This is a genomic window from Brevibacterium sp. 2SA (assembly GCF_005502845.1).
In the GTDB taxonomy this organism is placed as follows: Bacteria; Actinomycetota; Actinomycetes; order Actinomycetales; family Brevibacteriaceae; genus Brevibacterium.
This window is the reverse complement of the sequence record NZ_SCMW01000028.1, coordinates 1-44,983: the sequence shown is the minus strand read 5'-3', so window position 1 is coordinate 44,983 and position 44,983 is coordinate 1. Positions and strand designations below refer to the sequence as shown.

Here is a 44,983-nt window from a genome sequence, read left to right as displayed (position 1 = left end):
GTGCCGCGTCGTCGGGGCCGGGCGTCGCGTGGTCGGGCGCAGCGCTGTCGCTGTCGCTGGCGCGGGACCCGTGGATCGGTCCGGTCGTGTGGCGCAGTTCGGGGATGCCCGCCGAGGTGGCCCGGCCCGTCGTCACGGCGATGAGTTCGGCGAGGACGGCGACGGCGACCTCCTGCGGGGTGCGGGCGCCGATGTCGAGGCCGATCGGGGAGTGGAGCGCGTCGAACGCGGCCTGCGGCAGGCCCCCGTGGACGAGTTCCTGCGCTCGCCTCTCGTGGGTCGTCCGTGACCCCATCGCCCCGACGTAGGCGAGATCCATCCGCAGGGCGCGGTCGAGGACCGGCAGGTCGAAGCGCGGGTCGTGGGTGAGCACGATGACCGCGGTGCGTGAGTCGACGCGGCCGGCCGCGCACTCGCGGGCGAAGTGCTCGCCGGGACGGTCGACGACGACCTCGTGCGCGCCGGGGTGGCGGGCTCGGGTCGCGAAGACGGGGCGGGCGTCGCAGACCGTGACGTGGAGACCGAGGAGGGAGGCGGCCTGGGCGATCGCGGTCGAGAAGTCGTTGGCGCCGTAGATGAGGACGCGGGCGCGGGGGCGACGGGATTCGACGAAGAGCCGGCGCACGGTCGGGCAGTCGGGTCGGGTCTCGTCGCGGACCGCGACGATCCCGCAGCCTCCGCGGCGCACGATCTCAGCGACGGGGGCAGCGGCGGTCCCGACCGCCTCGGCGAAGGTCTGGGGCAGGGGCTCGCCGGGGCCGAGCGTCACGGGTGACAGCGGTGCGCGGGAGTCCGGCGGCGCGGGTGCGACGAGTTCGCCGCCGCGCATCGCGACGTCGAGGGGGATCTCGCGGATGAGGGCACCGGCGTCGTCGGCGGCGTCGTCGCGGGCGGAATCGATGAGACGGGCGACCGCCTCGGCGAGAGGGGTGAGCGGTTCGATGAGGACGCTGATGTCGCCGCCGCACATGAGGCCGACGGAGAGTCCGGACTCGTCGCTGAAGCCGAACTCGCAGATCATCGACCGCTGGTCGGTGATCGCGGTGAGGGCGGCGTCGACGATCGCCGATTCGACGCAGCCGCCGGAGATCGATCCGATGGTCAGGGTATCGTCGCGGACGGCCATCGAGGTGCCGATGGGGCGGGGGACGGACCCGGAGACGGCGATGACGGTCGCGACGACCCACCGGTCAGGGGATTCCACGGTCGACGAATAGGCGTTGAGGCGATCCAACACGGGGCTACCAGTCCTTTCTGCAGCGCCCGGTAGATAGCCCAAGTTCGACCTTGAACTCGCCATAGGCAAGTACGAAGAATCTTAGATCAGAGTTTTTCCGCCTGGCAATAGGATGTTTCCACTTTGTGAGAAGCGCGGCGGCTCACGTGGGCGGATGAATGCGAAGCGGCCGGTGACAGTGGTCATCACTGTCACCGGCCGCTGCCGATCAGTTCACCGCCGTCGACGCCGATCCGGCGTCAGTCGCGGTGAGAAGTCTCTGGGCTCTGAGCTCAGAGGGGGCGAACGCTCGTGGCCTGGAGGCCCTTCTGTCCCATCTCGGACTCGAATTCGACGTTCTGGCCCTCGGTGAGCTCGCGGTAACCGGTCGATTCGATGGCGGAGAAGTGCGTGAACACATCGGCCGAACCGTCGTCAGGCTGGATGAATCCGTAGCCCTTTTCCGCGTTGAACCATTTCACGGTACCTGTGGTCATATTCCTTGTTTCCTTATTCAGCTGCGACCGCCGGAGCGGTCTTGATGGTCGGATCCGACGTGGATCCGGCTTGTCACACACAGTCGGCCGCTCTGCGAACGGCGGGGGCCGATCGCTCGGTGGCCCAAAGGTGTGATCTTCCCGTCGGAGCACAGGCGAGAGCGCTGCGGAACCGACGAAAACCTGGGGGACGCGTCGACACAGGACGCGATCGAAATGAAGAGGGAGGGAGTTGAAGCGATGGGGCCAGTCTATCAGAGATTCGTCCCGGTCCGACGTCGAATCCGATGCAATGTTCCCTGCCCGAATTCGGTCGTCGGGACGGGCGTGCGGTCTCAGCCCGTCGCGCTGGCGACGTCGATGCTCAGCACTCGCTGCAGCGCCTCTGTCCCGGATGGCGTCACAGTCACCGCCCGGCTGCTCGCGGCGCCGCGCACCCAGCCTCGCTCGTGGAGAGTCGAGCAGATGAGCGCCCCGAGCGCCCCGCCGAGGTGCACCCGCCGTTCGGTCCAGTCGAGGCACTCGCGAGTGACCGGGCGGGGTCCCGCCGGCAGCGAGGTCGCCAGGGTGTCCTCGATCCACGCCCGCCCCTGGGCGGTCAGCGCGAAGGAATCGTCGATCACGCCATTGCCGATCAGCGATTGCGTGATCGTGACTCCGAGACTGCCCGCGAGATGGTCGTAACAGGTCCGACCCCGGCGCAGCGCCGAATCGATCGTCGCCTCCCGCAGGCTGTGCACCTTCGGCAACGGCTGCTCGCCGAGAGAGACCACGGCTTCGAGCGCGTGCGCGACTGCCGGCCCGGCGAGCTCGACATAGCGGTGCCGTCCCTGGCGTCGCTCCCGCAGCAGCCCGCGGTCGACGAGGAGGTTGAGGTGGCTGGTCGCCGTCGACGGGGTGACGCCGGCGCCGTGGGCGAGTTCTCGAGCCGTCCACGCGCGACCGTCCATGAGCGCGACGAGCATGCGGGCCCGGGTCGGGTCGGCGACGGCCCCGGCCACCGCGGACAGGTTCTCTGCGCTCATATTCTCAGTGTGCGCCCCCGACAGTGTGGTGACCACCGAAGTGTTCGGGCTCGAGGATGAAGTTATGACTTCTCTCGAGGATCCCGCTCTCTCTGTTCCCCATGTTGCCGACGGTGCGCATGGCATGGCCTGGCTGCGCTCACACGTCGCCAGGTTCTGCGACGGCCCGGACCATGAGCGCCGTCGCGCCCACGCGGTTCGCCTGCTCGAGGCGATCGACCTCGCACATCTGCGTCGACCCGGCCATCCGGTGGCCACCTTGGCCGCTGCCCTCGGCATGCCTCGCGACGCTGTCGTCGACGTCGAGATCGCCGCAGCAGGCTACCAGCCTCATGAGCCGATCACTCCGCACACCGATGCCGCCGTCGAGCGCTTGGTCGCCGCCGCGGGTGGGGAACGGAACGAGGCGACCGCCGCCCGCATCGGGCTGCTCGTGCAGGCGTCGGGTGCGCTGACCGCGTGGGCGAAGGGCAGCGTACCCGCAGTCCCATTCACTCGCCGCCGCAGACCATCGGGCGAGGAGATCCTCATCGACCTCACCGATCATCCGTTCGGCGCCGGCAGACATGCGTGTCCGGGCGAGGAGCAGGCCCGCGCGCTCATGGACGGAGTGAACCGGTTCGCCGATCTGCATCGGGGGGATGAACCGCTGCTGCTGCCGAACGCCTGGGACTGTGCGTCGGCAACGGCCTTCGTCGCCGATGGGTATCCGGCGCTGGGCACGACGAGTCTCGGCGTGGCGGCCTCCCACGGACTGCCCGACGCTACAGGTGCCGCGTACCGGGAGACGATGGAGTTGGCGCGTCGCCTCAGCGTCCTCCCCGTCCCGGTCAGCATCGATGTCGAAGGCGGCTTCGGCCACGATCCCGCCGAACTCGCCCTCGACCTGTCCGTCATGGGCATCGCCGGGATCAACGTCGAAGACGGTCGCGGCGATCACCTCACCCGCGCCGCCGACCACGCGGCCGCGATCACAGCGATCAAGGACGCCGCCCCCGCGCTCTTCGTCAACGCGAGGGTCGACACCCACTGGCTCGGAGCAGCGCGCGACGAGACGGCGAGCCGCGTCCGGGCGTACGCCGAGGCGGGGGCGGATGGGGTCTTCGTTCCCGGTCTGAGAGAGGAGCGCACGATCGAGGAGCTCGTCGACCTCCTCGGCGACGTTCCCCTCAACCTGCTGGCGCAGCTGCCGTGGCAGCGGCTGCGCGACCTCGGAGTCGGTCGGGTGAGCACTGGATCCTGGCCGTTCCGCGCGGCCATCACTCAAGCGGCGGCCGCGGTGGCGGCCTATCGGGCCGGTGCGCACCCGCCGTCTGCACGGTCGTATGAGGAGATCGAACGGAGTCGAAAGGAGGTCTTCTCCGACCCGTGGCAGCCCGATCAGGGCTGAGCGACAGCCCTACACTGAGACGGTGACGCTCACCGAGGTTCTCCCCTTCCTGGCCGGCATCGCCGTTCTCGTCGTCCTCACGGTCACGATCCTCCGCATCGCCGAGGTGGGGCTCGGCTGGCTGCCCGTCGTCGCGATCGTGCGCGCCGTCGTCCAGCTCGCCCTCGTCGCCCTCCTCCTCTCCGGTGCACTCACTGCGTGGTGGGCGGTCGCGGCGTTCATCGGCCTCATGCTCACGACCGCCTCGCTGACCTCGCTGCGCCGGTCCCGCGAGGTGCCGCGCGGACCGCTCGGAGCCGTCGTCGGCGTCATCGTCGGAACCCTCGTCACGCTCGGGCTCGTCCTCGCCCTCGGTCTCGTCGATCTCCAGTTCGAGCGGGTCATCGCGATCGCCGGCATCGTCTCCGGCAACGCGATGACGGCGGCCACGCTCGCGATGCGCCGCTACGACGGCGAACTGCGCGGGGGCTGGGGTGAGGTCGAAGCGTGGCTGGCCGTGGGAGCGCAGCCGCGCCGGGCGACGAAGCGCCTGCGGCAGATCGCGGTCCGCGAGGCCCTGCTGCCCAACCTCGACCAGACGAAGAACACGGGTCTCGTCACTCTGCCCGGCGCCTTCGTCGGCGCGCTCTTCGGCGGCGCCTCCCCGCTCGAGGCGGCCCAGTTCCAGATCGTCGTCCTCGCCTCCCTCATGCTCGCCGGTGCGCTCACCGCCGTCATCGCCACGCAGATCGCCTCGGGCACAGCCCTCAAGCCCGTCGACCCCGCCGGGTAGGCGGGAGTGCTGCGTCGTGGACGACCCTGAGTCCCATTGCTCAAGACGGCAGGGAAACATGCAGGCAAAATGGAGGAACCGTCGTTAGACTGCCCGAATGTCTACGATCGAGATCACCCAGGACAACTTCGAGCAGACCATCACCGACAACTCCGTCGTCCTGCTGGACTTCTGGGCCGAATGGTGCGGCCCGTGCCGCCAGTTCGCCCCGGTCTTCGAGCAGGCCTCGACGCAGTACCCCGACATCGCCTTCGGCAAGATCGACACCGAGGACCAGCAGCAGCTCGCCGGCCTCTTCAACGTCACCTCGATTCCCACCCTCGTCGCGTTCCGCGACGGCATCGTCGTCTTCGCTCAGCCCGGTGCGCTCGCCGCCCCGCAGCTCGAGCAGGTCATCACCGCCGTCAACGACCTCGACATGGACGAGGTCCGCGCCGAGATCGCCAAGCGCGAAGCCGGCGAGGGCGCCGACTCCACCGCCGACGGCGCGCCCGGTCAGGGACAGTGACCGAGCACCACAGCCACACCGACCGGCCCGGGCCCCATGCCCGGGCCGCGTCTGTGTCCGCACCCGACACGGCAGCCGACACCGGGCAGGTGTCCGAATCCGGGCGGGTGCCCGGTTCCGTCGAGGAGTGGGAGAACCGCTACTCCGGCGCCGAGGCAGTGTGGTCGGGCCGTCCCAACGTCGCCCTCGTCGACGTCGTCACCGACCTCGACCTCACCCCGGGCCGCAGTCTCGACGTCGGTTCCGGTGAGGGCGCCGACGTCATTTGGCTCGCCGGCGGCGGCTGGCAGGCCGCCGGCATCGCCCTCTCGCCGACGGCGATCGCCCGCTCCCGAGCCGCCGCCGAGTCGGCAGGAGCGGACGCGGACTTCGCCGCCGCCGACCTCGTCGACTGGGCCACCGCAGACGACCACCGCGGCGCCTACGACCTCGTCACCGGATGCTTCCTCCACACCCGCCTGCCCGACACCCGCGCGGACCTCATGCGCCACCTCGGCGAGCTCGTCAGCCCCGGCGGGACGCTCATCCTCATCTCCCACGCCACGGTTCCGCCGTGGGCAGGCGGCGAGGCTTCAGAGCATGAGGGAGCAGGACACGAGCACCACGGGCTCGACGGCGACTTCGGCACGCCCGAGGAGGACTTCGCACTCCTCACCGACAGCGGAGGCGGACCATGGGAGCTTGTGCTCGCGGAGACGCGGAATCGGCCTGTGACCGGGCCCGATGGCACGGAGTCCGAGCTCGAGGACGGCATTCTCGTGGCAAGGAAAGTTTAGGCATTCTTCACTACACGCCGTAGAGAGTGCGGGGGTATGATGACGCCATGGCACGGTTCAGCTTTCTCGAGTGGCCGGTGCTGCGGCAGTTCCGTTCGTCCGATTCGACCGGACGCGGCGAGTCCGTGGTGTCAGAGCACACGCGCAACATCGTCCCGCGGACGACGACGTCCGACAAGGTCGTCCAGTCCGTCTGTCCGTACTGTGCCGTCGGCTGCGGGCAGCGGATCTTCGTCAAGGACGACAAGGTCGTCGGCATCGAAGGAGACCCCGACTCGCCGATCTCGCGCGGACGCCTCTGCCCGAAGGGCGCGGCGAGCGAACAGCTCGTCAACAACCCCTCCCGGCAGACCGAGGTGCTCTACCGCGCCCCGAAGGCCAAGGACTGGCAGAAGCTCGACCTGAACACGGCGATCGACATGGTCGCCGACCGGTTCCTCGAAGCCCGCCGCAACCACTGGGAGGACTTCGACGACCAGGGCCACCCCCTGCGTCGCACGATGGGCATCGCCAGCCTCGGCGGGGCGACCATCGACAACGAGGAGAACTACTTCGCGAAGAAGCTCTTCACCGCCGCCGGCGCGATACAGATCGAGAACCAGGCCCGCATATGACACTCCGCCACGGTTCCCAGTCTGGGAACCTCGTTCGGGCGCGGCGGCGCCACCCAGCCGGTGCAGGACATGGCGAACGCCGACTGCATCGTCATCCAGGGGTCGAACATGGCCGAATGCCACCCGGTGGGCTTCCAATGGGTGACTGAGGCCAAGGCCCGCGGTGCCCGGATCATCCACGTCGATCCGCGGTTCACCCGGACCACGGCGGTGGCCGACAAGCACGTCCCGATCCGGGCGGGCTCGGACATCGTCCTCCTCGGCGCGCTCATCAACCGGGTGCTGACCGACGGCCTCTACTTCGAGGAGTACGTCCGGTCGTACACGAACGCGACGAACCTCATCAGCGACAACTACCTCGACCCCGAGGACCTCGACGGACTGTTCTCCGGCTACGACCCGGCGACGAACTCGTATGACAACTCGACGTGGTCGTACCAGACCGATGAGGCCGGCGTCGCCCTGCGCGATCCCAACCTCACCGACCCGCGCAGCGTCTTCCAGATCCTCAAGCGCCACTACTCGCGCTACACCGCGGAAATGGTCGCCGAATCGTGCGGGATCTCGGAGTCGGACTTCGAGTACCTCCTCGAATCGATCACGACGAACTCCGGTCGCGAACGGACCACGTGCTTCGCGTACGCGGTCGGGTGGACGCAGCACAGCCTCGGCGCGCAGTTCATCCGCACCGCCTCGATCCTCCAGCTCCTGCTCGGCAACATGGGTCGCCCCGGCGGCGGCATCATGGCGCTGCGCGGACACGCGACGATCCAGGGTTCGACGGACATCCCGACGCTGTTCAACCTCCTGCCCGGGTACCTGCCGATGCCGAGCGCCGGCGTCCACGACACCTTCGACGACTACGTCGCCGCCGTCGGCACGCCCGAGACCCACAAGGGCTACTGGGCCAACGGCCGCAGCTACGCGACGAGCCTGCTCAAGGCCTGGTGGGGTGACGCGGCGACGCAGGAGAACGACTTCGCGTTCGACTACCTGCCGCGGATCAACGGCGCCCACGGCACCTACCAGACGCAGGTGCGGATGCTCAACGACGGCGTCGACGGGTACTTCCTCCTCGGCCAGAACCCGGCCGTGGGGTCGGCGAACGGGCGCATGCAGCGGATGGCGATGAGCCACCTCAAATGGCTCGTCGTCCGCGACTTCAGCCTCATCGAATCCGCCACCTGGTGGAAGGACGGCCCGGAGATCGAGACCGGGGAGCTGCGCACCGAGGACATCGACACCGAGGTCTTCTTCATGCCCGCGGCCAACCACACGGAGAAGGCGGGCACGTTCACGCAGACGCAGCGCCTCGTCCAGTGGCGGCACAAGGCGGTCAACCCGCCGGGTGAGGCGCAGAGCGAACTCGAGTTCTTCTACGAGCTCGGCAAGCGCATCCGCGCGAAGCTCGCTGACTCCGACGATCCGCGCGATCGCCCGCTCCTCGACCTGACGTGGGACTACCCGCTCGACGAGGACGGCGAGGTCGATCCCGAAGCGGTCCTCGCCGAGGTCAACGGCTACTACGTCGGCGGGGAGAAGGACGGGCAGCCGCTCGACGTCTACACGCAGATGCGCGACGACGGCACGACCGCCGGCGGCTGCTGGATCTACACCGGCATCTACTCCGGCGGCGTCAACATGGCCGCCCGCCGCAAACCGCGCACCGAGCAGGACGAGATCGCCTCCGAATGGGCGTGGGCGTGGCCGGCGAACCGCCGGATTCTCTACAACCGCGCCTCGGCCGACCCTGAGGGCAAGCCGTGGTCGGAGCGGAAGAAGCTCGTGTGGTGGGACACGGACAAGGCCCGCTGGGTCGGCGCCGACGAACCCGACTTCCCCGTCGAGCTCAACCCCGAAGCACACTCCGATGTGCCCTTCGGCGGTCCTAGTCAACTCGACGGCGACGACCCGTTCATCATGCAGGCCGACGGCAAGGGCTGGCTCTTCGCCCCCGGCGGCATGGTCGACGGACCCCTGCCCACGCACTACGAACCGCAGGAATCGACGATCGGCAACCCGCTCTACACGCAGCAGAACAATCCGCTGCGCAAGATCATGCGCCGGGAGGACAACCTGTCCGCCCCGGGCGCCGGGTTCCCCGGTTCCGAGGTCTACCCGTACGTGTTCACGACCTACCGTCTCACCGAGCACCACACGGCTGGCGGCATGTCCCGCTGGCTGTCCTACCTCTCGGAGCTCCAACCCGAGATGTTCTGCGAGGTCTCTCCGGAGCTCGCCGAAGAGGTCGGACTCGAACCCTACGGCTGGGCGACCCTGGTCTCCCCGCGGGCGGCGATCGAGGCCCGGGTCCTCATCACCGAGCGGATGACACCGCTGAAGATCGGCGGCAAGTGGGTCCACCAGATCGGCCTGCCCTACCACTGGGGCGTCGGCGGCAAGGGCGCATGGGTCGACGGCGATTCGGCCAACGACCTCCTCGGCGTGACGATGGACCCCAACGTCTTCATCCAGAACGGCAAGTACGTCGCCGGCACCGCCCTGCCGGGCAGGCGGCCGCGCGGACCCGAGCTCGTCGACTTCGTCGAGAAGTACCAGCGCGAGGCCGGGCTCACCCCGGAGTCGGGCAACGAACTCGTCACGGTTCCGCCCGAGGTCGTCGACCGCGCCGCCGAGGCGAGCTCTCCGGCGCACACGGGTGGGCACAACGAACGCGGAGGCGACTCCGCGGTCGGCGTCACCCCCGGTCGCACGTACGGAGCCGACGAATCCGAGGACTCCGGGACCGCCTCGGCGAAGGGCTACAGCGCACCCACGGATTCCGGGGACTCCGCAGGCAGCGGAGCCGGCGCCAGCGGTGCGCCCGAGGGCGCCGGCGATCGTGAGTCCGGAGGTGAGCAGCCGAACAAGCGGGTCGACGCGAACTACGCCGTCGACGGGGATCCCACCGACGGTGACCCGCACTTCGGCTACGACGCCGAGGGCAACCCGTACACGCCGGTCGATCCCGAGCAGCCCGCGAACGCGTGGGAGTACGAGAAGAACGCGCGCAGGAGAGCAGAACAGGAAGAGGAGGAGAACTGATGTCGGCACCGACGCTGGATTCCGGCACCGTCGCGGACGGCCATTGGCATGAGACGACGCAGAATCGCAAGGGATTCTTCACCGATACCTCGATCTGCATCGGCTGCAAGGCCTGCGAGGTCGCCTGCAAGGAGTGGAACCACAACCCGCAGGACGGGAACTTCGAGATCCTCGGGATGTCGTATGACAACACCGGTGAGCTCGGCGCGAACACGTGGCGCCATGTCGCCTTCGTCGAACAGGGCAAGGAGCAGATCGAGGCGGCCAGGGAATCTGGGCGCAAGCTCGTCAACCTCGGCATGCCCTCGATCAGGCCGCGCACCGATGAGACTTCGGGTCCGCAGCCGGTGGGCGGCGGACTGCCGTCGTCACCGCAGCTCGACGTCGATCTCCTCGCCCCCGGCGCGCTCGACCCCGTCGACTTCGACGGTGTCGACACGACGCCGCCGGACACCGCGGACTTCCGCTGGCTGATGTCCTCCGACGTGTGCAAGCATTGCACGCACGCCGGCTGCCTCGACGTGTGCCCGACCGGTGCGCTCTTCCGCACCGAGTTCGACACCGTCGTCGTCCAGGCCGATGTCTGCAACGGCTGCGGCACCTGCGTGGCCGGGTGTCCGTTCGGCGTCATCGAACGCCGTGACGACGGCACGATCCGCCCGCCCACGGATCGCAGCGGGGAGGAGTACCCGCTCGACACCGAGGACATCCCGAACATGCACACGGCGAACAAGTGCACGCTCTGCTACGACCGCCTCGTCGAGGGCCAGACCCCGGCCTGCGCGCAGACGTGCCCGACGACGTCGATCAAGTTCGGCGACCGCGAGGACATGGTCGCCCAGGCCCACGAGCGGGTCGCCGATCTCCACGCGAAGGGCCTCACCGAGGCGCGCCTCTACGGCGCGAACCCGAACGACGGGGTCGGCGGCACCGGATCGGTCTTCCTCCTCCTCGACGAACCCGAGGTCTACGGCCTGCCGCCGGACCCCCGGGTCGCGACGAAGGACCTGCCCGCGATGTTCGCCACCGCCGGCATCGCCGCCCTCGGCATGATCGCCGCGGCCGGCCTGTCCTTCCTCGGGAGCAAGCGTTCATGAGCTCATCCGTTTACGATTCGTACCGTCCCCCCGAGCCCGAAGGCGGCCGGAAGAAGCGTCGCCGAGGCGGTCGCGGGGGATCCGGGTCCGGCTCCGGTGGTTCCGGTGGGCAGGGCTCCGGTGGAGGCTGGCAGAACCGCGGCGCCGACGGCGGCCGCGAGATGCCGATGGTCGAGGACGTCGAGTTCACCTCGTACTACGGTCGCCCGATCGTCAAACCGCCGCCATGGGGTCATGAGATCTCGCTCTACCTCTTCCTCGGCGGGCTGGCCGGCGGGTCGACGCTGCTCGGCCTCGGCGCCCAGTTGAGCGACCGGCCGGGCATGCGCACGGCCACCCGGCTCACCGCGATCGGCGCGACGGCTCTCGGCGGCGCGGCGCTCGTCAAGGACCTCGGTCGCCCCGAGCGCTTCATCAACATGATGCGCGTGGTCAAGGTGTCCTCCCCGATGAGCCTCGGCACGTGGATCCTCTCGGGCTTCGGCGTCGGTGCCGGTGTCACCTCGGTCATCGAGGTCGACCGGCTGACGAAGGAGATCCTGCCGCTGGGACCGCTGCGCAAGGTCCTCCACGCCCTCGAACTGCCCGCGGCCCTCGAGTCCGCGCTCTTCGCGACTCCGCTGGCCGCGTACACGGCGGTCCTCCTCGGCGACACGGCGGTGCCGACGTGGAATGCCGCTGGCCGCAATGGGCTGCCGTTCGTCTTCGTGTCCTCGGCGTCGTTGGCCGCCGGCGGTGCGGCGATGGCGCTCTCACCTGTGCGCGAGGCCGAACCGGCGCGTCTGCTCGCGCTCATGGGCTCGGCCGGCGACCTCTATGCGATGTCGCGGATGAAGAAGGGCATGCACCCCGTCGAGGTCGAGCCGATGGAGGAGGGCGAACCCGGCCACAAGCTCCACCGCGCCGAGAAGCTCCTCATCGCCGGGGCGGTCGGCGCGGCCGTCGTCGAGGTGGGGGCGCGGATCTTCGCGAAGAAGCTCGGTAGCCGGACCGGCGACACGGCGTTGCGCGGAATCAAGGGCGTCGCGAAGACGGCGGCCACCGGCGTCGCCGGTCTCACGGCATCGGGTGTCGCGCAGGCCGTGGCCAAGGGCGTCGCCGGACGGGCGGTCGCCTCCGGCGCTGCCACCGTCGCGGCGAACAAGGCGGGACGCAGCTGGAAGGTCCGTGCACTGCTGCGGACATTGTCCGTGGTCAGCGGTACGGCACTCGCGGCAGCCTCGGCGTACACGCGCTTCGGGATGCTCGAGGCCGGCATCGATTCGACGAAGGATCCGCGCTACGTCATCGAACCGCAGCGCGCCCGCCTCGAGGAACGCCGCGCCCAGGGCATCACCGACGACTCGATCACCACCGGCTGGTAGCCGGCCGCGGGGCGGTGCGCCGCCCCGCGGGAAGTCGGCGTGTGCAACCGGCTTGAGGGCCCATCAGGCGTCGCGGCGCAGGTGGGACGGTAGGCACCACCGTGGCGGAGCCGCGCACTCAGCGGCATGAGCGGATAAGTCCCGGTCAGAGGAACAGAAGTGCAACGGTGACCAGGGTGACGAGGACCTGGATTGTGCCGGGCCACCAGGGAAAGGTCATGTACGGCCTCCGAGGAGGCTCTAGCCGGGACTGGCAGGCGGAGCAACAGGCAGGCACCGAGCACCACCCGACAATGGGCAGGATCGGTCGCGCGAACGCAGCCTGAGGTGGAGCCTCACCCCGGATCCGTCGCCACCCCTGCTGCGTCGGCGCCGGCCGGTTCCCAGAGCTGGACGACATTGTCTTCCGGGTCGGTCAGGGTCGCGAACCTGCCGTTGGGATAGATCTCCGGATCGACGTCCACCACGATGCCGGCCTGCCGCAGCTGCGAGACCATCAGGTCGAGGTCGGCGACGCGAAAGTTCACCGACCAGGTCTTGTGCGGTCCACCGAAGTGATCCGAGTCCGCGGGCATCGCCGCGAACACGGTCGGGCCGGACTGCTGCCACCACGACGGCGTGTCGTAGGTCTCGGGGGGTGCCTCGACTCCCAGGTGCCGTTCGTACCAGGCGGTCAGCTCATCGGGCCGCTCAGCGCGAAAGAAGACCCCACCGATACCGGTCACACGTTCCATGCGCTTCTCGCTTCCGTCGTTGAGCTCCGGATGGTCCGCCGTTCGGGGCAGTCTAGTTCACTCTGGCTGTTTGTGAAGCCCCGCATTCCTTCGCGCGCCTCGGATCGTCCCGACCGTGCCCGCTGGCGAGAAACCCACCCGCCAGGTGTCTGCGCACCGTTCGCGAGCTACTCGCGCGTCGACGCCGCGCTGCCGGCGACGAGTTCGCCGTCGACGTAGGTCCGCAGGACCGTCGACTCGAGGAGGTCGTCCGGGTCGCCGGTGAACGGGTTGACGTCGAGGACGACGAGATTCGCGCGACCACCGGGCACGATCCGCCCGATCCCATCGCCGAACTCGCCCGCCACTGCCCCCGCGAGGGTCAGCCCCTCAAGAGCCTGACCCGGGGTGAACGCTCTCTCCGGGTGAGAGACGGCAGATCCCGGGCTGAGCGCTGACCGTGTCGTCAGCGCGATGAAGAGATTGTGCGCCGCCTCGAGGGGAGCCGTGGGCGCATCGGTTCCGAGCGCGATCCGCACCCCCGCGTCGCGGAACTTCTGCCAAGGGAAGCCGGTCTCCGCGCGCTCGTCGCCGAGCATCGCCATCCAGTTGTCCATGATCGCCGGATCGCAGTGGACCGGCTGCAGCGACGCGACGACGCCGAGCGCGGCCATGCGGCGGATCGTGTCATCCGTGACGGACTCGAGATGCTCGATGCGCGGGCTGCGCAGCCGCGGACCATTCGCCCGCCCGCATTCCTCGACGAGGTCGAGCGCGATCTCGCTCGCATGATCGCCGATCGCGTGCATCGCCAGCTGCAGACCGGCGGCATCGGCGGCCACGGCCACCGGTGCGGCGGTCTGATACGACCAGATCGCCTCGGCGTTCGTCCCATTCGCATACGGCGCCCGCATCGCCGCGGTGCACGCGTCGATGACGCCGTCGAGGATGAACTTCACCCCGGCCAGGCGGAACCACTCGGAGCCGTCCAGCGCGGCCACCTGGTCGCGCACCTCGACCGCTCGCGTGACCTGGGAGAGATCCCGTTCGGGATCACCGGTGGGACGGAGGAGCCAATGCGCCGTGACGGGGAACGGCAGGCGGCCGTCGCGCTCGAGCAGGCGGACGACGGCGGCGAGCTCGGGCTCGCCGAGCGCCATATCGGTCGCCGCGGTCACCCCGCTGTGCAGGTAGGCCTCGAATGCCGTGTCGAGGAACCGCTCACGGTCGGCGGCCGTCGTGATCTCATCGAGATAGGACCACACGTACTCGATCGCCGCGGTCTCGAGCATGAAGCCCGTCGCCTGCCCGTCGGCGTCGCGGACGATCTCCCCACCGGGAGGATTCGGCGTCTCTGCCGTAATGCCCATCGCCTCGAGCGCCGCAGTGTTGACCCAGGAGGAGTGGACGTCGTTCGAGTCGAGGATGACGGGAATGTCGTCGATGACCTCGTCGATCATCGCCGCCGTCGGCTGCCCGCCGGGAACGGCGTCGAACATCCAACTCGCGCCGAGGAGGTACGCCGCCTCCGGCTGCGCGCTGCGGGCCGCCCGCAGTCGTTCCTGGATCTCGCTCAGGCTTCCGGCGTCGCGCAGCTGCACCTTGTCCAGGGTCTGCCCGAGCATCGCCAGATGCGTATGCGCCTCGACGAATCCGGGGGACACGAGCGCACCGTCGAGGTCGACCACCTCGGCGTCTTCACCGGCGATCGCCCGGACGGTGGCCGCGTCACCGACGGCGAGGATCCGTCCCGCCTCAAAGGCGACGGCCTCGTGGAGCGGGGCATCGGCGCTGCCGGTGAAGACGGTGGCATTGGTGAGGACGGTGGTCATGATGTCCTTTCGGTCTTGTCGGAGGCGGAGTCGCTGGGGGTGGCGTTCCGTCCGTCAGTGGCGTCGGTGGCGGAGTCCGAGTCGGAGGCGTCAGCGGTGGTGGAGGAGTCGGTCGTGGTGGCGGTCGCCTCGGTGGTGGGAGTGTCCGCGGTCGACGGATCCGCAGGCGGCGGTGAGTCCTCGCCGAGGTGGGTCAGGGTGCGTTCGACGCGCGTCGAGACGCGGGCGATGAGCACCGTGGGGATGACGACGACGAAGCTGACGATGCCCATGATCAGCCCGAAGGTGGGGATGCCGACGGTGTCGATGACCCATGCGCCGAGCAGCGGAGCGAAGCTCGATCCGACGATGTAGGCCCCGACGAGGGGACCCGACCAGTACCCGCGGGCGTCGAGTCCGGCGGCGGTGGCGATGAAGAGGACGAACGCGAACGCGTAGATCGTGTTGACGACGACGATGAGCACAGCCAGGGTCTGCGGATCGGTCGTCATGCCGATCCAGATCTTCGTCACCCCGCCGAGGATGAGCGCGACGGCCAGCGGCACCGCTCGCCCGATCCGGGTGCCGAAGAGCATGACGATGAGCATCGCCGCTGCCCCGCAGCCGGCGGCGGCGCTGAGGGCGAAGCCGAGGGACTGCTCGCTCAGGCCGACGGAGTCACCGAGGACCGGGGCGAGTGTCCACACGGAGTCCTCGCTCGTGCCCCAGAGGGGAAAGATGATGAGGATGCCGATGCCGGCGAGCACGACCTTCCGGGGCGCGCGGGTGCCGGCGGGGGACTCGGCGGCGATGACCGCCGATGAGTAGTCGGGAGTGGCCGGCAGCCAGATCGTCACGGCGAGGCTGAGGGCCGACAGCAGCGCCAGCGCCCCGAACACTGTGAACTGGGCGAGGCCGATCGCCGGGATGACCCCGAGGACGACCATGACGAGGAGGCGATTGACGACGCCGCTCGTCGCGCTCACCCGGTTGGGGTTCTCGATCGCGGCGATCGCGGCCCCCGAGGTCGAGATCGCCGCGCCCACCCCGGCACCGCCGGCGATGAGTCCGGCGACGACGATCGTGGGGCTGCCGATGAGCGCCGCGGCGAGGAAGCCGATGATGGCGATGACGAGTCCGACCACGGCGATCGTGCGGCGGTGGCGTCCTGCCGCCGGGCGCGAGGTCCCCAGTCCGACGAGCGCCGAGGCCAGCAGCGCCCAGGTGAGGATGTTGCCAGCGGCGATGACGTCGAAGCCGATGTCCTCGAGGACGGCGAGGACGAGGGGAGCAAGGTTGGCGAGCATGAGTCCGGCGAGGGCGACGAGGAAGACCGCCGCGCCGTTGCGCAGTCCGAGCGGGACGCGGGGATCGTCGACGGGTGCGGGTGCTGTGCTCATGAAGTGGCCCCTTTGCCGGTGTCGCGGTGCCGATGGCGGCACTCATTGACTAAACGAAAAGTTTTCGGTTACCTAGAATGGTGCACGTCGGCTCGAGAGCTTGTCAATCGCATCGTCGCCGGACCCGGCACTCGCTCCGTAGTGAGCAGGCGCGGAGTCGCACGCAGTCGCAGAGTCGCGAGAAGGAGGAGAGTGCGCCATGGCCCGACCGACGTCCCCGCTGCTGAGCCGGGAGAAGATCGCGCTCGCCGCCATCGAGATGCTCGATGCCGGTGAGGAGCTGAGGATCCAACCGCTCGCGAAGCGCCTCGGGGTCTCCCTCTCCTCGCTCTACCACCACGTCGACGGACGTGACGGAATCGTCCATGCGATGCGCGAGGTCCTCAACGGCGACTACGACCTCGTCACCCTCACCGACGCGGCGTGGCAGGACTCGCTGCGGGCCGGCGTCGGGTCACTCTGGCGCCTCTACGCCGACCATCCGCGGGTGATGATCCATCTCCTCGGGGTGACGATCGACGAACCCGCGACCCTGCGACTCTATGAAGCGCTCCTTGAGATCCTCCGCCGCGCCGGCCTGCCCGAGGACGAACTGCTCACGACCCTCGAAGTCCTCGACGCGTTCGCGTTCGGGGTCGCCCTCGACGCCCTGTCCCCGAATCAGATCTTCGCACCGGGAGATCCGAGCTCACCGCTGGCCGAACTCGCCACCGGCCATCCGACCGGTGCAGAGCGCAACCGACTCGTCTACGACCGCGGGCTCGATCTCCTCATCGCGGGCATCGAGGCACGGGTGAGCTGACCCGGTTCAGCGAATCCGGATGCCCGAGCCGGCGACGGTCTCCCCGATGATCGGGTGCCCCGGCAGCTCCCCGACGACGAGGAGGCCGCCGGAGGTCTGCGCATCCGCGAGCAGGAGGAGGTCCGCCTCGGTGACGGTGTCATCCGCGGTCAGGTGCGGCCGCACCCAGTCGAGATTGCGCCGGGTCCCGCCGGAGACGAAGCCCGCGGCGATCGACTCATCGACCCCGCCGAGGCGGGGCACCGCAGCCGCGTCGATGACCGCACCGATCCCGGAGGCCCGGCCCATCTTGAACAGGTGGCCGAGCAGCCCGAACCCGGTGACGTCGGTGGCCGCGCGGATGCCGGCGGCCACGGCCGCCCGCGAGGCGTCCGCGTTGAGCTGCGTCATCGTCGCGATCGCCTCGTCGAAGACCTCCCCGGTCTGCTTGTGCCGGTTGTTGAGAATCCCCACCCCGATCGGCTTCGTCAGGGTGATCGGCAGTCCCGCCTCGGCGGCGTCGTTGCGCATGATCGCCTCGGGATGGGCGATGCCGGTCACGGCCATCCCGTACTTCGGTTCGGGATCGTCGATCGAATGCCCGCCGGCGACGGGGCAGTTCGCCTGCCCGGCGACATCGAGACCGCCGCGCAGCACCTCGGTGAGCAGCTCCATAGGCAGCGTCTCCCGCGGCCACCCGACGAGGTTGATCGCCGTGACCGGGGTCCCGCCCATCGCGTAGATGTCCGAGAGCGCGTTGGCTGCTGCGATCCGACCCCAGTCGTAGGCGTCGTCGACGACGGGGGTGAAGAAGTCCGCGGTGGAGAGGACCGCGAGATCCTCGCGGATGCGCACCGCCGAGGCGTCGTCGCCGTCATCGAGACCGACGATGACCTCGGGGTGCGTCTGCCCGGTCAGCCCGCGGACCGCGTCCTCGAGCTCACCGGGCGGGATCTTGCACGCACAGCCGCCGCCGTGAGCGAACCCGGTGAGGCGGTACTGTGCGGTCTCGAGCGTCTCCGAGGTGTCCATGTGCGCGAGCCTAGCAGGGGGACGGCCCCGGCAGTCAGGGTGGCGGAGACGCCCCCGGCCGGTGCCGCGTGGGCACCGGCCGGAGGCCTCGGGTGCTCAGGCCGAGTCCGGCACCCTGTCGAGGAACCCGCGCACATCCTCGATCCGGCCATCGTCATCGATGACGATGACGTCGAAGCCGATGATGACAGGTTCCGCGCCTTCGGGCCCCAGGCCCCAACGGAAGCGAACCTGGTCATGGTGGCCGTCCGGATCTCCGAGCGGGGTGAAGACGAAGTCCGGGAACTGCGACTGCGTGCTGTCGATGAGGGCGTCGATGCCTCCGCGGCCTCCGACCTGCGACAGCGGATCGCAATAGCTGAGGTCGGCAGAGAAGTGACGCTCGAGCAGTGCCTGCCGGTCGTCCCGGGTGGAATTCCACGTCGCGATGTAGGCGTCGATGATCTGCTGCATGATGGCTCTCCTTGAGTGTTCGGCGTGCAGGAACATCACCCATGATTTCGCCGCATCCGTGCCGTGGCCATGACCTCCGAGGTCATGGATGACGGGTTCGGCGCGCACCTACACTGGCGACATGGACACGGTGGCGAAGGTGCATTCGGTGGGGGACATGCTGCGGTGGTGGCGGGAGCAGCGGCGCTTCAGCCAGCAGGAGCTGTCGAATCTCTCCACCGTCTCGACCCGCCACCTGAGTCGGGTCGAGACCGGGCGTGCCCACCCCACTCCCGAGATGATCGACTTCCTCGCGGAGAACCTCGATGTGCCGTTGAGAGAGCGCAATCGGCTGCTGCTGGCCGGCGGCTATGCACCGAAGTACTCAGAGACGGACCTCGACGACGCCTCCCTGTCCGTGGTGATGACCGGCCTGCGAGATCTCCTCGATGCGCACGCACCGTACCCGGCTCTGCTCCTCGACGAGCAGTGGACGATCATCGACGCCAATGACGCGGTCGCTGACCTGCTGGCCGGCTGTGACCCCGAGCTGCTCGAACCACCGGTCAATGCCGTCCGTCTCAGCGTCCATCCCCGCGGCCTGGCCCCGCGCCTGGAGAACCTGTCCGAGTGGGCCGCCCACCTCTACCACCAGGTGCTGCGGCGCGGGCAGCGCACATGCGACGTGCGACTCAGGGCTCTCGCCGACGAGATCTGCGAACTCATCGGAGAGACACCCCGCGCGGAGGCTCCGGCCGGTCCCGTGGTCGCGATGTCCCTGCGCGCCGAGACAGGAGTGCTCAAGCTGTTCAGCACCAGCGCCCAGCTCACCACCGCCGCCGACACCGCCCTCGAGGGTCTGCGGCTGGAGACGTTCCTGCCTGCGGATGCCCTCACCCGTCGGCACTTCACGTAGGAGCCGGGACGATAGCCTGCGGGCTGAGTCAGTCAACGGCGGTCAGTCAACACCCGCGGACTCGACGTCCGCCTCGGCGACGATCTTGCCGGGGTTGAGATTCCGGCCCGGATCGCTCGCGCGGAAGAGCGAGTCGACGATGAACGCCCCGGCGGGGGTGACGTCGTCGACGATCCACGGCCGGTGCTCGGTGCCGACCCCGTGATGGTGGGAGAGCCCGCCGCCGGAGTCGATGAACTCCTGCTGCACGGCGTCCTTGACGAACTGGTACTCCGTCAGCGCGGTGTCCTCGCGGCTGTAGGGGACGGCGAACGTGAAGTAGAGGCACGCCCCGCCGTGATAGCTGTGGGACAGGTGGCAGAACATGAAGCCCGGCCCGCCCTGCGCCCGACGCACCTGCTCGAAGCGCTCGTGGACGCGGGCGTGCATCGTCTTGAGGTTCGCCCAGCTCACCCCGGTCTCGCAGACATCGCCGAAGACCTTGTAGTTGAGGAGGAAATCGCGCAGGTACGGGGTGTCGAACTTCTTCTGGTCGTAGATCGCTCCCGGCCCGGTGCCCAGGCTGATCCCACCGCGACCCGAGACGATCCGCTTGACCTCGGCCCGCTCCCGCGCGACGTGCTCCTTCGACCCCTCGAAGCAGACGTAGGACAGGCACATCCCTTCCGTCGTGTCCCAGCCGCGGGCGCGCAGATACGCGAAGAGGGCATCCTGACCACGGGCGCTGACCTTGGATTTCACCGAGGTCGGCTGCGAGACCATGGCGAGGCTGAAGCGCGTCTCGGGTCCGTCGGAGAGCCGGGTGAAGGTGGGGCTGACCTCGGAGCGCGCGATGTCGTGCATCGCCTCGACGCCTGACGCCCAATCCGGGTAGAGGTACGCGACGACCTCCCTGACCTCGGGCCGGCGGTGGATCTGGACCGTGCATTCGGTGATGACGCCGAGGCGGCCCTCACTGCCGAGGATCATCTCGTGGACCGACGGGCCGGAGTCGCGACCCGGGATCGGCTTGCTCACGACGACACCGCGGGGATGGACGACGCGCATCCCCCGCACGATGTCCTCGATGTCACCGTACTTATCCGATTGCATCCCCGATGAGCGGGTCGCCGCCCACCCGCCGAGGGTCGAATAGCTGAACGAGTCGGGGAAGTGCCCCATCGTCCAGCCGCGGAGGTTGAGCTGCTCTTCGAGGTCGGGACCGTAGGCGCCGGCCTCGACCCGGGCCAGCCCCGAGTACTCGTCGACGTCGAGGACCCGGCGCATCCGTCCGAGGTTGAGCGAGACGATGGGGCGGGTCTCCGCCGGATCCGGGGTGACCGATCCGGAGATGCACGACCCGCCGCCGTAGGGGATGAGGACGAGGTCGTGTGCGAGGACGATGTCGAGGACCGCTGTGACCTCGTCCTCGCTGCCGGGATGGACGACGACATCGGTGAGCCGCGGCATGATCCCGTTGCGCACCCGGTAGAGGTCGGGCAGGGAGCGGCCGAACGAGTGGACGATGCGCAGCTCGTCATCAGTGCTGACGTTGTCGGCTCCGACCGCTTCGGCGAAGGAGGCGAGGAGGTCAGCGGGCAACCGTGACGCGGGCGCGTCGACGTCGGCGAGGTCCGGAGTGCGCGGGCGCGGGGCGTTCCACAGGTCGAGCCCGACCTTCTCCTTCGCGATCGCCGCGAACGCCGGCTTCGTCTCCCAGCGGAACTCGACGCCGTCGGCGCCCCAGCCCCACCAGCGATGCCGCCTGACGTCCTCCGCTCTGACCGGTGCGCTCAATTCCTCATCCTCTCATCCGTGCTTTCGCCGAGGCGGCCCCGAGTCCGCGACCGATGACGGCGGGGGCTCGGGGCGGTCGTCCAATGGTGCTGCGTGGTCTGCTTGTCCGGCTCCGGGGCATGAGTGGGGATGCGCGGCTCTTCGCCGGGCGCGAGCTTCTCATGCCGGTGCGCGAGGCGGGGCACCCCGATGGCGTCGGCTCCGGAGTCGAAGAGCTCCTCGACGAGGCACTGGACGCGGGCGGTGAGCGCCGGCAGGGATTCCCCGGGCCGGGGGATGACGGGTTCGCCGAAGACGATGCGCACCGGCGGTCGGCCGGGCACCGGCCAGTTCGCTCCCTTGGGCATCGCCTCGAACCCGCCGACGACGGCGGCCGGAACGATCTGCACCCCGGCATCGACGGCGAGCTTGACGGCCCCGACCTTGAAATCGGCGATGACGCGGCCCTGCTGCCGACCGCCCTCGGGGAAGAGGAGGACGGGGACGCCTGCGCGCAGCAGCGCCCGCGGGACCTCGGAGCTGCCGCGCGAGCCCTCCCGGTAGACGGGGAAGGCGTTGAAGAGGCTGCGGACGAAGAGCCGCTTGTGCCAGGCGGTGAAGAAGTAGTCGTAGGCGACGCCGGTGGAGAGGAAGCGCGCCTGCCGGTGGGGCAGGCTCTGGGCGATGAGCGGAGCGTCGAGATGCGAGGTGTGGTTCGCGATGACGAGGTAGCCCTCGGTCAGCCCGCGGACCCGCGGTTCGATCCGCACCGTCGGCGAGATCGTCGAGACGACGAGGGCGCGGAAGAGGACGCGCTGGAGGAGAGCGCGCAACAGCGCACGGGGTCGGGAGCGGTACTTCTCCGTCGACACCGGCGTGCGAGGTGGGGACGTATCAGAGGTCATCACCCGCTGTTCGGAGCCGACCGCGGTTCTGGATGCCGCCTCGGCGGGAGAATTCCTCCGGCGTGAACTCAGCGGCCCTGACTGCGGCCCCGACTGCGATCCCGGACCCGACGGATCCCGCCGGCCCACGCCCTCATTCCTCCTCATTCCGCCGCGAGGTGAGCAGGGCGGAGAGCCGGTGGATGACGGGACGAGGAGTTGCGCGCAGGGCTGCGACGATGGCCTTCCACCTCAGTTGGGGGACGCTCACGGTGCGGCCGCGGGCGACATCGCGCAGGCATTCCTCGACGAGGTCGTCGGCATCGAGCCAGAGGAGATCGGGGATCGAGGTGCCGGCGATGCCGGCGCGCGCGTGGAATTCGGTGCGCACCCATCCGGGCACGAGAGCGGTGACGGTCACTCCCGTCCCCGCCGTCTGCACCGACAGCGACTCGGAGTAGTTCTGCGTCCACGCCTTGATCGCGGTGTAGTTGTTCTGGGTGAGCCCGGCGCTCACCGAGCACACGTTGATGATCCAGCCGCGTCCGCGCAGGGCCATCGCGCGGGCGGCCGCACCACCGAGGACGAGCACCGTCCGCTGCATGACCTCGAAGCCCCGATCATGCTGCCGCAGGTCGGGGTCGAGCAGACTCGAGCGGACGGAGAACCCGGCATTGCTGACGAGGATGTCGATCGGCGGCCGCGAGCCCGGAGCCTCGATGCGCTCGGCGACCTCGGCCTGGGCCGCGCGGTCGGAGAGATCGGCGACGATGGTCTCGATGGCGACCCCGCTGCCGTCGCGCAGCTCCGCCGCGAACTCCTCGAGCCGGTCGCGATTCCGGGCGACGAGCACGAGGTCGACCCCGCGAGCGGCGAACGCGCGCGCGAACGCGGCGCCGATGCCCGCGGTGCCGCCGGTGATGAGAGCAACATGCATACTTGTCACGATACAGTGACGCGGGTCATACTCGCAGGTGACTGCGCAATGACTTCGCCCGTGGTCCCATCCGATTCGGCCGTGACTCCGAATCAGACTCCGATACCGTTTCCTCACACCTCGATAGGCTGCACATGACACCGAGCCGCATTCTCCTCACCGGTGCGACCGGATTCCTCGGTCAGGCGGTCCTCCAGGCTCTGCTCGAGAGCCGACCGGAGGACACCGTCACCGTCCTCGTCCGTCCCCGCGGGACGCAGACGGGCCGGGACCGGGTGGAGAGGCTGCTGACCAAGCCCGTCTTCGCCGACTGGAGCTCCAGGGTCGGGGATGATGCCGTCGCCGAGGCGGTGCGGACGAGAGTCGAGGTCCTCGAGGGTGATCTCACCGACCTGCCGCCGCTGCCGGAGCCGATCGACATCGTCATCCACTCCGCCTCGAGCGTGTCCTTCGACGCCCCCATCGACGAGGCGTTCCGGACGAACGTCGGCGGGGTCGAGAACCTCTACCGGGCGCTGCTCGTCTCCGGTCAGGACCCGCACGTCATCCACGTCTCCACCGCGTACGTCGGCGGGATCTCGAAGGGCGTGGCCCAGGAGCGTCGGCTCAGCCACGCCGTCGACCACCGTGCCGAATCCGCGGCCGCCGAGCTCGCGCGCGAGCGCGTCGACGCCGAATCACGGACCCCGGAGAGCCTGCGCGGGTTCCTCCGGCAGGCCCGCGCACAGAGCTCCCGGATGGGACCGAAGGCCGTCGCCGCCGCCGCGGAAGCCGCCCGCGAGACCCACGTCGCCGACCGCCTCGTCGACTTCGGCCGCACCCGCGCCGAATCGCTGGGATGGACCGACGTCTACACGTTCACGAAGGCGATGGCCGAACGGGTCGCCGAGGAGGAGTGGGCCGACACCGGCCATCGCGTCTCCTTCGTCCGACCCTCGATCATCGAATCGGCGCTGCGTCACCCGCATCCCGGGTGGATCGACGGCTTCAAGGTCGCCGATCCGCTCATCATGGCCTACGCGAACGGCAGTCTGACAGAATTCCCCGGTCACGCGGACTCCGTGCTCGACATCATCCCCGTCGACTTCGTCGTCAACGTCATCCTCGCCCTCGTAGACCGGGAGCGTGCGCATGCCGAGGACGGGCGTGCGGATGCCGCTCACGGTGACGGACTCCCGCGGGAACCCGAGTACTTCCACGTCGTGTCCGGGACGAGCAATCCGCTCCCGTTCCACCAGATGGTGCGCACGGTGCGCGAGTACTTCCTCGACCGACCGCTGCCCGATCCCGACGGCGAACCCACCCCGGTGCCGGAGTGGAGCTTCCCGAACTCCGAGCTCATCGAGCAGCGGATCCGGCTCAAGGAGCTGAGTTCCCGGGCGGGCCGCAGCATCGTCGACCGTCTCCCGTCCTCGCGCCGGACCCGGCAGTGGGCGGCGCGGCTGAGCCGCATCGACTCCGGGCTGCGCTCGCTGCGCCAGTTCGCCGACCTCTACCGCCAGTACACGAAGACGGAGATGGTCTTCGACGACGCCGCGACCCGGGCCCTCCAGGCGGCGCTGCCGCCCGGTCACGCCAGGAGCTTCGACGTCACCGAGATCGACTGGGACCGGTACTTCAAGGACATCCACCTGCCCGCGGTCACGGAGCTGACCCGCAGCTATGCCCGCAAGCGGGGGCGCTCGACCGCCCGGCAGGCGAGTCCGGCGCCGATCGCCCCGGCCCCGGACGCCCTCGCCGTCTTCGACCTCGACGGCACGGTGATCTCGACGAACATCGTCCGGCAGTACGCGGCCGTGGTCCGCGCGACCCAGCCGCCGCACCGCTGGCCGGCCGCGCTCGCCGGCATCGCGGGGATCGTTCCGGGCCTGCTGCGGGCGGAGTCCCGCGACCGGTCGGAGCTCATCCGCATGGTCAACCGCCGCTACAAGGGGTTCCGCATCGAACAGCTGCGCGAGGTCATCGCGGGCGGTCTCGGGGAGCGCATCCGCAGCTCGATCCGCCCGCAGGCGCGCACCCTCATCGATGAGCATCGCGCGGCCGGGCACCGCACGGTGCTCGTCACCGGGGCCCTCGAGGTTCTCGTCGAACCGCTGGCCGATCTCTTCGACGAGGTCGTCGCCACCCGCATGGACGTCACCGAGGCCGGGGTCCTCTCCGGCTACCTCGCGACGCCGCCGCTCGTCGACGAGGCCCGCGCGAACTGGCTGCGCAAGTACGCGAGCGGGATCGGCGCCGACCTCGGGAAGTCGACCGGCTACGGGGATTCGCTGGCGGATGCGGCGTGGCTCGAACTCGTCGGCGAACCGATCGCCGTCACCCCTGACCTGGGCCTCTATGGACTGGCCCTGAAGAAGCGATGGAAGGTGCTCGAATGGTGACCAGCGACCATCCGCCGGGCCACGTCAACGGCCGGCTGTTCTCCGACGCCGCGCATCCGACGGTCCTCGTCACCGACTTCGACGTCCCGGGCTACCTCGCGGCGGCCCGGGGCCGGATCACGGTCGATGCCGAGCACCTCGACCTGCCCGCCGAGGCGGCCCGTGACCTCGGCTTCCTCTGGCGCCTGGAGAACTCCGCACTTGCCGAGACCCGTGCCATGCTCGCCTCGTGGACGGCCAACGAAGCGCGGATCACCGCCTTCGTCACCGCGTGGGGCTACGAGCGGTACTGGCTGGCCCGGGCGCTGCGCGAGATCCTCGACGCCGGAGACGCTCACCGCTCGCCCCGCGCCCCGCGCTCCCTGTCGTCGACGCTGCGCGGCGCCTGGGTCGAACGCGCCCTGCCGATCGTCGCGCCCGTCCTCGGCGGAGCCGTCAAGGAGCCCATCACCGCCGGTCACATGGCCCGGCTCGCCCTCCAGGAGGGCGCGCTGCAGACCGCGGAGCGGGCACTCCTGCCGCGTCTGACGGGGGAGGCCGCCCGAGTCCTCGCCGAGGTGGTCGACAGGCGGGATGAGATCGTGCGGTTCTTCCGCACCGAGGCGATCGCCCGCATCACCCGGTCCCGTTCCGAAGCGCTCACCGCGCGCCTCCACGTCGCCAAGCCGTGGGCGCCGCTGCGGATCGTCGGTGTGCCCGACCCCGACGAGGCGGTCGCCCTGTCGAGTCTGTTCACCGGCAGCGTCGCCCGCCAGGAGCTCGGCGACTCCGACACCGTCATCGGCCGGCTGCTGCCCGGGAACCCGCAGCCGTCGGTGGCCCAGGTGCGGGCGGCCCTGCGCACGGCGCGGCGAGCCGACAGTCCGAGCGCCCCGGCGCCGACATCTCGAGTGAGGAGTGAGAATGGCGTTTGACTTCGACAACTACGCCGAGACGTCCGAGGCGGTCAAGTGGTCCGACCTCGATCTCGATGTGTTCGACGAGATGCCCCTCGACCGCGACACGCTGCGGTCGGTGCGCTACATGTGCGATGTCGAGTACCACACGACGTGCTTCGTCCGGGAGCTGCTCGTCACTCCCTCTCATCGGGAGGACGCTCCGGCGGCGTTCATGACGATGTGGAATCGGGAGGAGTTCTGGCACGGTGAGGCGCTCGCCGCCGTGCTCGAGAAGCACGGCATCCACGTCGACTACGACGAGATCAAGGCCAAGCGCGCAGGACTCGGCTGGAAGCTCGCGCTCGGCCCGGCGAAGCAGTCGCTGCTGGCGAACATGGTCGGCTCCGACTTCATCGCCGTCCACATGGCGTGGGGCGCGGCCAACGAACTGTCGGCGACCGCCGGCTACCGGCGGATGGCGGCGATGCAGGACCACCCTGTGCTCTCACCGCTGCTCGAGCGCATCGCCAAGCAGGAGACGCGGCACGTCGCCTTCTACTCGACCCAGGCCCGGGAGCGCCTCGAGGACAATCCGCGGGCGCAGCGGATCGTGCAGCTCGCGCTGGGGAAGCTGTGGAAGCCAGTGGGCTCGGGGATGATGGACGACGCCGAGGTCAAGCACGTGATGTCCTATCTCTTCCGCGGCCAGAGCGAGGAGGTCGACAAGCTCGACAAGCGCGTGCAGAAGCTGCCCGGCCTCGGTGATCTCACGATCTTCCGCAACGCCTTCGCCCGCCTCGGCATCGAGTGAGGGCCGCCTCGGCGAGGTCACAGCAGTTTCGTCGGGTCTCCCGGAGCTCCGGCATCGGGGTGGGAATCGGTGCGTCCGAGGCCCCGGGTCAGCCGGTCGACGAGGGGCTCGTTGACGTGGGCGGAGAAGAACGCGATGAGCGGGCCGACGAAGAACGCCGTCATGATCGTCCCCACGCCCACGGGCCCGGAGACGAGGAGGGCACCCACGAGGACGATGAGGTCCTGGGGGACGCGCACGCGCTGGTACTTCCAGCCGGTGCGGTCGACGATGATCGGGGCGATCGCATCGTAGGGTGCGGTGCCGACGCCTGCCGAGATGTACCCGCTGGCTCCGAACGCGAAGACGATGATCCCGATCGCGAAGAAGAGGGCGGCCATCGCGTGATCGCCGGGGGCGACGGCGAGCGGGGCGAGCAGGCCCGCGAACACCTGGATGAAGAACCCGGTGAGCGTCATGTTGATGAGCGTGCCGACGCCGATGTACCGGCGCGCGAAGATGAGGACGGGGATGAAGAGGATCGCGTTGCTCAGCAGCTGGTACGCGCCGAGGCTCCACCCGATCCTCTCGCTGATCCCGATGTTGAGTGCCGTGTAGGGGTCGACGCCGACCCCGCCGGTCTCAAGGATTGCGGCCCCGAGACCGATAAGGACGACGCCGATGAGCGCGTAGAGCGCCCGGATGGCGCGGCAGCGCAGTGACCAGCTCTTCGTCGGATCCGACGGCGCCGAGGTGTTCATGGACTGATCTCCCAAGGTGCGGGTGAGGGGATGGCTGCCGGGGCGCCGGTGGGGTTGGGGCGCGCCAGCGTGGTGGCGGCGCGCCGGCTCAGCTCTGCAGGTCGATGACGACCTTGATGTCCCCGGGTTCATGGTCGAAGGCGTCGAGGGCGCGGGTCAGGGGCACGGTCCGGGTGATGAGCGCGGACAGCCACTGCGGATCGGCCGCGGCCAGCGCCTCGGCGGCCTGCCGCCAGTGCTCGACGTTCGCGTTGACGGACCCGACGATCGCGACATTGTCGAGGACGATCTGCTTGCCGATCGTCGCGAGGTCGAGTTCGGTCGCGCCCTGCGGATCGTGCATCCCGAGCAGGCACACGACCTGGTAGGGGGTGACGGCCTCAAGGATGTCAGCCAACGTCCGGGAGTCGCCCGTGGTGTCGAGGACGATGTCGGGCTGCACCTCGGCGAGGACCTGCGGCAGGTCGCCGACGTGGAACTGCCCGCCGAGCTCCCGCACGAGCTTCTCCTTGTTCGGCTTCTGCGAGGAGTTGATGACATGGACCTCGAGCCCGCGCTGACGCCCGAGGAGTGCGGTGAGGAGACCGATCGTGCCCCCGCCGATGATCACTGCGGTCTGCGGGTCGAAGAACGCGCGCCCGCCGACCTTGAACACCTCGTCCCAGGCCTTCGCGACGACCGAGGTCGGCTCCATGAGGACACCGGTCTGTCCGAGCGCCGGGTCGAGGCGGATCGCGAAGTCCTGTTTGACGACCCACTGCTCGGAACCGAAGCCGTTGAGCTCCTTGATGCCGCGTTCGGTGTACTCGCCGTTGCGGCACATGTCGAACTCGCCGTGCGCGCACGCGGGGCAGGGCACAGGATCGGGACGGCGGACGACCCCGGCGATGAGGTCGCCGACGGCGAAGTCGGAGCCGTCGGGTACGGCCTCGACCCGGCCGAGGGACTCGTGGCCGATGATGAGCCGCTCCTGACCGGGCGGCGCCCACCCGTACTGCCCGCCGTTGAGTTCCCGGTCGGTGCCGCAGACTCCGATCGCCAGGCCGGTGACGAGGAGTTCGTCGGCCTCAGGCTCCGGGAGGGCCGCCTCGGTGACGGCGAGGGAATCGGCCGTGCCCGGTTCGACGCTCAGTGCTCTCATCATGGTCCTCTCAGGTGGGTGTCCGTGCTGGGTCTGGTGGGTGGGCTCGCGCCGGGGGCGGTGGGCTCAGCCGTCGAAGGGTGCCACCGGCACCCCCGTGGCTCCGGGGGTCGCGGCGAAGACGGCACCGGCCTCGGGCTGGGCACCGGGGGTCAGCCCCTCCTGGCTCGTCGTGATGAAGAGGGTCCGCAGGTCGGGACCGCCGAAGGTGCACGCCGTGACGTTGGTGACCGGCAGTTCGACGACCTCGAGGAGCGTGCCGGCAGCGTCACGGCACTCGACGCGGGAACCGCCGTAGATCGCCGTCCACACATTGTCCTCGGCGTCGAGGCAGAGCCCGTCGGGACCGCCGGCCGGGTCGTCGGAGTCGAGGGTGAAGAGGCGGCGCGGGTTCGTCAGCCCCGTCTCCTCATCCCAGTCGAGGACCCATGTGCTGCGGGTGGGGGTGTCGTTGTAGTAGGCGCGGTCACCGGAGGCGGTCCAGGCGATGCCGTTGGAGATCGTCACGTCGTCGAAGACGGTGGACACGGCACCGTCGCCGCTGATCTGGAAGAGGGTCGCCCCGCCGTCTCCCTGGTCGTAGCGCATCGTGCCGGCGAGGAACCGTCCCGCCGGGTCGCAGCCGCCCTCGTTGAGGCGGACCTCGGGGTCGGAGACGAGTTCGGCGACCGTGGTCCAGTCGCCGCCGGTCGGGTCGGCGGAGACGCTGAGTCCGTGCTCGGTGAGCACCGCGATGCCGCCGGACAGCCGGGGGCGCAAACACGCGGCGACGGGGCCGGGCACATCGAGGACGGTCACCTCGTCACTCGTTGGGCCGCTGGTGCCGTTCGTGCCGCCTGTGCTGTTCGGGCCGCTCGGGCTGCCGGAGCCGGGCGCGCCGTGCGCGGTGAGGATCCGCCCGGCGAGCATGTCGACGTAGCGCAGGGAATTCGCTGCCTGGGACCCGTCGTCGGGCCACCACACGGGGCCTTCGGCATGGAAGGCGATGGGCGGGACGAACAGTTCGGCGCGCATGGGACCTGCCTTCGACCAGCGGTTGTCGGTTCCGGGACACCGCCGCGTCAGCGGCGTCATCCGTGGTGACCACGCTATGCGGGGTCGTCCCGTGCGTCAACGGCAAGGCACGTGGTGGCCCGACCGCCGTGACGGGGGTCTCCGCGGTCACCGCCGCAGGGGGTGCGAGGGCGCGGTCTGCGGTGTCCGGGGCACAGGGTAGAGTTCGATCCGGAGGCGTCTGGCGTCCTGGTGGGCCCCCCGGTCTTCAAAACCGGTGAGACCGAGCATCTCGGTCTGGCGGGTTCGATTCCCGTCCGCCTCCGCCACACGCCCGCACCGGCCCGAGCACGGTCGTGCACGCACCGAGGAGGAGGCAGCCATGGTCGAGCCCGACCCCCGCCGGAGCATCCCGCGCACCGACCATCTCCTCGCCCTTCCCGAGGTCGAGGCCGCCCGCGACCGCCTCGGCGAATCGGTCATCCGCGCGGTCATCGCCGATGCCCAGTCCCGCGCGCGGTCCGGTGAGCTCCCCGTCGCCGAGGTGACCCCCACCGTCATCGCGGCCGTGACCGACCATGGTGCCTCCTCGCTCACCCCGGTGCTCAACGCCACGGGCATCATCGTCCACACGAACCTCGGTCGCGCACCGCTCTCACCAGCGGCGCAGCAGGCGATCGCCGATGCCGCGGGCTATGTCGACGTCGAACTCGACCTCGAGTCCGGCAAGCGGAGCAAGCGCGGCGTCGGCGCGAAGCAGGCCCTGCTGCGGGCCTGCCCGGCCGCCGAGGACGCCCTCGTCGTCAACAACGGCGCTGCCGCCCTCCTCCTCGCCGTCACGGCCTTGCGGGGAAACTCGGCCCCGCAGGGAAGCGGTTCTGCTCAACAGGGGAACGGTACGGCCGCTGACGCCCGATCCGTCACGCCGGATGAGATCGTCGTCAGCCGCGGGGAGCTCGTCGAGATCGGTGCCGGGTTCCGCCTCCCCGACCTCATGGTCACCACCGGCATGCGGCTGCGCGAGGTCGGCACGACGAACCGCACCCACCTCGCCGACTACGCTGCCGCGCTCACCCCGGCCACGGCGTGCCTGCTCAAGGTCCATACGAGCAACTTCCGTCTCACCGGCTTCACCGCCGAGGCGACCCTGACGCAACTGCGCACGCTCGCCGACGAGCACGACCTCCCGCTCATCGCCGACCTCGGCAGCGGTCTGCTCACCCCCGATCCCGCACTGCCCGACGAACCCGACATCGACACGGCCCTGCGCGCCGGCGCCGACGTCGTCATCGTCTCCGGCGACAAGCTCCTCGGCGGGCCGCAGGCCGGGATCCTCCTCGGGTCCACCGCGGCCATCGAGCGCATCGCCACCCACCCGCTGGCCCGTGCGATGCGCACCGACAAGCTCACGCTCGCCGCACTCGAGGCGACGATCGCCGGGCGCGGCAACCCCGTCCACGATGCCCTCCACATCAACCTCGACCGGCTGCGGGAGCGCACGGAGACCCTCGCCGAGGCAGTCGGCGGAACCGTCGTCGCCCATGACGGTCGCGTCGGCGGCGGGGGAGCCCCCGGGGTGCCCCTGCCCGGATGGGCCCTCGAGATGCCCGAGGCGCTCGCCGCCCCCCTGCGCGCAGGCGAGCCCGCCGTCGTCGCCCGAATCCACCAGGGCGTGTGCCTTATCGACCTGCGGTGCGTGCCGGAAGCCGCCGACGACGCTGTCGCCGCGGCGATCAGGACCGCGTCGGACCGCCTCGGCGAGGGTGCCTGATGTTCGTCGTCGCCACCGCCGGGCACGTCGATCACGGAAAGTCGACCCTGGTCAAAGCCCTGACCGGGATGGAACCGGACCGGTGGGAAGAAGAGCGCAGGCGCGGGCTGACGATCGATCTCGGGTTCGCGTGGACGACGCTGCCCTCCGGCCGGGAGGTCGCGTTCGTCGACGTTCCCGGGCATGAGCGGTTCCTGTCCAACATGCTCGCCGGGGTCGGGCCCGCGCCGATCGTCTGCTTCGTCATCGCCGCGGACAAGGGGTGGCAGGCCCAGTCGAGCGATCACCGGGATGCGATCACCGCGCTCGGGATCGACCGGGGCCTCGTCGTCATCACCCGCGCGGACCTCGCACCCGACACCATTGCGGTGACAGAAGCCCAGGTGAGAACCCAGCTGCAGGGCACGCCGCTCGCCGCGGCACCGATCGTCGCGGTCTCGGCGACGACGGGGGAGGGGATGGACGACCTCGTCGCCCGCCTCGACGAGGTGACCGCAGCGGCCCCGGCCCCCGATCCCGTTGCGCGCGTGCGGCTGTGGCTCGACCGCGCGTTCTCGATCACCGGGGCGGGCACTGTCGCCACCGGCACGCTGACCGCGGGAACCCTGCAGGTGGGGCAGCGCATGGAGATCGTCGGGGCGACGACGTCGGCCCGGACGGGGATCCGCGGAATGCAGAGCCGGGAGTCCTCCGCCGAGGTCGTCACCCCGGCCGCCCGGGTTGCGGTCAACCTCCGCGACGTCTCCGCCGACGACATCCACCGCGGTGACGCCCTCATCACCCCGGACGCGTGGCCGATCGTCACCGTCGTCGACGTCCGCCGGACGATGGGTGAGCCCCTCGACGACGGCGTCCATGAGCTCATGCTCCACATCGGCACCGCGGCCGTGCCCGTGCGCCTGCGGCCCTTCGACGCCGACCACGCCCGGCTCACCCTCGACCGGCCCCTGCCGCTCGAGCTCGGCGACCGGGTCGTGCTGCGCAATCCCGGCAGCCGCAATGTCTTCGCAGGCGTCGTCGTCCTCGACGTCGATCCGCCTGAACTGGGACGACGCGGCGACGGGGTGCGTCGGGCCGCTGAGCTCGCCGAGCGGCCGGTGACCGGGGATGTCCTCGCCGAGGTGGCCCGCCGAGGAGCCGTCGAACGCGCCGTGCTCGCACGGTTCGGGGTGGTGGCTGCGGGGTCGGCCTCGTCCACTGACGCGAGCGGTTCGGTCGACGCGACCCTGCCGGCCGGTGTCGAGGCGCTCGCCGGGCGGCTCGTCCACACGCCGGCACTCGAGGCGTGGGTGCAGGCGGCGCGCGAGACTGTGTCGAGACAGCTGGCCGCGCAGCCGATGGCGGCGGGCGTGCCGGTCAAGGTCGTCATCGAGGCGCTGCGACGCACGGATCCGCCGCTGCCGGACGGCGGCGGAGCGCTCGTGGCGACGATCATCGGGCGGGCCGGTCTCGAGACCGCGGACGGCATGGTGCGCCCGCCGGGTCACACGGCCGATCTCGGTCCCGCCGAGGCCGGGGTCGCCGCACTCGAACGTCGCCTCGCGGCCGATCCGTTCGATGCGCCGGAGGCGGACGATCTGCGGGCGCTGCGCCTGGGAGCGCGGGAGCTCGCGGTCGCAGAAAAGGCCGGCAGGGTGCTGCGCCTCGGCGATGGTGTCGTCGTCTCCCCGCGCACCCCGGCGCAGGCGATGCGCCTGCTCGCCGGTCTCGCTCAGCCGTTCACGACGAGTCAGGCCCGGCAGGCGCTCGGCACGACGCGGCGGGTCGTCATCCCGCTCCTCGAACACCTCGATGGCCGCGGGTGGACGAGGCGCCTCGACGGCTCGCATCGTGAGGTCGTGCGGTAGGGAACGGGTGTGAGCGGAGGCCACGCGACTCTCTATTGTCAAAGGCGCCCGTGCCAACAGGCCGATCATCCAGGTGAGATGGAGATCAAGCGACCGAGACATCGGGGTGTCAGAGTGGTTCGGCCGCAGCATAGCCATGCAGGAACGTCCCAATGGCGCTGCGCATGAGTTCCTCGAGCCGCTCGGCGCTCGGGTCAGGGTCGAGGATGTCGCTGCGACTGGCGTTGATGAGGGCAGCGAGGTGAGCAGCGGCGATGTCGGGATCATCGAGTTCGAGGTACCCGCGTCGGGCGAGATCAGAGAGGTGCAGCGCTATCTGCCGCCGCGTTCGCAGAGGTCCGCTGCGTCTCCATGATTCGAGGAGTTCCGAGGAGATGTGCTCGGTTTCGGCCTGGAGCTGCGTGACCAGACGCCAATGCGGTGCGTTCGGTGGAACAGAGGAGTGCATCGACAGACCGTAGGAGACCAGTGCGGGCTCAACTTCGGTCCGGGAGCCGATCGTTCCCAGATGCTTCTCGATCTCGCCGATGTGGATCTCTGAGACGGCAGCGGAACTGAACTCGACGACTGCCGCGAACAGCCCGGCCTTGTCGGTGAAGTGGTTGTAGACCGTGCGCGTGGACACCGCGGCGACCTCGGCGACCTTCTCGACGCTGGTGCGGGCGAAGCCGTCTCGGGCGAACACTTCGAGTCCGGCACGCAGAATCGCCAACCGTTTCGGTGGAATTCCAGACGCGGTGGCCGAGCGGTGGTCCACAGAGTTCATGATTCCGATTATAGTCTTGCACTTTATCATGCTTAAAAGTACAGTGCCAACTGTAATATTGAAGGTGATGAAAGGAATGGCGTGGTGAACATCGGAATCTTTCTGGGAACTGTTCGACCTGGTCGACGAGGACCGGCAGTGGCCGCCTGGGTGGCTGACATCGTTGACCGGCGATGCGCCGCTGTAGGCGTCGAGTGCGAGGTCAAAGTCATCGACATCGCTGACATCGGGCTGGGCCTCACGCCCGAGCCGAATCCACCGAAGTTCGGTCTCTATGAGCGAGAAGAAACACGAGCATGGGCGGAGGTTGTCGCCGGGCTCGATGCTTTCGTCTTCGTCACTCCGGAGTACAACCACTCGGTTCCCTCAGCATTGAAGAACGCGGTGGACACGCTCTACGGAGAGTGGTCGGACAAGGTCGCAGGCATCGTCAGCTACGGAGTCAACGGCGGTGTGCGTGCCGCTGAGCATCTGCGTCAGATCCTTGGCGAGCTCCAGGTCGCGACGGTGGCGGTGCAGCCGGCTCTGGGAATGTTCGAGGACTTCGTCATCGCCGATCCGCTCGCGACGGGTGACTTCGCGCCTCGAGACCTGCAGAGGGCAGCGGTCGAGTCGATGGTCGACCAGCTCACGGCGTGGGCGACTGCGTTCGCGACCTTCCGCGCCGCGGCACACGCGCAGTGATCGCGATATCTACGGCGAGGCGGCACGCGCCGTCCTGTCGGCCGAAAGTCGCAATGCGCTCAACTGGTCGAGGGCATACAGACATCTGCCCGGCCCCTACCCCGCGAGCGCTCCTGACGCCAAACGCCGGACCACCTCGGTGAGGTGATGGAGGCCGGAGAGGAGGTCCTCGTCCTTCGTGAACTCCTCGAGACTGTGGGAGACCCCGCCGACGCTGGGAACGAAGAGCATGACGGTGGGCACGGTGTCTTTCATGTTCGTCGAGTCGTGGCCGGCCACCGTCATCACCGGCGCCGAGGTGAGCCCGAGGTCATCGGCGACCGCGCGGGCGAGCTCGACGCCCTCGGCCGGGTACGGGTTCTGATCCCAGCTGTGCTCCGCGGTGATCTCGATGTCGACCCCGACCTCCTCGGCGACCGTCGCGACCGTCGACATGAGGGAGGCATGGGCGGCGGCGATCACCTCGGCGCTGGGGGAGCGCAGATCGATGAGCAGCGCGACGTCGCTGGCGACGACGACCGGGGAGTTCGGGTAGACGGTGAGTTCGCCGCACGCAGTGTGCAGCGCTCCGGGCTCGAACTCGTCGACGAGGTCGCGGGCGGCGACGACGAGCCGGGCCGCGCCGAGCAGGGCGTCCCGGCGATCGGCCATGAGCGTCGAGCCGCTGTGCGCCTGCGCGCCGTGGACCCGGAACTCGAACTTGTGGGCGGCCCACGTCGCGCCCACGAGCCCGATCGTCACCCCGTCCTCCTCCATGCTGCGGCCCTGCTGGACGTGGATCTCGGCATAGGACGCGATCGGCGGGGCCGTGAAGTCGCCGCGTTCGCCGAGGGCATCGAGCGCCTCGGCGACGGTGATGCCCTGCGGGTCGGTCGTCGTCAGCGCCGCCTCGAGGTCGGCCTTGCCGGTGAAGACATTGCTGCCCATCATCGACGGTTTGAAGCGGGAGCCTTCCTCGTTGAACCAGTTGACGACGGCGAGGTTGAACCGCGCCCGGCTGGGGTCGGCGCGCAGCTCCTCGGCGACGGCGAAGACGGCATGCGCGCTCGCCATCACCCCGTACGCCCCGTCGAAGCGTCCGGCTGTCGGCTGCGAATCGAGGTGGGAGCCGGTGAGGACGTAGGGGGCGCCGGGCACGAGTTCGAGCAGCCCGAACTGATTGCCGATCGCGTCCCGCTCGACGACGAACCCGTGCTGCTGAAGCAGACGCGCGAACCATGCGCGCTGCTCGCCATCGGCGGGGCTCGCCGCCTGCCGGTCGACGCCGTTCGTGCCTTCGACGGCACCGAAGCGGGAGTGGACGGCCCAGTCGGCGAGGAAGTCGGCGTCGCGGTCGGCCCGGTCAGGCAGATTCGCCGGCGCCGAGGCGGTGGTGTCGTTCATCGAGGGGTCCTTCTGTGCGCGTGGGGTGTGGTCAGTGCTTGAAGCCGGGAAGGGAGACGCTCAGCCTCGGGGCGATCGCTCCGGCGAACGCCGTGAAGAGGGAGAGGAAGACGAGCATCGCAGCGGCCGGCCACCAATGGTCGCCGGCCGAGGCGACGAAGCCGGTGGCGAGCAGCGGGATGAAGCCCGAGAGCATGCCCGCCGCATTCTGCGCCATGCCCACTCCCGTGTAGCGGGTGGTCGCGGGGAAGAGGCCGGTGAGCACAGTGCCGGAGGCGGCGTAGGGGAACGAGAGCGCGCCGACGGCGACGGTCATCGCGATGACGATGAGCACCGGCTGGCCGGAGGAGAACATGAGGAACGCGGGCACCGCGACGACCGCGGAGAGGATGCCGCCCCAGAGGATGACGCGGCTGGCGCCGAACTTCGCCCCGAGCATTCCGCCCCAGATGAGGATGAAGATCTCGACGAACGCGGCGACCATGCTGCCGAGCAGGAGAAGCGAATCGTCGTAGCCGAGGATCGTCACGCCGTAGTACACGCAGAACGCGGTGACGAGGTAGAACCCGCCGACGCCGAGGAGCGCGGCGGCCATGCCGACGATGATCTGCTTCCAGCTGTTCTTCAGCGTCGTGCTGATCGGGCTCTTCTCGACCTCGCCGGTCTCTTCGAGCTGCCGGAAGACCGGGGACTCCTCGAGGCGGCTGCGGATGTAGACGGCGACGAGGAGGAGCGGGATTGCGACGAGGAACGGGATGCGCCAGCCCCACGAGTTGAAGTTCTCCTGCGAGAGCAGCAGCGTCATGACGAAGAAGCCGCCGGAGGAGAGGATCGTGCCGATCGGCGATCCGATCTGCGGGATCGCGGCGTAGCGGGCGCGCAGGTGGAGCGGGGCGTTCTCGACGACGAGCGTCATCGCCCCCGACCATTCGCCGCCGACGAAGAGACCCTGGGCGATGCGCAGGAGGACGAGGAGGACCGGGGCGGCGAACCCGATCGCCGCGTAGGTCGGCAGCATGCCGATGAGTCCGGTGACGATGCCGATGCCGACGATCGTGATCATCAGCACCCGCCGCCGCCCGATCCGGTCGCCCATCCGACCGAAGATGATCCCGCCGATCGGACGTGCGGCAAGCCCCACACCGAAGGTGGCGAACGACGCGAGTGCGGCGGCCGTGACGTTCTCGGAGGTGAAGTACTGGACGTTGAAGATCAGCGCGGCGGCGGCGCTGAAGAGGAAGAAGTCGTACCATTCGAGCGCTGTGCCGATGAGCGCGCCGACGGCGACCTTGTTGGCGTCCTTGACGCTGAGTTCCTGGGTCGCGTCGTATTCGATCGCCGAGGTGGTGGGCTTGCTGCTCATGCGTGATCTCCGTCGGGTGCGCAGGTCGGGTGCGACCGGTGGGTCGCGGTCTGCGGTCGTCGCTGGTGGCCTCGTCGCCACGATGATTCTCCTGTGACTCACGACACTACCGAGGGAGAACGCTGAGTTTCCACGAGGAAATGCCGCCGTTTCACCGCTGTGCATTGTGCATCTGCACTGTGTCGTGTGCCTACACTGGGGCGAGACGCGTGCCTACACTGAGTCGATGAGTGCGACGCACACCCTTCACGATCGTCCGCTGCCCGGGGATGAGGCCCGGTGGAGCGAACTGCTCGACGCCCTCGACCTCGACGAGCTCACCGAATCGTTCGTCGCCAGGGTCGCCGTCGTGCCGGGCTACGATCCGGCTCCGCTGCCGCTGTCCGAGCTGCGGCGGACGGGACGGAATTCGTTCGCCACGCTCATCGACGGACTGCGCGCCGGCGGATTCTCCGGCGCTGTAGCCGTCTCGACCGACGTCGGCGTCTCCCGCGCCAGGGCCGGGATCCCACTCGAAGCGCTGATGACCGCGATCCGACTCGACTTCACCGTGCTCTGGGAGGCCCTCACCCGGGTCGCCGCACCGAGCGACGCCGAACTCGTCATCCGCCACACCGGAGACGTCCTCAGCACCGTCGATGACTACATCGTCCAAGTCCAACAGGCGTACACGGCGGAGCAGGCGCGGATGCGCGCCGAGGAGTCCTCGGTCCGCCAGGGCGTCATCGCGGGACTCTTCCAGGACGCCGACCCGACCGCCGAACGGCTCGCAACGATCGCCTCGGCGCTGGGCCTCGACGTCGACGACGCGCTCATCGTCGCTGCCGCCGGTGCCGAGGACACCCCTGCCCTGCGCGTCATCGTCTCCGCGCACGAACGCGCCGGGGGGACGATGTTCACCCACCACCTCGGCGACGTGCTCATCGCGTTCACCCGGGCCAGGCGAGTGCGACCCGGCGGAGCGACAGGACGGGGCGCGAGCCGGGCGGAGACCGGCCAGGTCGATGGCGGCGAGGAGTCGCGGGCCGGCGGCGAGTCGCGGATCGGTGGCAGCGAGGAGCCGCGGACGGGTGCGGGCGGCCTGCGGGCGGACGAGATCGAGGACCGCCTCGCCGAGGCGCGCGTCGGGGTGGTCGCGGCAGCGGGACTCGGGTCGCTGCGCCGGTCGGCGCTCACCGCGCGGGACCTCGCCCAGGTCTTCGAGGCGGGCGAAACCGGGGCGATGACCTGGAGCAGAGGCTGGGCGAGGCTGGCCGCCAGGGCCCTCAACGCGAGCGGGAAGTCGGTGATCTCCGATGTCGATGATGCGCTCGCCCGGTGCGGGATCGCCGAACGCGAGCGCCTCGTCGAAGCCGTTCGCGCCTACCTGGAGACGGGGAGCATCGGTCGGACCGCGGGCATCCTCTACTGTCACCGCAACACCGTGGCCAACCGTCTGCGCCGCTTCGCCGAGGTGACCGGCGTCGACCCGACGATCCCGGTGCAGGCGGCACGCCTCGTCGTCGCGTGGGCGTGACGGGTCGGCGGCGCTGAGTCCGGTGTGCTGGGACTGGTGTGCTGGGACTGGCCTCGTGACGTGGCCCGCTGTGCCGGCTCGGATGCGGCGGTTCGGATGCGCCGGGTCGGGCGAGTGGACTGGGCCCGGTGGGCCGGGCCGCGCGCACCGAGTGACTGTGTCAGTGGTCGAGCGCATACTGGAGGCATCGCGCAGGGCAGTGTCGCCCGCGCGGCAGCACGGCAAGTTCGATCACTCATCATGCGAGGTGGATAGCAATGCCAGTCATTCCCCATGTCTTCATCAGCGGCGGTCAGTGCGCAGCCGCGTTCGAGCGGTACCGCGACATCTTCGGCGGTGAGCTCACGCTCACACGGTCGAAGGATGCGCCACCGGAGGCGCGCATGCCCGGCGCGAGCGAGGATTCCGTCATGCACGCCGAGCTGACCTTCGGCGATTCGCGCATCATGGGCGCCGACGATCCGACCGGTGACGGCGGCGCGATGACCGGAGTCGCGCTCAATTTCGTCGCTCCCGATGTCGAGGCGGCGACGGAGGTCTTCGAGGCGCTCTCGGCGGGTGGAGAGGTGCAGATGCCGCTCGGGCCGACGTTCTGGTCCCCGGGTTTTGGCGCCTGCGTCGACCAGTTCGGTGTGCCGTGGATGGTCGACACGAGTCAGGGGGACAGCAGCGCCTCGTAGCTCTGACCATGGGGGCCGGTGAGGGCCGTGGCGACGCCGTCGACGGCGAGGACGAAGCGTCCGTCCGCACCGTCGACGCCGTGGTCGGCCAGCTGTGCGCCGATGTCAGGCAGCACGTGCTCGCCCTCGTTGCTCAGCCACACGACGTCGGGGTGGGCTCGCATGATCGCGACGAACCCGTCTCGACTCTCCGGGTCGACGTAGGCGAGGACTGCGCTGTGGAACACGACGATCTGTGAGTCCGCGGGTGCCTCGGCGATGAGTGCCCCGACGGTTGTCGTGAGGTCACCGGTGACGAGTCTCGGCGGGTCTGAGGCGGCGATGGCCGCAGCGGCGTCGAGCCGGTCGCGCCGCACCGTGTGCTCGGGCCAGATGAGCGAGCGCAGCCAGGCTCGCTCTTCCGGGTCGGTGATGTCGAGCGGATTGAGGTCGATGCCCGCGCGCCAGATGACCTCGGGAAGTCGGTCCGGCGGCAAGGCACCCGCGATGTCACAGGCGAGATCGACGGTGCTCGGCCCGTCGACGGGATCGAGGTGGGTGACAGCGGATCCCGGAGCCGTGGATTCCCCAGCAGCGGACGCTCGGGCATCGCCGGCTATGGGATCGTCCTGCGCGGGGCCGGAGTCGGCACCGGCGGTCCCGCGCTCGTCCTGCGGGGCACCGGAGACGGCACCGGAGGCTCCGTCAGCGCCGGATTGACGCTCGTCCGGGCTCGGGCTGCCACCCGTGCGGTAGGTGTAGCTGTAGCGATCCGGGTAGAGGCACAGCCCGGCAGAAGCACCGACCTCGATGAGCGAGACCGGACCGCTGATCTGCGCGAGCGCCGGCAGCAGCACGGCACAGCGTCCGGCCTCGTTCGTCTGTGTCGAGCGGGCGAGCATGAGTGTGCGCGTCTCAACCCAGTGCTCGAGCAGCCACTGCCGCAGCTCGGCGTAGTCACCCTCACCGGAGCCGAGATGCCTGGCCGCGCCGAAGAGCAGATTCGCCTGACGTTTCGGCCGCGGAAGGTCAAGGAGGAGGGCGAGGATCTCGTCGTCATCGGCGACACCTGCCGCCCAGGAGGTGTAGATCGGCGACGTCCCGGCCGCCTCGATGCGGGAGAAGTTGCGGTAGTACTCGCGCAGCGTCTCAGCGTCGAGGTCGGTCATCGGTCGCATGCATTCTCACCTGCATCTCTTCTGTCGGTTCGGGGGAGAGCGACGCGGCCCGGCGCCGGTCGCGGCAGCCGTTCTTACCCTCCCTGCCCTCATCGTAATCCGGCCCTGCCCCCGGGCAGCATCCCCACTCTGTCTCGACAAGCGGATGGCATCGTCCCAATCAACAATACGGTGGACGATGGCAGCAGACCGCGACGACCGGTCGGCGACTGTGCAGGTGTCAGACGACGGCGAAAGGACAGCGATGACGGACTCGGCCACAGCTCCCCTGAGCTTCCGCCGCCGCTGGACGGTCATGGTCATCTGCGCTTTCGCTCTCTTCCTCGTCGGACTCGACACGACGATCGTCACGGTCGGGCTCGCCGAGATCGGCTCCGGGGTCGACCTCGATGCGGCACGGCTGCCGTGGGTGGTCGACGCCTACACCGTCGTCTTCGCCAGCCTGCTCATGACCTCGGGAGCCGTCGCCGACCGATTCGGTCGTCGCCTCGTCCTTCTCACCGGCCTGAGCATCTTCGCCGTCGCCTCGCTCCTCTGCGCGCTCGCCGGCGACGGGGCCATGCTCATCGGCCTGCGCGCCATTCAGGGCGTCGGCGCGTCGATGCTCTCCCCAGTGGCGCTCGCGATCGTCGTCAACGTCATGCCCACGCAGCGCGAACGCGCGCTCGCCATCGGAGTGTGGGGCGCGATGTTCGGCGTGAGCATGGCCGCCGGACCCATCGCCGGCGGGCTGCTTCTGGCCGCCTTCGACTGGCGTGCGCTGTTCTGGATCAACGGGCCCGTCGTCGCGGTCATCATCGTCTTCGTCGCCCTCATCGTGCCGCCCTCCCGCAGCCCTTCGCCGAGGCGGCTCGACGTCCCAGGCCAACTTCTCCTCATCGCCCTGCTCGCCACGGTCGTGGGACTCCTCATCGAAGGCAACGCGATCGGCTGGACCTCGGTCACAGCGCTCGTCGGGTACGGGCTCGCAGTGCTGCTGGCAGTCGTCTTCGTCGTCGTTGAGAACCGCGTGCGCTCGCCCCTCGTCGAGCCCTCGTCCTTCCGGTCGCCGGCATTCGCCGGGGCCATCCTCGGCGCGGTCGCGATCTTCATCGCCTTCAGCGTGACCCTGCTGCTGACGACGAGCATGATCCAGGTCGTCGAGGAACGCAGCGCTCTGGCCGCGGGCACCGCGATCCTGCCGATGGCCATCGCGACGGCAGTCTTCGCACCGGTGTCAGGCATCCTCGTCGGCAGGTTCGGGGCTCGGGGGCCGCTCCTGCTCTCCGCCGGTCTCATCACTGCGGGCGGGGTCGTCCTCCTCATCGCCACCCAGGCGGTTCTCAGCGGGGGACGCGGCGTCGGGAGCGCGGGCATCGATCCGCTGCTCCTCGGGCTCGCCCTCGGTCTCATCGGGTCGGGGATCGGCTTCGGCAATGCGCCGATCACCAATGCCGCGGTCAGCCATCTCCCGCCTGACCGTGCCGGTGCCGCGGGCGGAGTCGCATCGACGGCGCGCCAGTTGGGCACGTCGATCGGCATCGCGGTGGCCGGTGGACTCATCGCCGGCGTGCCCGCTGCCGCCTTCATGGTCACTGCCCGAACGGGGTGGTTCGTCGTCGTGGCCTGCGGTCTGGCCCTCCTCGTCCCGGTCATCGGCACCCTGCTGCCGAGCCCTGGTCCACCGCGACGCCCCTGACGAACGGGGTGGCGTTCGGTACCGACGGCGTCGCCTCCGGTGACGACGAAGCCGTGCGGGTCGTCGGACCACCTCGGCGAGGTGACAGGCGATGATGCGACGATGACAATGATGACGAAGACGGGCGGCGCCGGCCGCCCTCCGCGTGAAGGGACCGAGACGATGACCGAGCCGAGCTCAACGACGCCAGTGGCCGGAAACACGGGTGCGGGGGAGCCCCCGGTGGGAACGGCAGGCGCTGCGGCGGGGGATGCCTCGGCGGACGATTCCCGTGGGGTCGCCGCTCCGCCCCTGGCCGAGCTCGCGTCCCGCCTCGGCGAGGGTGTGCTCACGACTGACCCCGACACCATCGCCGTCCACGCCCGCGACGAAGCCCTGTTCTGCCCGGCCGAGGGCGCGATCGCCCTGGTCAGGGCCACCTCGGCGAGCGACGTCCAAGAGGTCATGCGGTTCGCCACCGACCATCGGATCCCGGTCGTCCCGCAGGGGGCGCGCTCGGGGATCTCGGGCGGCGCGAACGCCTCACCGGGGGCGATCCTGCTCAGCGTGGCGCGGATGAACGACGTCGTCGCCGTCAGCGAGGCCGAGCGGACGGTCACCGTGCAGCCGGGCATCATCAACCAGGACCTCAAGGACCACCTCGCGCCGTTCGGGCTGTCGTACCCGCCGGACCCGGGGTCGGTGGGGATCTCGTCGATCGGCGGGAACATCGCGACGAACGCGGGCGGCCTGTGCTGCGTCAAGTACGGCGTGACCAGGGATTATGTCCGCAGTCTCACGGTGGTTCTCGCTGATGGGACGCTGAGCGTGCTCGGTCCGCAGACCGCGAAGGGCGTGGCGGGGCTCGATATGCGGCAGCTCTTCATCGGGTCCGAGGGCACGCTCGGCGTCATCGTCGAGGCGACCCTGCGGCTCGTGCCCGCCCTGCCCGACCCGTTCACCGCGGTCGCGACGTTTCCCGATGAGCGCAGCGGCCTGCAGACGGTCGCCGACTTCATGGCCGGCGGCGGAGTGCCGAGCCTCTTCGAGTTCCTCGACAGTTCGAGCCTGACCATGCTCAACGCGTACGGCGACTTCGGTCTCGACGGGGAGGCCGGGTCGATGCTCATCATGCAGGTCGATCTCGCGGCTGCTGAGTCGGAGGCGATGATGGCGAAATTCGCCGAGGCGGCCCACGCGTGCGGTGCCCTCGACGTTGCGTACTCCGATGATCCCGCCGATTCCGCCGCCCTCATCGCAGCGAGACGGATGATCCAGCCGGCGTACGAGAAGTTCGCCGGTGCGCATGGCGGGGGGCAGCTGCTCGACGACGTGTGTCTGCCGAGGGCGGCGATGCCGGAGTTCTGCGACCGACTCGACGCGCTGCGTGAGTCGTCAGGGCTGACGATCTCGCTCGTCGCGCATGCGGGAGACGGGAACACGCACCCGTCGGTGTTCTTCGATGCCGCCGACGAGGAGGAGACCGCGAAGGCGCTCGAGGTCTTCGGGGAGATCATGCGCATCGGCCTCGAGCTCGGTGGGACGATCACCGGCGAGCACGGCGTCGGATACCTCAAGAGGGACTGGCTGGGCGAGGAGCTCGACGCCGGGGCGCAGAGGATGCAGCTCGCGGTGAAGAACGCGCTCGATCCGCTCGGGATCCTCAATCCGGGGAAGATGCTCGGCGGCCTCTGAGCGGAGGCGTGGGGTCTGGTGCCCGGGTGCCCGCGTGGAGGACTGTGTGCCGGAGGCAGAAGATGTGCCCGTGATGCACACGCACTTCGGCTTCGGGCACTGCAGGGTCGTCTGCGGCATGTGCTGCGAGGACTCGGGTTGTCAGCAGCGGCCTGCAGCGTTGACCCACCCTGGAACACACACGAACCCCTGCTGACACCGATGTTGGATCACGCAACGGCACGGCGACAACACAGATTGGCCTAGAAATAGAAGACGCTAGAACTCGCGCAAAATAGTCGAACAAAAAACAAACAAACATCTTGACACGCACCTCAAAGGTGTATAATGGATCACACGACATGGACAATGGCGAATGGACCCCTGAGCACCATGACTCTCACCCCGAACCGCAAGCACCCCACCCCCGGCGACGACGCCGCGGGTGCGCACGCGGGCGGGCCGTCTGCGTCGGAGTCCTCCCCAACCTCGGGTGACACCCCGCGTGCTGAGTCGCTGTTCGATCAACTCACCAACGCCGGCATCGACCTCACCGGCCACCCCCTCGCCGACACC

At 69.5% G+C, this 44,983-nt stretch carries 37 protein-coding genes, 1 tRNA gene and 1 pseudogene; 21 read left to right on the top strand and 18 right to left on the bottom strand.

What is annotated here, in order from left to right; genetic code table 11:
- The 3 genes from FFS20_RS11075 to FFS20_RS11065 all read right to left on the bottom strand — a co-directional run.
- On the bottom strand, nucleotides 1–1,237 hold a 1,237-nt coding region (locus FFS20_RS11075; protein ID WP_171007060.1), incomplete at its 3' end, for an XdhC/CoxI family protein.
- A gap of 272 nt (nucleotides 1,238–1,509) precedes the next feature.
- The gene (locus tag FFS20_RS11070) at nucleotides 1,510–1,713 is read right to left on the bottom strand and encodes a cold-shock protein (protein ID WP_137825906.1); all 204 of its coding nucleotides are present in this window, start codon (nucleotides 1,711–1,713) and stop codon (nucleotides 1,510–1,512) included.
- 335 nt (nucleotides 1,714–2,048) lie between these two features.
- Nucleotides 2,049–2,738, bottom strand: coding sequence for a winged helix-turn-helix domain-containing protein (locus tag FFS20_RS11065; protein WP_137825905.1), 690 nt, complete (start codon nucleotides 2,736–2,738; stop codon nucleotides 2,049–2,051).
- A gap of 64 nt (nucleotides 2,739–2,802) precedes the next feature.
- Between FFS20_RS11065 and FFS20_RS18120 the strand changes: the two genes are divergently transcribed.
- The 7 genes and pseudogenes from FFS20_RS18120 (at nucleotide 2,803) to nrfD (ending at nucleotide 12,304) form a co-directional block, all read left to right on the top strand.
- Nucleotides 2,803–4,128 (top strand): isocitrate lyase/phosphoenolpyruvate mutase family protein, encoded by a 1,326-nt coding sequence (locus FFS20_RS18120; RefSeq protein ID WP_212743330.1) that lies wholly within the window; start codon nucleotides 2,803–2,805, stop codon nucleotides 4,126–4,128.
- Nucleotides 4,129–4,150: 22 nt separating this feature from the next.
- A complete protein-coding gene (locus FFS20_RS11055; RefSeq protein ID WP_249356807.1) occupies nucleotides 4,151–4,900 on the top strand; it encodes an ABC transporter permease in 750 nt (249 codons plus the stop codon).
- A 97-nt stretch (nucleotides 4,901–4,997) separates the two neighbouring features.
- Nucleotides 4,998–5,408, top strand: a complete 411-nt coding sequence (trxA, locus tag FFS20_RS11050; protein WP_137825903.1) for a thioredoxin — start codon at nucleotides 4,998–5,000, stop codon at nucleotides 5,406–5,408.
- Between the two features lie 53 nt (nucleotides 5,409–5,461).
- Nucleotides 5,462–6,184, top strand: coding sequence for a methyltransferase domain-containing protein (locus tag FFS20_RS11045; RefSeq protein ID WP_249356806.1), 723 nt, complete (start codon nucleotides 5,462–5,464; stop codon nucleotides 6,182–6,184).
- A gap of 47 nt (nucleotides 6,185–6,231) precedes the next feature.
- A pseudogene (gene fdnG, locus FFS20_RS11035) lies at nucleotides 6,232–9,402 on the top strand (formate dehydrogenase-N subunit alpha); the annotation flags it as partial.
- A gap of 440 nt (nucleotides 9,403–9,842) precedes the next feature.
- On the top strand, nucleotides 9,843–10,940 hold the full coding sequence (locus tag FFS20_RS11030; RefSeq protein ID WP_137825900.1) for a 4Fe-4S dicluster domain-containing protein: 1,098 nt from the start codon (nucleotides 9,843–9,845) through the stop codon (nucleotides 10,938–10,940).
- Nucleotides 10,937–12,304 carry an NrfD/PsrC family molybdoenzyme membrane anchor subunit gene (gene nrfD / locus FFS20_RS11025; protein WP_137825899.1) on the top strand — a complete coding sequence of 456 codons (1,368 nt, stop codon included), beginning with the start codon at nucleotides 10,937–10,939 and terminating at the stop codon, nucleotides 12,302–12,304. Before FFS20_RS11030 ends, nrfD begins: the two co-directional genes overlap by 4 nt.
- A gap of 335 nt (nucleotides 12,305–12,639) precedes the next feature.
- Here the strand turns inward: nrfD and FFS20_RS11020 are convergent, their stop codons facing one another.
- The 3 genes from FFS20_RS11020 to FFS20_RS11005 form a co-directional block, all read right to left on the bottom strand.
- Nucleotides 12,640–13,038, bottom strand: a complete 399-nt coding sequence (locus FFS20_RS11020) for a VOC family protein (RefSeq protein WP_137825898.1) — start codon at nucleotides 13,036–13,038, stop codon at nucleotides 12,640–12,642.
- A 167-nt stretch (nucleotides 13,039–13,205) separates the two neighbouring features.
- Nucleotides 13,206–14,849, bottom strand: coding sequence for an amidohydrolase (locus FFS20_RS11015; RefSeq protein ID WP_137825897.1), 1,644 nt, complete (start codon nucleotides 14,847–14,849; stop codon nucleotides 13,206–13,208).
- The gene (locus tag FFS20_RS11005; protein ID WP_181365650.1) at nucleotides 14,846–16,228 is read right to left on the bottom strand and encodes an MFS transporter; all 1,383 of its coding nucleotides are present in this window, start codon (nucleotides 16,226–16,228) and stop codon (nucleotides 14,846–14,848) included. Before FFS20_RS11005 ends, FFS20_RS11015 begins: the two co-directional genes overlap by 4 nt.
- Before the next feature lie 199 nt (nucleotides 16,229–16,427).
- On the opposite strand from FFS20_RS11005, the gene FFS20_RS11000 reads away from it, so the two are divergent.
- Nucleotides 16,428–17,030 carry a TetR/AcrR family transcriptional regulator C-terminal domain-containing protein gene (locus FFS20_RS11000; protein WP_137825896.1) on the top strand — a complete coding sequence of 201 codons (603 nt, stop codon included), beginning with the start codon at nucleotides 16,428–16,430 and terminating at the stop codon, nucleotides 17,028–17,030.
- A 6-nt stretch (nucleotides 17,031–17,036) separates the two neighbouring features.
- On the opposite strand, the gene selD is transcribed toward FFS20_RS11000, so the two are convergent.
- Together selD and FFS20_RS10990 are read right to left on the bottom strand one after the other, a co-directional pair.
- Nucleotides 17,037–18,041, bottom strand: coding sequence for a selenide, water dikinase SelD (gene selD, locus FFS20_RS10995; RefSeq protein WP_137825895.1), 1,005 nt, complete (start codon nucleotides 18,039–18,041; stop codon nucleotides 17,037–17,039).
- A gap of 96 nt (nucleotides 18,042–18,137) precedes the next feature.
- Nucleotides 18,138–18,494 (bottom strand): nuclear transport factor 2 family protein, encoded by a 357-nt coding sequence (locus FFS20_RS10990; protein WP_137825894.1) that lies wholly within the window; start codon nucleotides 18,492–18,494, stop codon nucleotides 18,138–18,140.
- Between the two features lie 121 nt (nucleotides 18,495–18,615).
- Here FFS20_RS10990 and FFS20_RS10985 point away from each other — a divergent pair, with 121 nt between their 5' ends.
- The gene (locus FFS20_RS10985; protein WP_171007059.1) at nucleotides 18,616–19,389 is read left to right on the top strand and encodes a helix-turn-helix transcriptional regulator; all 774 of its coding nucleotides are present in this window, start codon (nucleotides 18,616–18,618) and stop codon (nucleotides 19,387–19,389) included.
- A 42-nt stretch (nucleotides 19,390–19,431) separates the two neighbouring features.
- On the opposite strand, the gene FFS20_RS10980 is transcribed toward FFS20_RS10985, so the two are convergent.
- From FFS20_RS10980 to FFS20_RS10970, 3 genes are all read right to left on the bottom strand, one after another.
- Nucleotides 19,432–21,165, bottom strand: a complete 1,734-nt coding sequence (locus FFS20_RS10980; RefSeq protein ID WP_137825893.1) for an FAD-binding oxidoreductase — start codon at nucleotides 21,163–21,165, stop codon at nucleotides 19,432–19,434.
- Nucleotides 21,162–22,049: a lysophospholipid acyltransferase family protein gene (locus FFS20_RS10975; protein WP_249356805.1), complete on the bottom strand. Its 888-nt coding sequence runs from the start codon at nucleotides 22,047–22,049 to the stop codon at nucleotides 21,162–21,164. The genes FFS20_RS10980 and FFS20_RS10975 overlap by 4 nt, the downstream gene beginning before the upstream one ends.
- A gap of 133 nt (nucleotides 22,050–22,182) precedes the next feature.
- Complete coding sequence (locus FFS20_RS10970; protein WP_137825891.1) at nucleotides 22,183–22,965, bottom strand: SDR family NAD(P)-dependent oxidoreductase; 783 nt, start codon at nucleotides 22,963–22,965, stop codon at nucleotides 22,183–22,185.
- Between the two features lie 134 nt (nucleotides 22,966–23,099).
- Between FFS20_RS10970 and FFS20_RS10965 the strand changes: the two genes are divergently transcribed.
- From FFS20_RS10965 to FFS20_RS10955, 3 genes are read left to right on the top strand one after another with little or no spacing between them, the layout of a single operon-like run.
- Nucleotides 23,100–25,346 carry an HAD-IB family hydrolase gene (locus FFS20_RS10965; RefSeq protein ID WP_137825890.1) on the top strand — a complete coding sequence of 749 codons (2,247 nt, stop codon included), beginning with the start codon at nucleotides 23,100–23,102 and terminating at the stop codon, nucleotides 25,344–25,346.
- Nucleotides 25,340–26,260, top strand: coding sequence for a hypothetical protein (locus FFS20_RS10960; RefSeq protein WP_137825889.1), 921 nt, complete (start codon nucleotides 25,340–25,342; stop codon nucleotides 26,258–26,260). Before FFS20_RS10965 ends, FFS20_RS10960 begins: the two co-directional genes overlap by 7 nt.
- A complete protein-coding gene (locus tag FFS20_RS10955) occupies nucleotides 26,250–27,035 on the top strand; it encodes a ferritin-like domain-containing protein (RefSeq protein ID WP_137825888.1) in 786 nt (261 codons plus the stop codon). The genes FFS20_RS10960 and FFS20_RS10955 overlap by 11 nt, the downstream gene beginning before the upstream one ends.
- A gap of 17 nt (nucleotides 27,036–27,052) precedes the next feature.
- Here the strand turns inward: FFS20_RS10955 and FFS20_RS10950 are convergent, their stop codons facing one another.
- From FFS20_RS10950 to FFS20_RS10940, 3 genes are all read right to left on the bottom strand, one after another.
- On the bottom strand, nucleotides 27,053–27,775 hold the full coding sequence (locus tag FFS20_RS10950) for a hypothetical protein (protein ID WP_137825887.1): 723 nt from the start codon (nucleotides 27,773–27,775) through the stop codon (nucleotides 27,053–27,055).
- An 88-nt stretch (nucleotides 27,776–27,863) separates the two neighbouring features.
- Nucleotides 27,864–28,916, bottom strand: a complete 1,053-nt coding sequence (locus FFS20_RS10945) for a glucose 1-dehydrogenase (RefSeq protein WP_137825886.1) — start codon at nucleotides 28,914–28,916, stop codon at nucleotides 27,864–27,866.
- Between the two features lie 66 nt (nucleotides 28,917–28,982).
- Nucleotides 28,983–29,930: an SMP-30/gluconolactonase/LRE family protein gene (locus FFS20_RS10940; RefSeq protein ID WP_137825885.1), complete on the bottom strand. Its 948-nt coding sequence runs from the start codon at nucleotides 29,928–29,930 to the stop codon at nucleotides 28,983–28,985.
- A 212-nt stretch (nucleotides 29,931–30,142) separates the two neighbouring features.
- Between FFS20_RS10940 and FFS20_RS10935 the strand changes: the two genes are divergently transcribed.
- The 3 genes from FFS20_RS10935 (at nucleotide 30,143) to selB (ending at nucleotide 33,527) form a co-directional block, all read left to right on the top strand.
- Nucleotides 30,143–30,238, top strand: a tRNA-Sec gene (locus FFS20_RS10935).
- Nucleotides 30,239–30,291: 53 nt separating this feature from the next.
- The gene (gene selA / locus FFS20_RS10930) at nucleotides 30,292–31,680 is read left to right on the top strand and encodes an L-seryl-tRNA(Sec) selenium transferase (protein ID WP_137825884.1); all 1,389 of its coding nucleotides are present in this window, start codon (nucleotides 30,292–30,294) and stop codon (nucleotides 31,678–31,680) included.
- A complete protein-coding gene (gene selB, locus FFS20_RS10925; RefSeq protein WP_137825883.1) occupies nucleotides 31,680–33,527 on the top strand; it encodes a selenocysteine-specific translation elongation factor in 1,848 nt (615 codons plus the stop codon). The genes selA and selB overlap by 1 nt, the downstream gene beginning before the upstream one ends.
- Nucleotides 33,528–33,636: 109 nt before the next feature.
- Here selB and FFS20_RS10920 read toward each other — a convergent pair whose 3' ends face one another.
- On the bottom strand, nucleotides 33,637–34,293 hold the full coding sequence (locus FFS20_RS10920; RefSeq protein ID WP_171007058.1) for a TetR/AcrR family transcriptional regulator: 657 nt from the start codon (nucleotides 34,291–34,293) through the stop codon (nucleotides 33,637–33,639).
- An 81-nt stretch (nucleotides 34,294–34,374) separates the two neighbouring features.
- On the opposite strand from FFS20_RS10920, the gene FFS20_RS10915 reads away from it, so the two are divergent.
- The gene (locus tag FFS20_RS10915; RefSeq protein WP_137825881.1) at nucleotides 34,375–34,977 is read left to right on the top strand and encodes an NAD(P)H-dependent oxidoreductase; all 603 of its coding nucleotides are present in this window, start codon (nucleotides 34,375–34,377) and stop codon (nucleotides 34,975–34,977) included.
- 96 nt (nucleotides 34,978–35,073) lie between these two features.
- Here the strand turns inward: FFS20_RS10915 and FFS20_RS10910 are convergent, their stop codons facing one another.
- Both FFS20_RS10910 and FFS20_RS10905 read right to left on the bottom strand, forming a co-directional pair.
- Complete coding sequence (locus FFS20_RS10910; RefSeq protein ID WP_137825880.1) at nucleotides 35,074–36,360, bottom strand: M20 family metallo-hydrolase; 1,287 nt, start codon at nucleotides 36,358–36,360, stop codon at nucleotides 35,074–35,076.
- Nucleotides 36,361–36,391: 31 nt separating this feature from the next.
- Nucleotides 36,392–37,723: an MFS transporter gene (locus FFS20_RS10905; RefSeq protein ID WP_137825879.1), complete on the bottom strand. Its 1,332-nt coding sequence runs from the start codon at nucleotides 37,721–37,723 to the stop codon at nucleotides 36,392–36,394.
- 226 nt (nucleotides 37,724–37,949) lie between these two features.
- Between FFS20_RS10905 and FFS20_RS10900 the strand changes: the two genes are divergently transcribed.
- Nucleotides 37,950–39,239, top strand: a complete 1,290-nt coding sequence (locus tag FFS20_RS10900) for a helix-turn-helix domain-containing protein (RefSeq protein WP_137825878.1) — start codon at nucleotides 37,950–37,952, stop codon at nucleotides 39,237–39,239.
- A gap of 257 nt (nucleotides 39,240–39,496) precedes the next feature.
- On the top strand, nucleotides 39,497–39,919 hold the full coding sequence (locus FFS20_RS10895; protein WP_137825877.1) for a VOC family protein: 423 nt from the start codon (nucleotides 39,497–39,499) through the stop codon (nucleotides 39,917–39,919).
- Here FFS20_RS10895 and FFS20_RS10890 read toward each other — a convergent pair.
- Entirely contained in the window at nucleotides 39,895–41,067 is a 1,173-nt protein-coding gene (locus tag FFS20_RS10890; RefSeq protein ID WP_249356803.1) for a DUF2332 domain-containing protein, read from the bottom strand. The genes FFS20_RS10895 and FFS20_RS10890 overlap by 25 nt on opposite strands.
- A gap of 253 nt (nucleotides 41,068–41,320) precedes the next feature.
- Here FFS20_RS10890 and FFS20_RS10885 point away from each other — a divergent pair, with 253 nt between their 5' ends.
- From FFS20_RS10885 to FFS20_RS10875, 3 genes are all read left to right on the top strand, one after another.
- Complete coding sequence (locus FFS20_RS10885) at nucleotides 41,321–42,754, top strand: MFS transporter (protein ID WP_137825875.1); 1,434 nt, start codon at nucleotides 41,321–41,323, stop codon at nucleotides 42,752–42,754.
- A 162-nt stretch (nucleotides 42,755–42,916) separates the two neighbouring features.
- Nucleotides 42,917–44,428: an FAD-binding oxidoreductase gene (locus FFS20_RS10880; RefSeq protein WP_137825874.1), complete on the top strand. Its 1,512-nt coding sequence runs from the start codon at nucleotides 42,917–42,919 to the stop codon at nucleotides 44,426–44,428.
- Between the two features lie 372 nt (nucleotides 44,429–44,800).
- A partial coding sequence (locus FFS20_RS10875; RefSeq protein WP_137825873.1) for a hypothetical protein occupies nucleotides 44,801–44,983 on the top strand: 183 nt, incomplete at its 3' end.

Coding starts and splice junctions, on each gene's coding strand:
- trxA (WP_137825903.1), top strand. CDS start 4,998: ATGTCTACGATCGAGATCACCCAGGACAACTTCGAGCAGACCATCACC.
- FFS20_RS10920 (WP_171007058.1), bottom strand. CDS start 34,293: ATGAACTCTGTGGACCACCGCTCGGCCACCGCGTCTGGAATTCCACCG.
- FFS20_RS11005 (WP_181365650.1), bottom strand. CDS start 16,228: ATGAGCACAGCACCCGCACCCGTCGACGATCCCCGCGTCCCGCTCGGA.
- FFS20_RS10955 (WP_137825888.1), top strand. CDS start 26,250: ATGGCGTTTGACTTCGACAACTACGCCGAGACGTCCGAGGCGGTCAAG.
- FFS20_RS10940 (WP_137825885.1), bottom strand. CDS start 29,930: ATGCGCGCCGAACTGTTCGTCCCGCCCATCGCCTTCCATGCCGAAGGC.
- FFS20_RS10880 (WP_137825874.1), top strand. CDS start 42,917: ATGACCGAGCCGAGCTCAACGACGCCAGTGGCCGGAAACACGGGTGCG.
- FFS20_RS10890 (WP_249356803.1), bottom strand. CDS start 41,067: ATGACCGACCTCGACGCTGAGACGCTGCGCGAGTACTACCGCAACTTC.
- FFS20_RS10965 (WP_137825890.1), top strand. CDS start 23,100: ATGACACCGAGCCGCATTCTCCTCACCGGTGCGACCGGATTCCTCGGT.
- FFS20_RS10975 (WP_249356805.1), bottom strand. CDS start 22,049: ATGACCTCTGATACGTCCCCACCTCGCACGCCGGTGTCGACGGAGAAG.
- FFS20_RS10970 (WP_137825891.1), bottom strand. CDS start 22,965: ATGCATGTTGCTCTCATCACCGGCGGCACCGCGGGCATCGGCGCCGCG.
- FFS20_RS10895 (WP_137825877.1), top strand. CDS start 39,497: ATGCCAGTCATTCCCCATGTCTTCATCAGCGGCGGTCAGTGCGCAGCC.
- FFS20_RS10885 (WP_137825875.1), top strand. CDS start 41,321: ATGACGGACTCGGCCACAGCTCCCCTGAGCTTCCGCCGCCGCTGGACG.
- FFS20_RS10905 (WP_137825879.1), bottom strand. CDS start 37,723: ATGAGCAGCAAGCCCACCACCTCGGCGATCGAATACGACGCGACCCAG.
- FFS20_RS11020 (WP_137825898.1), bottom strand. CDS start 13,038: ATGGAACGTGTGACCGGTATCGGTGGGGTCTTCTTTCGCGCTGAGCGG.
- FFS20_RS10900 (WP_137825878.1), top strand. CDS start 37,950: ATGAGTGCGACGCACACCCTTCACGATCGTCCGCTGCCCGGGGATGAG.
- selA (WP_137825884.1), top strand. CDS start 30,292: ATGGTCGAGCCCGACCCCCGCCGGAGCATCCCGCGCACCGACCATCTC.
- FFS20_RS10985 (WP_171007059.1), top strand. CDS start 18,616: ATGGACACGGTGGCGAAGGTGCATTCGGTGGGGGACATGCTGCGGTGG.
- FFS20_RS10910 (WP_137825880.1), bottom strand. CDS start 36,360: ATGAACGACACCACCGCCTCGGCGCCGGCGAATCTGCCTGACCGGGCC.
- FFS20_RS11070 (WP_137825906.1), bottom strand. CDS start 1,713: ATGACCACAGGTACCGTGAAATGGTTCAACGCGGAAAAGGGCTACGGA.
- selB (WP_137825883.1), top strand. CDS start 31,680: ATGTTCGTCGTCGCCACCGCCGGGCACGTCGATCACGGAAAGTCGACC.
- FFS20_RS10950 (WP_137825887.1), bottom strand. CDS start 27,775: ATGAACACCTCGGCGCCGTCGGATCCGACGAAGAGCTGGTCACTGCGC.
- FFS20_RS11015 (WP_137825897.1), bottom strand. CDS start 14,849: ATGACCACCGTCCTCACCAATGCCACCGTCTTCACCGGCAGCGCCGAT.
- nrfD (WP_137825899.1), top strand. CDS start 10,937: ATGAGCTCATCCGTTTACGATTCGTACCGTCCCCCCGAGCCCGAAGGC.
- FFS20_RS10990 (WP_137825894.1), bottom strand. CDS start 18,494: ATGCAGCAGATCATCGACGCCTACATCGCGACGTGGAATTCCACCCGG.
- FFS20_RS11000 (WP_137825896.1), top strand. CDS start 16,428: ATGGCCCGACCGACGTCCCCGCTGCTGAGCCGGGAGAAGATCGCGCTC.
- FFS20_RS10945 (WP_137825886.1), bottom strand. CDS start 28,916: ATGAGAGCACTGAGCGTCGAACCGGGCACGGCCGATTCCCTCGCCGTC.
- selD (WP_137825895.1), bottom strand. CDS start 18,041: ATGGACACCTCGGAGACGCTCGAGACCGCACAGTACCGCCTCACCGGG.
- FFS20_RS11065 (WP_137825905.1), bottom strand. CDS start 2,738: ATGAGCGCAGAGAACCTGTCCGCGGTGGCCGGGGCCGTCGCCGACCCG.
- FFS20_RS10960 (WP_137825889.1), top strand. CDS start 25,340: ATGGTGACCAGCGACCATCCGCCGGGCCACGTCAACGGCCGGCTGTTC.
- FFS20_RS18120 (WP_212743330.1), top strand. CDS start 2,803: ATGACTTCTCTCGAGGATCCCGCTCTCTCTGTTCCCCATGTTGCCGAC.
- FFS20_RS11030 (WP_137825900.1), top strand. CDS start 9,843: ATGTCGGCACCGACGCTGGATTCCGGCACCGTCGCGGACGGCCATTGG.